General features: G+C 28.5%; 52 protein-coding genes and 3 pseudogenes (2 of these 55 cut by a window edge). 5 read left to right on the top strand and 50 right to left on the bottom strand.

Going from position 1 to position 57,671, the window contains the following annotated elements; all coding sequences use genetic code 11:
* From GPX08_RS10630 to GPX08_RS10815, 38 genes and pseudogenes are all read right to left on the bottom strand, one after another.
* On the bottom strand, nucleotides 1-137 hold the 5' end (the start) of the coding sequence (locus tag GPX08_RS10630; RefSeq protein ID WP_156626791.1) for an ATP-grasp domain-containing protein. 1,147 nt of this gene lie to the left of the window's left edge; the window shows 137 of its 1,284 coding nt (coding positions 1-137); the start codon lies at nucleotides 135-137; the stop codon falls past the left edge of the window.
* Nucleotides 138-387: 250 nt separating this feature from the next.
* Nucleotides 388-1,737 (bottom strand): hypothetical protein, encoded by a 1,350-nt coding sequence (locus GPX08_RS10635; RefSeq protein ID WP_156626792.1) that lies wholly within the window; start codon nucleotides 1,735-1,737, stop codon nucleotides 388-390.
* A 28-nt stretch (nucleotides 1,738-1,765) separates the two neighbouring features.
* The gene (locus tag GPX08_RS10640; RefSeq protein WP_156626793.1) at nucleotides 1,766-4,063 is read right to left on the bottom strand and encodes a glycosyltransferase; all 2,298 of its coding nucleotides are present in this window, start codon (nucleotides 4,061-4,063) and stop codon (nucleotides 1,766-1,768) included.
* A 1-nt stretch (nucleotide 4,064) separates the two neighbouring features.
* A complete protein-coding gene (locus tag GPX08_RS10645; protein WP_156626872.1) occupies nucleotides 4,065-5,408 on the bottom strand; it encodes a glycosyltransferase in 1,344 nt (447 codons plus the stop codon).
* Nucleotides 5,409-5,930: 522 nt separating this feature from the next.
* Nucleotides 5,931-6,605: pseudogene (locus GPX08_RS10650) on the bottom strand (glycosyltransferase); the annotation flags it as partial.
* A 48-nt stretch (nucleotides 6,606-6,653) separates the two neighbouring features.
* A pseudogene (locus GPX08_RS10655) lies at nucleotides 6,654-6,971 on the bottom strand (tetratricopeptide repeat protein); the annotation flags it as partial.
* A gap of 3 nt (nucleotides 6,972-6,974) precedes the next feature.
* Nucleotides 6,975-7,994 (bottom strand): annotated as a pseudogene (locus GPX08_RS10660) (glycosyltransferase); the annotation flags it as partial.
* A gap of 168 nt (nucleotides 7,995-8,162) precedes the next feature.
* Nucleotides 8,163-8,996, bottom strand: a complete 834-nt coding sequence (locus GPX08_RS10665) for a flagellin (RefSeq protein ID WP_156626794.1) — start codon at nucleotides 8,994-8,996, stop codon at nucleotides 8,163-8,165.
* A 232-nt stretch (nucleotides 8,997-9,228) separates the two neighbouring features.
* Entirely contained in the window at nucleotides 9,229-9,558 is a 330-nt protein-coding gene (locus GPX08_RS10670) for a flagellar protein FliT (protein WP_156626795.1), read from the bottom strand.
* A 9-nt stretch (nucleotides 9,559-9,567) separates the two neighbouring features.
* Complete coding sequence (fliD, locus tag GPX08_RS10675; RefSeq protein WP_156626796.1) at nucleotides 9,568-11,616, bottom strand: flagellar filament capping protein FliD; 2,049 nt, start codon at nucleotides 11,614-11,616, stop codon at nucleotides 9,568-9,570.
* A gap of 111 nt (nucleotides 11,617-11,727) precedes the next feature.
* On the bottom strand, nucleotides 11,728-12,111 hold the full coding sequence (gene fliS / locus GPX08_RS10680) for a flagellar export chaperone FliS (RefSeq protein WP_156626797.1): 384 nt from the start codon (nucleotides 12,109-12,111) through the stop codon (nucleotides 11,728-11,730).
* Between the two features lie 13 nt (nucleotides 12,112-12,124).
* Nucleotides 12,125-12,415 carry a hypothetical protein gene (locus GPX08_RS10685; RefSeq protein ID WP_156626798.1) on the bottom strand — a complete coding sequence of 97 codons (291 nt, stop codon included), beginning with the start codon at nucleotides 12,413-12,415 and terminating at the stop codon, nucleotides 12,125-12,127.
* Nucleotides 12,416-12,429: 14 nt separating this feature from the next.
* Nucleotides 12,430-12,792 (bottom strand): hypothetical protein, encoded by a 363-nt coding sequence (locus GPX08_RS10690; protein ID WP_156626799.1) that lies wholly within the window; start codon nucleotides 12,790-12,792, stop codon nucleotides 12,430-12,432.
* A 229-nt stretch (nucleotides 12,793-13,021) separates the two neighbouring features.
* Nucleotides 13,022-13,246: a carbon storage regulator CsrA gene (gene csrA, locus GPX08_RS10695; RefSeq protein ID WP_156626800.1), complete on the bottom strand. Its 225-nt coding sequence runs from the start codon at nucleotides 13,244-13,246 to the stop codon at nucleotides 13,022-13,024.
* Nucleotides 13,247-13,483: 237 nt separating this feature from the next.
* Nucleotides 13,484-13,912 carry a flagellar assembly protein FliW gene (locus tag GPX08_RS10700; protein ID WP_156626801.1) on the bottom strand — a complete coding sequence of 143 codons (429 nt, stop codon included), beginning with the start codon at nucleotides 13,910-13,912 and terminating at the stop codon, nucleotides 13,484-13,486.
* Between the two features lie 10 nt (nucleotides 13,913-13,922).
* Entirely contained in the window at nucleotides 13,923-14,918 is a 996-nt protein-coding gene (flgL, locus tag GPX08_RS10705; protein WP_156626802.1) for a flagellar hook-associated protein 3, read from the bottom strand.
* An 11-nt stretch (nucleotides 14,919-14,929) separates the two neighbouring features.
* Nucleotides 14,930-16,765 (bottom strand): flagellar hook-associated protein FlgK, encoded by a 1,836-nt coding sequence (flgK, locus tag GPX08_RS10710; RefSeq protein ID WP_156626803.1) that lies wholly within the window; start codon nucleotides 16,763-16,765, stop codon nucleotides 14,930-14,932.
* 11 nt (nucleotides 16,766-16,776) lie between these two features.
* Nucleotides 16,777-17,184, bottom strand: a complete 408-nt coding sequence (locus tag GPX08_RS10715; protein WP_156626804.1) for a flagellar protein FlgN — start codon at nucleotides 17,182-17,184, stop codon at nucleotides 16,777-16,779.
* A 2-nt stretch (nucleotides 17,185-17,186) separates the two neighbouring features.
* On the bottom strand, nucleotides 17,187-17,459 hold the full coding sequence (gene flgM, locus GPX08_RS10720) for a flagellar biosynthesis anti-sigma factor FlgM (protein WP_156626805.1): 273 nt from the start codon (nucleotides 17,457-17,459) through the stop codon (nucleotides 17,187-17,189).
* Nucleotides 17,460-17,709: 250 nt separating this feature from the next.
* Complete coding sequence (gene fliY / locus GPX08_RS10725; protein ID WP_156626806.1) at nucleotides 17,710-18,909, bottom strand: flagellar motor switch phosphatase FliY; 1,200 nt, start codon at nucleotides 18,907-18,909, stop codon at nucleotides 17,710-17,712.
* A complete protein-coding gene (fliM, locus tag GPX08_RS10730) occupies nucleotides 18,902-19,897 on the bottom strand; it encodes a flagellar motor switch protein FliM (RefSeq protein WP_156626807.1) in 996 nt (331 codons plus the stop codon). The genes fliY and fliM overlap by 8 nt, the downstream gene beginning before the upstream one ends.
* 15 nt (nucleotides 19,898-19,912) lie before the next feature.
* The gene (locus GPX08_RS10735) at nucleotides 19,913-20,311 is read right to left on the bottom strand and encodes a chemotaxis protein CheW (protein ID WP_156626808.1); all 399 of its coding nucleotides are present in this window, start codon (nucleotides 20,309-20,311) and stop codon (nucleotides 19,913-19,915) included.
* 21 nt (nucleotides 20,312-20,332) lie between these two features.
* Complete coding sequence (locus tag GPX08_RS10740) at nucleotides 20,333-20,692, bottom strand: response regulator (protein WP_136004430.1); 360 nt, start codon at nucleotides 20,690-20,692, stop codon at nucleotides 20,333-20,335.
* Between the two features lie 14 nt (nucleotides 20,693-20,706).
* On the bottom strand, nucleotides 20,707-21,306 hold the full coding sequence (locus tag GPX08_RS10745; RefSeq protein WP_156626809.1) for a CheY-P-specific phosphatase CheC: 600 nt from the start codon (nucleotides 21,304-21,306) through the stop codon (nucleotides 20,707-20,709).
* Between the two features lie 14 nt (nucleotides 21,307-21,320).
* Nucleotides 21,321-23,354: a chemotaxis protein CheA gene (locus GPX08_RS10750; protein WP_156626810.1), complete on the bottom strand. Its 2,034-nt coding sequence runs from the start codon at nucleotides 23,352-23,354 to the stop codon at nucleotides 21,321-21,323.
* Between the two features lie 13 nt (nucleotides 23,355-23,367).
* Nucleotides 23,368-24,132: a chemotaxis protein CheR gene (locus GPX08_RS10755; RefSeq protein WP_156626811.1), complete on the bottom strand. Its 765-nt coding sequence runs from the start codon at nucleotides 24,130-24,132 to the stop codon at nucleotides 23,368-23,370.
* Nucleotides 24,133-24,140: 8 nt separating this feature from the next.
* On the bottom strand, nucleotides 24,141-24,725 hold the full coding sequence (locus tag GPX08_RS10760; protein WP_156626812.1) for a chemotaxis protein CheB: 585 nt from the start codon (nucleotides 24,723-24,725) through the stop codon (nucleotides 24,141-24,143).
* Nucleotides 24,726-24,740: 15 nt separating this feature from the next.
* Nucleotides 24,741-25,232 carry a chemotaxis protein CheD gene (locus tag GPX08_RS10765; RefSeq protein WP_156626813.1) on the bottom strand — a complete coding sequence of 164 codons (492 nt, stop codon included), beginning with the start codon at nucleotides 25,230-25,232 and terminating at the stop codon, nucleotides 24,741-24,743.
* A gap of 5 nt (nucleotides 25,233-25,237) precedes the next feature.
* Nucleotides 25,238-25,684 carry a chemotaxis protein CheW gene (locus GPX08_RS10770; protein WP_156626814.1) on the bottom strand — a complete coding sequence of 149 codons (447 nt, stop codon included), beginning with the start codon at nucleotides 25,682-25,684 and terminating at the stop codon, nucleotides 25,238-25,240.
* A gap of 13 nt (nucleotides 25,685-25,697) precedes the next feature.
* The gene (locus GPX08_RS10775; protein ID WP_156626815.1) at nucleotides 25,698-27,467 is read right to left on the bottom strand and encodes a DUF342 domain-containing protein; all 1,770 of its coding nucleotides are present in this window, start codon (nucleotides 27,465-27,467) and stop codon (nucleotides 25,698-25,700) included.
* A gap of 99 nt (nucleotides 27,468-27,566) precedes the next feature.
* Nucleotides 27,567-28,382, bottom strand: a complete 816-nt coding sequence (locus GPX08_RS10780) for an aminotransferase class IV (RefSeq protein WP_156626816.1) — start codon at nucleotides 28,380-28,382, stop codon at nucleotides 27,567-27,569.
* Between the two features lie 14 nt (nucleotides 28,383-28,396).
* Nucleotides 28,397-29,035 (bottom strand): HAD-IB family hydrolase, encoded by a 639-nt coding sequence (locus GPX08_RS10785; protein WP_156626817.1) that lies wholly within the window; start codon nucleotides 29,033-29,035, stop codon nucleotides 28,397-28,399.
* 199 nt (nucleotides 29,036-29,234) lie between these two features.
* Nucleotides 29,235-30,428: an aminotransferase class I/II-fold pyridoxal phosphate-dependent enzyme gene (locus GPX08_RS10790; protein ID WP_156626818.1), complete on the bottom strand. Its 1,194-nt coding sequence runs from the start codon at nucleotides 30,426-30,428 to the stop codon at nucleotides 29,235-29,237.
* A gap of 14 nt (nucleotides 30,429-30,442) precedes the next feature.
* Entirely contained in the window at nucleotides 30,443-31,264 is an 822-nt protein-coding gene (locus tag GPX08_RS10795; RefSeq protein WP_156626819.1) for a PHP domain-containing protein, read from the bottom strand.
* Nucleotides 31,265-31,359: 95 nt separating this feature from the next.
* Nucleotides 31,360-31,695, bottom strand: a complete 336-nt coding sequence (locus GPX08_RS10800) for a DUF1292 domain-containing protein (RefSeq protein WP_156626820.1) — start codon at nucleotides 31,693-31,695, stop codon at nucleotides 31,360-31,362.
* A 261-nt stretch (nucleotides 31,696-31,956) separates the two neighbouring features.
* The gene (nifJ, locus tag GPX08_RS10805) at nucleotides 31,957-35,469 is read right to left on the bottom strand and encodes a pyruvate:ferredoxin (flavodoxin) oxidoreductase (RefSeq protein WP_156626821.1); all 3,513 of its coding nucleotides are present in this window, start codon (nucleotides 35,467-35,469) and stop codon (nucleotides 31,957-31,959) included.
* A gap of 180 nt (nucleotides 35,470-35,649) precedes the next feature.
* Nucleotides 35,650-36,075 carry a flavodoxin gene (locus tag GPX08_RS10810; RefSeq protein WP_156626822.1) on the bottom strand — a complete coding sequence of 142 codons (426 nt, stop codon included), beginning with the start codon at nucleotides 36,073-36,075 and terminating at the stop codon, nucleotides 35,650-35,652.
* A 166-nt stretch (nucleotides 36,076-36,241) separates the two neighbouring features.
* Nucleotides 36,242-37,327, bottom strand: coding sequence for an undecaprenyldiphospho-muramoylpentapeptide beta-N-acetylglucosaminyltransferase (locus tag GPX08_RS10815; protein WP_156626823.1), 1,086 nt, complete (start codon nucleotides 37,325-37,327; stop codon nucleotides 36,242-36,244).
* A gap of 224 nt (nucleotides 37,328-37,551) precedes the next feature.
* Between GPX08_RS10815 and GPX08_RS10820 the strand changes: the two genes are divergently transcribed.
* Nucleotides 37,552-37,734 carry a small, acid-soluble spore protein, alpha/beta type gene (locus GPX08_RS10820; RefSeq protein WP_156626824.1) on the top strand — a complete coding sequence of 61 codons (183 nt, stop codon included), beginning with the start codon at nucleotides 37,552-37,554 and terminating at the stop codon, nucleotides 37,732-37,734.
* Nucleotides 37,735-37,877: 143 nt separating this feature from the next.
* Here the strand turns inward: GPX08_RS10820 and recJ are convergent, their stop codons facing one another.
* From recJ to GPX08_RS10870, 10 genes are all read right to left on the bottom strand, one after another.
* A complete protein-coding gene (gene recJ, locus GPX08_RS10825) occupies nucleotides 37,878-39,665 on the bottom strand; it encodes a single-stranded-DNA-specific exonuclease RecJ (RefSeq protein WP_156626825.1) in 1,788 nt (595 codons plus the stop codon).
* An 18-nt stretch (nucleotides 39,666-39,683) separates the two neighbouring features.
* Nucleotides 39,684-40,223, bottom strand: coding sequence for a DJ-1 family protein (locus GPX08_RS10830; protein ID WP_156626826.1), 540 nt, complete (start codon nucleotides 40,221-40,223; stop codon nucleotides 39,684-39,686).
* A 135-nt stretch (nucleotides 40,224-40,358) separates the two neighbouring features.
* Nucleotides 40,359-43,268 carry a DNA topoisomerase IV subunit A gene (locus GPX08_RS10835; protein ID WP_156626827.1) on the bottom strand — a complete coding sequence of 970 codons (2,910 nt, stop codon included), beginning with the start codon at nucleotides 43,266-43,268 and terminating at the stop codon, nucleotides 40,359-40,361.
* Nucleotides 43,269-43,289: 21 nt separating this feature from the next.
* Nucleotides 43,290-45,239, bottom strand: coding sequence for a DNA gyrase subunit B (locus tag GPX08_RS10840; protein ID WP_156626828.1), 1,950 nt, complete (start codon nucleotides 45,237-45,239; stop codon nucleotides 43,290-43,292).
* Between the two features lie 232 nt (nucleotides 45,240-45,471).
* Complete coding sequence (locus tag GPX08_RS10845) at nucleotides 45,472-46,863, bottom strand: glycosyltransferase (protein ID WP_156626829.1); 1,392 nt, start codon at nucleotides 46,861-46,863, stop codon at nucleotides 45,472-45,474.
* Between the two features lie 337 nt (nucleotides 46,864-47,200).
* On the bottom strand, nucleotides 47,201-48,547 hold the full coding sequence (locus GPX08_RS10850) for an NADP-specific glutamate dehydrogenase (protein ID WP_156626830.1): 1,347 nt from the start codon (nucleotides 48,545-48,547) through the stop codon (nucleotides 47,201-47,203).
* A gap of 202 nt (nucleotides 48,548-48,749) precedes the next feature.
* Nucleotides 48,750-49,370: a hypothetical protein gene (locus GPX08_RS10855; RefSeq protein WP_156626831.1), complete on the bottom strand. Its 621-nt coding sequence runs from the start codon at nucleotides 49,368-49,370 to the stop codon at nucleotides 48,750-48,752.
* Between the two features lie 15 nt (nucleotides 49,371-49,385).
* The gene (locus GPX08_RS10860) at nucleotides 49,386-50,363 is read right to left on the bottom strand and encodes a rhomboid family intramembrane serine protease (protein ID WP_156626832.1); all 978 of its coding nucleotides are present in this window, start codon (nucleotides 50,361-50,363) and stop codon (nucleotides 49,386-49,388) included.
* A gap of 274 nt (nucleotides 50,364-50,637) precedes the next feature.
* Nucleotides 50,638-52,437, bottom strand: coding sequence for an oligoendopeptidase F (gene pepF / locus GPX08_RS10865; protein ID WP_156626833.1), 1,800 nt, complete (start codon nucleotides 52,435-52,437; stop codon nucleotides 50,638-50,640).
* 28 nt (nucleotides 52,438-52,465) lie between these two features.
* Nucleotides 52,466-52,864: a hypothetical protein gene (locus tag GPX08_RS10870; RefSeq protein WP_156626834.1), complete on the bottom strand. Its 399-nt coding sequence runs from the start codon at nucleotides 52,862-52,864 to the stop codon at nucleotides 52,466-52,468.
* Between the two features lie 383 nt (nucleotides 52,865-53,247).
* Between GPX08_RS10870 and GPX08_RS10875 the strand changes: the two genes are divergently transcribed.
* Both GPX08_RS10875 and GPX08_RS10880 read left to right on the top strand, forming a co-directional pair.
* Nucleotides 53,248-53,889, top strand: a complete 642-nt coding sequence (locus GPX08_RS10875) for an ATP-binding cassette domain-containing protein (protein ID WP_156626835.1) — start codon at nucleotides 53,248-53,250, stop codon at nucleotides 53,887-53,889.
* 29 nt (nucleotides 53,890-53,918) lie between these two features.
* Entirely contained in the window at nucleotides 53,919-54,713 is a 795-nt protein-coding gene (locus tag GPX08_RS10880) for an iron chelate uptake ABC transporter family permease subunit (RefSeq protein ID WP_156626836.1), read from the top strand.
* 133 nt (nucleotides 54,714-54,846) lie between these two features.
* Here GPX08_RS10880 and GPX08_RS10885 read toward each other — a convergent pair whose 3' ends face one another.
* A complete protein-coding gene (locus GPX08_RS10885; protein ID WP_156626837.1) occupies nucleotides 54,847-55,257 on the bottom strand; it encodes a transcriptional repressor in 411 nt (136 codons plus the stop codon).
* 64 nt (nucleotides 55,258-55,321) lie between these two features.
* The gene (locus GPX08_RS10890; protein ID WP_156626838.1) at nucleotides 55,322-55,882 is read right to left on the bottom strand and encodes a hypothetical protein; all 561 of its coding nucleotides are present in this window, start codon (nucleotides 55,880-55,882) and stop codon (nucleotides 55,322-55,324) included.
* Nucleotides 55,883-56,069: 187 nt separating this feature from the next.
* Between GPX08_RS10890 and GPX08_RS10895 the strand changes: the two genes are divergently transcribed.
* Nucleotides 56,070-57,290: a diphosphate--fructose-6-phosphate 1-phosphotransferase gene (locus GPX08_RS10895; protein WP_156626839.1), complete on the top strand. Its 1,221-nt coding sequence runs from the start codon at nucleotides 56,070-56,072 to the stop codon at nucleotides 57,288-57,290.
* 226 nt (nucleotides 57,291-57,516) lie between these two features.
* Nucleotides 57,517-57,671, top strand: the 5' end (the start) of a protein-coding gene (locus GPX08_RS10900; RefSeq protein WP_156626840.1) for an ATP-binding cassette domain-containing protein. Its footprint extends 1,762 nt past the window's final position; only the first 155 of its 1,917 coding nucleotides appear in the window; its start codon is at nucleotides 57,517-57,519; the stop codon falls past the right edge of the window.

Here is a 57,671-nt window from a genome sequence, read left to right on the forward strand (position 1 = left end):
TTTCTATAAACATATTTAGAATGATCTGATAAACTAGAGAATCCATATAATTCAATGTGAGTTGAATATTTTAATGCTCTATTAATTTCTAATCCTATTTCTGTTCCTGCAGGAAATACTCCTATTTTAGTTTTCATTATATACCTCTCCAAATTTATATTATTTGAACTTATTCCTATGAACTGAAGTTTAATTATCCACCACTTTTTCACTTTTATAGTATTAACATATTAATTAGACTTACACTCGATACTTCTACTTTTAGTTATATATTTAAACATGTTGTATTTTTTTGAATTACACAACTAGAAAATAACTTTTATATAACAATTCTAAATTATAAATAATAAAATACAATATTAGTTAATTGCAAAAAATCTTCTTAATTTATTTATGTGCATTTTGTATTTTATAAATATTTTCCAATAATATATCAGTATCATCATCTTTTTCTTTTATTTTATTTAAGTAATATATACTATCCTGATATTTACCTATAATATAAAAAACATATCCCAAATTATATAATGTATTCTCATTAAAAATATCAAGTCTTAAAGCATATTCCAAAGTTATTATGCAGAGTTTATATAACTTCCTTTCAAAAAATTCAGATGCTAGTCTTGTAAGTAGATATAAGTCATCAAAAGTATTTAGTTTGAATATTCTTATTAAGTCATCTTCAGTAATATAATTACTAACTAATTCGCTAGCCATTTTTGCTACTTCATAATATTCATTAATATTTCCTTTTATAAAATCCTCTAAATAGTTGTTACTTTCAATATTGTAATCTTTACTCCTTCTAGAATTATAAAACCATTTCGGAAGTGATACCTGCTCGTCATCTATAGCTAAACCTTGTTCTATGCATTTGCAACAAACATCTTGATTAAACTTATTGTATAGTATTTCTTCAATATTATCTTCTAATATATTCCCACATTTATAATTTGGATGATTATTTGGAAGACAACAACAAGTAGCTACATTACAATTTTCATCAATCATAAAATATGAATTATGTTGACTACATCCTTTATTCTTAGATTTCTTTATACGTTCGTCTAATTTAGAAAGAAAAATATCATTCGAAATTTTTTTTATCGATTCTTTATCCATAGCATTATTTAGATAAGACTCTCTTTGCCACCAATCATTAATCCCTGCATAATAAGGTATGAATTCTATACCTAAACTTTTTGCAAATCTTTCTGCATCATAAATTTCATCTAAATTAAATTGATATATATGAAATAATATTTGCAGTTTCCCCCTAAAATCATTTCTATATAAATGTGCCTTTATGTCCAAAATATTTGATTTGATTTTTTGAAAATCAAATCCATGTATCTTATCATATGATTTTTGAGAAAATCCCGGCATTGATATCATAAAAACTTTTAAATTTTTAGCTACGATACTAAAATCTATGTTCTTAGGAATAATAGATAAGTTAGTACTTATACCATAATTGATATTATTAAGATTTATCTTCTCAATAATTTCATTAAATTGCGGATGAAGAAAAGGTTCACCCCAATTATAAATATAAAGTGTGCTTATATCCTTATCAAATATACCTACTCTTATTATTTCTTCCAATGTTTTATTAAATAACTCTGGATTTACAAAACTTCCTAGAGTCTGATTCCTTTTTCCAGTTACACAATAAGGACACTTCCCATTACATTTTCCACAAATCTCAAAATGTACTATTGGATATGACTTTATCATTTAAAATCCTCCTCAACTTAACTTAATACTATTTTTTAACTAAAATTAAATCTTCTCTATAGTTAAATCCATATTTTTTACATTCTTCCAGCGTAAATAATTCCTCATTTTTAATAATATTTAAAGAAAATCCTGACTTCTTTAATCTATCAAAAAAATCTATTCCATATATTCTTACATGATCACATTGACCATAATACTTTTTTCTTTCCTCATCACTCATTATTTTTTCATCTTCAAAAGAATTATTTATCTCATTTGAATACGGCGTTTGTAAAACTGCATATCCTCCATTCTTTAACACCCTATATAATTCACTCATAGCTTTTAAGTCATCAGGAATATGTTCCAAAACATGATTACAAATAATAAAATCAAAATAATTATTATCAAACTGTATATTTGTAATATCTAAATCAATAATATAATTTTTAGTAGGATATAAATCCCCACACACATATTCTTTTGTATTCAAATCATGTATAATTTTCTGTATATTATGTTCTGGAGCAATATGTAGTACTCTTCTATCTTTTATATACTTGTCCCATATTTTCATCTTATCAAAATATTTAATAAGATGTCTTTCCCTATCATGACAATGACACTGAGGACACAAAAAATTCTCTACATCACTTCCAATAATATTATATTTATTTATTTCATCTAGCTCATGCTTTTTATATTGATAAGGTAAAAACCTTTCAATTTTATGATTACAAATAGGACATTCACATTCCTTACTTATGGGATCAGATAACATAATATTTATTGCATTTTTATATACAGCCATTATCTCTTCTTTAATATCATTATCAACTTTATAATCATTAAATATATATTTATTTATTAATTCTATAGCTAAACTACAACATTTATTTAGAGTTAGTTTATATTCCTTAAAATTAATAACCCCTATTTCATAACTATTTTTTATTAGTTTAAACCATCCTATTATTGACATCATCATTATGCTTACATTGTTAGAATTTTGATTGCTATGTATCCTAAAATAACTTAATGTATCTGATATGTAAACTAAATCTCCGTACTGCAGAATATTAATCCAATTAGCTAAATCTGATACCCCCTTTATTCTTTCATTATTTAAATAACCGTACCTATTCTTACTAATATATTTCTTTTTTAATAATACAGTTGTAGGTTCTCCTATGCAATTTATAGTATTTATTATTGCATACCTACTAATTTCACGTCCACTAATAAGTCTATCATTTTTAAATAATCTGCTAAAGGCACCATTTAAGCTTAACTCATTACCTTTTTCATCGATAGGCTGCCTTGCTGATGTAACTAAAGTTAAATTAGGATTTTCAAAAAAATATTTCATCATTTTCTCAATCTTCTGCGGGTGAAAAACATCATCATGATTCAAATAATTTATATACTCACCATTACTTTTAATTAATAGTTCATTTACATTTTTATAACCATAATCCATCAAATCACGTTTATTTTTAAAGTAACTAATATTACTGTAGCTTTTTAAATAAGGTTTTATAAACCTTTTAACTTCATCAGTAGTACTATCATCCCCTATTACAATCTCAATATTAGGATAGGTTTGATTAATTGCACTTTCTAAGGCCTCTTTTAGATATTTAGTCTGATTATATGCTGGTATTAGAATGCTTACTAAAGGATATAAAAACTCTAGATATTCTTCTATAAACTTTTCTTTATAAATCTCCTTTGCATCTGAAAAATTTTCTAATGAATCTTGAATACACCATGGATCCAATTGCTTAGGAACAATAACTTTATATCCTTTTTTTAAGAACTCCACACTTTGGGATAAATCATAATATTCCCATCCATCAAAAATATCATCTCTCCATGTAACATCGTATTGAGTTGCCATCAAAAGCCCATCAACTAACTTTACTTCTTCATAATTATTATTTACTTCATGAAATTCATCCAATCCCATTATTCCAATATTATTTGTATACAATTTCCCATATACACTGTTAGAACCATAAATAGAATAGTTATTAGTTAACATTTTTGTTCCTAACATACCTATCAAACCTATTTTGTCATTATTTAAAAATATATTTAAAATATCTTCTATAAAAGTATTATTTATAATAAAAATATTTTCATGCAAGTATACCTTGTATTTAGCATCTGATAGTCGCATTGCTTCATTATAAGCCTTTGCAACAGAATCCACTTCTGTAATATTAATGCTCTCAATTTCATACCCTTGTGGTACTATCAAATTATTTATATAAACTAGACTTTCATTATATATTTCTAAATTTCTAACGCAAGTTATAAAACATATCTTTTTCTCATTCATTTTATTCTCCTATTATTTGACTTTTTAATTCTTCAACTAAAGTTACATGACCTTTAACTTGATTTAAATAATCTAAAGCTTTCTCCTTCTTATTTGCTATATATAAAGCTTGTATATAATTATATAAGTTGTTTGGATTAGAGAAGTATATATCACATGCAAGGTTAAATAAATCTATAGATGTATCATATTCTTTATTCTGTAATAACCATGCTGCAACAATCTGTATAACATCTTCTTTTTTTATAATATCTTTTATTAAGGAGAATATTATATCTATTTCTTCTATTTCGCCTTTTAGTATAGCTTTTTCAATCTCTTTCATAGAGTTATCTATATCAATAAAATTCTCAATTCGTCTTAGTAAAAATTTTAATCTAATATAATTCTTTTTATTCTTATCAATATTAATCAATCTAACTACTTCGTCAGTTAATTTTATAAGTTCTATGTAATTTTCATGATTTACATTGTTACTTTTTAACTCTTCTAAAACTTTCAATGTATGTTTTAAATAATATTTTATAGCTTTCCTTAAATCTTCTTTCTTTTGCAAAAAGCCATTTTTATATCCTGAAAGTATTTCATATCCATAGTCAATAGAACCCAAAATCTTCATTTTAATTGATTGTAACTGCTGGCCACTATGAATTCTAAAATAACTTAATGGTTCTGAAATATATACTGCTTTACCTTTAGATAATAAAGTCAACCAGGTTGCTATATCTACATTGCATCCATATTTTCTACCATCAAAAGTTCCAAATTTCTCAGTTAAATCAGCTTTTCTAAAAAGTACAGTTGTAGGCTCTCCAATACAGTTGTAATTAAGCTTAATTACAAAATCCCCAAGCCCTTTTCCATTTATAACTGTATCTTCTTCAAATAAACATTTATTAATCTCTTCATCTTCTAATAACAACCCATTTTCATCAATTAATTGTCTATACGATGTAACTAATTTTATCTCATTATTTATGTCTTGAAGATAATATCTCATCATCTTTTCAATTTTCGTTTTTTCAAACACGTCATCATCCATTAAATAATTAATATACTCTCCATTAGCTAGTTCAAATAGTTTTATATCATTATCAAATTGGCCAAGATTTTTTTTATTTCTATAATATCTTATATTTTCATATCTATTTAAATACCCTTGAATCATATTTTCAACATCATTTGTAGTACTATCATCACAAATTATTATCTCAATATTTTTATACGTTTGATTTATAGCACTTTGTAAAGCTATTTCCAAATATTCTGGACGATTGTATGCAGGAATAAGTATGCTTACTAATGGCAATTTCGAATCTAGTTCTGTTCTTTCCTTACTTAACATTAGTAAAGTTTTCTTACCTTGATTTATCACTTTATAATTAAATTTTAATTCTCTTATAGTATCTTGTAGTTTATTTTTATATTTAATATTTTCATAATAATTAACTGGTATAGATATAAAAATATATCCTTCATTTTTAGTATGTACACTAGCATTCAATATAATTTTATCTATATCATCCATCATATTATCATTGAGTGTTATTATGATATTATCAAAGTAGTTTTCTAAATACAGTTTTAACTTTTCAAAATTTCCAAATGATATATTAGCAAAATGTTCTATATTTGATACAACTTCTTTATGCTCCTCTATTCCATAAAGGTTAGAACTAGGAAGTTCACTCTTTATCTTTAATAATGTTGCACCACCCGCACATCCCAAATGTAGTATATTAGAATTGGGTTTTGCTTTTTCTATAATAATATCTGCTGCTTCCTTCTCAATATCTATTAAATGATATGGATCAAATCCCCATTTTTCAAGAAACTTTTTTCTATTATTAATAAGTAATTCACTATACTCCTTAGATATTTTTTCAAAGGATGCACTTCCAAAATGATGAATAAAACTATTTTTACAAAGCATTAATTTATATCCAGCATTTCTTATTCTAAAAGAATAATCATCATCTTCAAAATTTCCTGGAGTAAATCTTTCATCTAATAATCCTATCTTATCTATGACATCCTTTTTTATTAACATACAATATCCAATTAGACGTAATCTTTCTTCCCATTTCTTAGGCTCACACTCATTATATTTTTCTGCAAATTGAATCATTTCTTCTACACTAGCATAATCAGTTGATATAGTTTGATAATTAGGACATGAGTTTGTAACAGATCCTACAGCTCCTATACTTTCAGAACTATATAAACACTCCTTTAAATTTTCAAGCCATTTAGGAGTAACAATTGTATCATTATTTAATAATAATATCTCTTCTCCAGTAGCTATACTTATTCCTTGATTACATCCTTTTGGGAAACCTAAATTTTCTTTATTATAAATAACCCTTATATCATTTTGAGTTTTTAACCACTCCACTGTTCCATCTGTAGAGTGGTTGTCTACTACTATTATTTCATAGTTATTATTGGTATACTTTTTTATACTCTCAATACAGATCTTGTTATAATCAAAATTATTATAAGTTAATATTATAATACTAGTTTTAAAAAATTTAATTTTCATGTTTCTTATGTATTCTTCAAGCTGAATTTTTATCTCTTCAGACTCACTCTCTATTAATGCTTTTGAATAAAAATCAACAGCTAATTTATATTTTTCTTTAATTTCATATAGATAACCTAAATTGTATAATATATCAAAATTTCTATCATCAATTTTCAAAGCATTTTCTAATGTCTCTTGCGCATCTTCTAATCTATTTTCCATGATTTCTAATACAGACTTCATGGAATACACTTCTATATCATTATCTTTAATATTAAAACTTTCTTCTATTAAAATCTTTGCAACATCTAAATTTCCATCCTGAATATGTCTTTGAATATCACTTTTTAATTTTTCCATTTTCTCTTTTTTTTCTTCTATCATTATTTTAACCCTTTGCTTTGCAGGTAAGTACTCCTTGCATTTATTATAAAACTCTAGTGCTACTTCTTCAAAACCTAAAATCTCATAAATAACACCTATATTATAATTAGGCTGATATGAGTTTATTCCCTCTATTTTCCCTTCTCTTTCTCCAATGCATTTTTGAAAGTGCTCAACAGACTCTTGGAATTTTCCATTATTCATATATATTAATCCCATCACAAAATTGTAATCAGGGGACTTGTCATAATATACCCTATACTTCTTTAACTCCATTGCCTTTTCATATTTTTCGCACTTTATCAAAGTATAACCATAACTTTCTATTAAATCTTCAGTATATTCAAATTTAAAATCTGTAGATAACTCGATTGACTTTACAAAACTATCATACGCTTTATCATAATCTTTTTTTCTATAATAAGACTTACCAATTTGATAATATAAATAAGGATCTAATGGATTGTTTTTTATAGCATCAATTAACAAATTTATATTTCTTTCTAATTTATTCGTTCCATTAATAACTTCATTCAAATACCCAATGTGGTTAGCTTCTATTTCTATAGACTTCATCTTATATTCACTACCATCCTTTGATACCACTTGTTCATGTATAATTCCTTGGTAATGAAAGTATTTTTTATTAAATAATCTATTTACCCGTTCAATATATTTTTTTATTTCCTCTCCCTCTTCAAAAGGATTAATCCTTTTAATTCTCCCTACAGTCATTTTATTATTTTTAATAAATCTCTCTATATTTTTTTTATCAAATTTATAAATAACTTCATCCGCATCTAATATTAAAACCCAATCATTAGCTGCCTTTGAAATAGAAAAATTTCTAGCTTTTGAAAAATCATTACACCACTTGAAATCATATACTTTATTAGTATATCTTCTTGCAATCTCTTTTGTATTATCTGTAGAACCTGTATCTACTATAACTATGTCTTCTATATAATTCACTATACTATCAAGAGATTTTTCTAAATGTTTTCCCTCATTTTTTACAATCATGCATAAACTTATCACAAAACTTCTCCTTTAAAATATATTACTTACCATAATATATTTTTCATTATAAATTTCTTCCTATATTTATTTATCGTTTTTTATACAAAAAACTTTATAAAATAAAAAAAGCCAGAATAAAATCTGACTTTTTTATAATACAAGTATTTACAATTATCTTAATAATTGAAGAACACCTTGTGGTTGTTGATTAGCTTGAGCAAGCATTGCTTGAGAAGCTTGTTGTAATATATTGTTTTTAGAGAAATTCATCATTTCCTTAGCCATATCAACATCTCTAACTCTTGATTCTGCTGCTGTTAAGTTTTCTGAAGCATTATCAAGATTTTTAATAGTATGTTCTAATCTGTTTTGGTAAGCACCTAGTGTTGATCTACCAGTTGATACTGATGTAATTTGAGTATTAATTTTGTCAATTAAAGCTGTAGCTTTAGCATGATCTGCAATACTAGTTTTATCTAAACTTCCAACAGCAGTTTCAATATCTTTTAAATTAATTCCAGGTGTAGTAAAGTCTAACTCCATTTTTTGTCCATTGTTAGCACCAACTTGTATATTAACTTTTCCAGCATCACCATTAAGAATTTTTTGCTCATTGAATTGAGTATTGTCTTTAATTCTAGTTATTTCTTTACCTAATTCAGTTAATTCTACACCAATAGCAGTTCTATCAGCTGTAACGTTAGTATCATTTGATGCTTGTACAGCTAATTCTCTCATTCTTTGAAGGATAGCTTGAGTTTCTTGTAATGCACCTTCTGCAGTTTGAATCATTGATATACCATCTTGAGAGTTTCTTGAAGCTTGATCTAAACCTCTGATTTGGCCTCTCATTTTTTCAGAAATAGAAAGACCTGCTGCATCATCTCCAGCTCTGTTTATTCTTAATCCTGAAGATAATTTCTCCATAGATTTTCCTGCTGCATTGTTGTTAACTCCCATATTTCTGTGTGCGTTTAACGCGTTCATATTGTGATTAATAATCATAATAAAATTCCTCCTTGATTTTTGTAATTTGACATCCTTGTCTTTGTTTAATGTATCTCCACATCCTTTCGTCTGTGGAGTAAGTTCAACTAATCAAATCATAGATTTGAAGTTTAACTTAATAACTCCTACCATTTGGTGGAGAAATTCTCTATATAGAGTTTTAATTGCTTAAGCTTATATTATTAATATCGTAAGAATAATTATAACTTTATAGTTTTTAATAAATTTTTTAAATTTTTGTATTAAAAAAATTATTTGATTTTCTATTTTTCCCATAAGCATTATTAGCGTTTTTTATATTATGCAAATTCCTTATTTCTTTTCTTACTTTTATCTGTTGATCTTCTATTACTGATTTTAATTCTTTATCAACATCAAATATTCCCATAGATATATACATTTCTTTTATATAATTAATATCCATATTTTCATCTTTAAATATATCTTTAATTAATTTTTCCCTATTATCCATAAGATCATCTACATCTAAGTCATTTTTTAATTTTAAAATTATATTCTCAGTTATTTCCTTATAATTTTCTAATATCTTATTTATCATATCTTTTCCTTAGCTCATTCCCAATTGCTGCATTAAATAACTTTGTTGAGAATTGTATTTATTCATTATAGTTTCTAATTTAGCATACTTGCTATATAATGCTTGCTCTCTTCTGGCGAAATCCGTCTCCATATCCTTCATTTTTTGCTCATATTTTTCAATAGATTTAGTTATCTCATTATTATAAGCTGATGAGGATCCCTCAATCCCTGCCTTTTTAATCAGTGATGAATTTATAGTTACTGTTTCATTATATAAAACATCTTTAAGTCTATACATTAAACCTGTTCTAGAATATTTTTCCCCTTCTGATAGAGTGTCATCCTTAGATGGTGATTTAATAAACATGTCCATAACTTCTTGCACATTTTCTTCTAAAGCTTTTGTAAGCTTATCTTCATCTATTGTAAAAGTCCCATTCTTCGTACCAGAATAATCCGCAACAGGTTTTATACCTATTTTTTCTAAATTTAAACCTGTTCCATCTACTAAGGTTCTCATAGCTTGTTTTAAGCTATTTGATATCCTAGTAACATCTGTATCCCTTGAAAGTTGTCCTTTTTCAACTTTTTCATTCCAAAGTTTAATTTCATCTTCTGACATTTCCTTCTTTTGATCTGCTGTTAAAGGAGAAAAATCTCTATTCCTCTTTTCTGTAGTTAGAGTGTTTAATTTTTCTATTAACTTATTATAGTCATTAAAGAAATTCACTAAATTATCTTTAAGTTCAGTTACATTAGATTTTCCATTTACAGATATCCCCTCAGCAGGAATATCTCCTGTAAACTTAAAAGTAACACCATCTAAAGTAACTGAGTTTGTTAATCCACTATGAGTATATACTCCACCCTTACTATTTCTTATTACTATTTCAGAATAGTCTCCACCTTCAGATAATTTAACACCTTCTCCTGCTACCCTTAAGTTTATCTCCTTACTAGAACCTGCTATAATTGACGTCAATACAATTGAGTCATCTGCATTTACACTAGCAGAAAATCCTAAACCTTGTTCCTTAAAAATTCTATTAAGGTGATCTACAACTTCTGTTGGTGAATTCTTTCCAGTTAAGTCTACTAAGTTATCATTTATTGAAATTTTTTGTCCAGCAATATCACTTATATTAATGGTATTTTTAGTATTTGTAGCATCTTCACCATTAATAAATTTTCCACCAACACCATTTATTGATATCTTAGGATCTTCTACTTTACTACCTAATTCAGTAGTTTTAAATGTAATTTCTCCTGATTCACTTACTTCTGCTGTTAACTTATAATCTTTTAATTTATCTTGAAGAAGTTTCTCAACATCTGATGGAACTAATGTATCACTAATTACTAATTCAATTTCTTTTTCTCCTATTTTTATTTTTCCACTTGCATCTTTCAAATCTTGTATAGTAAAATTATTACCATCTTCCTTAATGATAGTTGATGCAGTTGCATCTATACCTTTCACTACTGTTCCTTTATTATCACTAAAAGAACCACCAATAGTAAAATTATTATCTTTCCCTAAAACAGTAGATTCAAAAATAAATCCACTTTTATTAGCTGCATTATCACCTGCAAAATCAGTATATTTTACACTAACATTAATTCCTGCAGCTTTAAGCTCATTATTTAAATTGGTAGCTTTTTCTTTTTCAGTGCTACCCTTTAACTCAAATTCTTTTCCATTAATAACCACCTTATTGTCTTTAATCTCATCTGACCCTAATACTATTTTTGATGCCTTCGCCACTTTCCCAGTTATTGTATAATTATCAACTTTTGCATCTCCTGAACCTGATGCAGTCAATATATTTTCATTTGATGAAGTAAATTGTACAGATGACCAATTTTTACTTAATAATAAACTATTACTACTAGCTACATCAAAATACTTATTGTAAAACTCTCTTGAATCCTTAATTACTTCCCTATAAAGCTTTTGCCTTATTTCAAGTATTTCCTTTTCTTGTCCTTTTTTATCTATTTTTATTCTATATGGTTTCATGGAATCCTTAACTATTTGATCCATATCTAAGCCTGTTGCTAGACCTGTAATTCTCATTTAAACACCCCCGTTTTTTTCAATTAACAGTTAATAATTAACACTTAACAATTGTTGTTGGAATTCAGTAAACTGAATTCCTAAGTTAATATTTTTTGTTTATCTAATATGTTACTTCATTTTCTTCGATATTTCGTATGCTTCATGCCAAGTATCTCTAACACTTTCTATTACCGGCATTAATTCTTCCATCATCTTAGGATCCTTTTTTAGATTTATTTCAAACAATCTAGTTTTTATAAAGTCATAAACTTCGTATAATTGTGATGCCCAATCTCCTGCATTTCTATCTAAAGTTACCATTAGTTCTGTGAAAATATCTTGAACCCTTACTAAGCTCTCATGACTTTTTTTTGTATCTTTTTTCTCCAAGGCTTCTTTTGCGACCTTTGAAAATCTAACAGCTCCATCTACTAACATTAATAATAATTGTTCCTTTGATGCGTAGTTAACGCTATTATTTTTATATGCATTTAAGGCATTATTACTATACATTTATTATTTCCTCCTACTTTTTAACATCTAAAAAAGTGCCTCGACCTAGTGAATTTATATCTTCTTCTTTTTCTACTTTTAAGCTTATAGTTGGTTCTTTAACTTTGCTTACATCAATAGTAATTTTTTCTTTGTCCTTTTTCATTGATTCTTCTTTAACATATTCCTTGAAGAATTTTTTCTTTTGCTTTTCACTATCCTTATTTATAATTATAGTTGACTTTCTATGAACCTTACCATCTTTAGTTTTTTCATAAAGCTTTCTTCTGATATCTGTATCAATTTTGTTAAGTAAGAAATTCATAGTTCTCCCCCCTATTAAGCCTTTTTATCTATGGCTACACCAACTAGTTCAACCATTTTAGCTACTAGATCTAGAATTTTTTTAGGTGGACACTCCATTATAACTTCCTTAGTATCTTGATTTATTATTTTTATCATAATATCACCAAGCTTTTCATGAACTGAATACTCTGCATAAGTATTTTCATCCTTAAGGAATTTATTTAATTTATCTACAGCCTTAGCTATATCTTCTTCTCTATATCCTTTATCTTTTGCTGTTACAGCTTTTACTGCATCCTTGCCCGCCGGAACCTGCTTAACTTCAGTATTTGCATCAACATTTGAAGTATTACTTAGGTTAGCTTGTCCTCCTTGACTTGTAACCTTAAAATCCATTTTAAACACCACCTTTCTTTCAATTAACAGTTATCAATTAATAATTAACAATTTTGCTTGAAAGTCAATGCGTTGACTTTCTTATATCTAATTTTTCTTATAAAACTCCTTCATGAGTCTTATAAAGAATTTAATTTTGTAATTTGGAACAAATTACTTCCATCATTTTTTCATTCTTTAATTATTTCATTTTTTCATTAATTTCTTAATTCTTTCATTATTAAATGTATTATTTTTCTCTAATTTTCAATCCCTTTAATAAATCAATATTAACCTTCGCTGCTTCTTTATTTTCTTCTTGAACCTCTTCAAATAGCTCTTTTCTTAAAATAGTCTTTTCTTTAGGTGCTTTGATTGCTAGTTTAACACTTCCATCCTCAATCTTTGATACTGTTATTTCTATATCATCACCTATTAAAATAGACTCACCTTTTTTTCTAGTTATAACTAACAAATTAACACACCCCTATCTGAAATGATAAATTAAAAATTAAGAATTGAAAATTGTGGTAATAATTCAGCTTTGCTGAATTATAAATTTAAGTATTTCCAAAAAACTCCTAGGGGGTTTCATCATAAATTCTTAACTCTTTGATTTTTTCATTTTTCATTCTTTCATAAATAACTCCTATTTAAGAAACTCTTTAAGAGTTTTCTCCTAAATTCTTAATTCTTCATTATTCATTATTCATTATTCATTAATAAAAACTTTAGTTTTTATCTCGTATTCTTCTTTATCTAATATATATTGTTCCCCTTTTTTGTCATTTATATTTATTACTAGAGGTGCTTTTAAGTTTGCTGTTATATTTTCTACCTTTTCACTTAAAGTTACTAAAGAGTATAGAAGTACATCTTCTTCATTTTGTATATTTAAATTATTTATTATTTCTTTACTTAACTTTATTTCATAGTCTTCTTTTACTACAAATGGAGATATTATTACAAATCCAATGTCTTTATCTTCAACTGATTGAATTATGCTAAAAGGACTATCTTCTAATGCTTCTCTTATAATATATTTCTTTAGATTAGGGAAGCCTGGTATCCCTTTTTCAAAGGTTATTATTTCATTTTCTTTATATGTTATTTTTCCATGTATAGGTGATATTATTTCCATTTTAATTCTCCTATCTTAAGAAGTCTAATAGTGATGGTTGAATTATCTTAGCACTTACTTGTAGTGATGCCATATAAACACTTTGTGCTACTGTAGCTTCTATATTTTTTTCTGCAAAGTCTATATCTTCAGTTTGAGATAATATATCTTTCAAATTGAAGTTTTGCTCTTCATTTTGAGATGCTGCAGAATCCATTCTATTTTGCTTAGCTCCTACTTCTGCTCTCACTTTTAATAAATTTGTTATTACTTCATCTATATCTTTTAAGTTGTCACCTGTTACTTTACTACTATCAGTAGAATCATCTGATGCTACATTATTAGTTATATCTTGAAGTAAGTCCATAGCATTTATTTCCTTACCATTCTTATCTTTAAATAATAATAGTTCTGTAGCCGATACATTATAATCCATAGTAACGCCTTGTGAAACTTCTACTGTTAGTTTGCTTCCAATCATACCAATTTGATTTTGTACATCTTCATCGCTATCATTTAACTTAAGCATTTCTCCGTCTTTACCACTTAAGTATATAAAGTTATTTCCGGTACTAGTATCTTTAGTAGAACCTACAGGCTTTGAATTACCTTTAGTTCCTCCAAATATATACTTACCATCAAAGTTTGTATTTAATATTTGTGTTATTTCATTTATCTTTTCATTCATTTCATCCTTAATAGCCTTCTTTTCATCAGTTCCATAGCCTGCATTTCCTGCTGAAACCATAAGTTCTCTAAATCTTTGAAGGCTGTTTCCTAGCTGCTCTAAAGCTGTATCCGTCGTATCTAGCCAGTTAGTTGTATCCTTGATATTTTCATTATACTGAGTATTAGTTAAGACATCCCTATTTAACTGCATGCTTCTTGCAACCTTGAAAGGATTATCAGAAGGTCTTCTTATTTCCTTGCCTGAAGTTAATTGTTCATTCAGTTTCTTCATATAATTTTGATTTCTTCCTAGATCTCTTAAAAAGCTTTTACTCATCATCTGATTTGTAATTCTCATTTATCTGCCTCCTATCTCTTTAATCCATTTACAATTACTTCTAATAACTCATCTACTGTTGCTATTATCTTTGCATTTGCATTATATGCATGTTGGAACTGTACTAAGTTAGCCATTTCTTCATCAAGTGATACTCCAGAAACTGAAGCCCTAGTTTCTTCAATACTGTATAATAAATCCTCTTGATTCGTAACCATTCTTTGTGCTTCTTGCGCTTGTACTCCAAGCCTATCAATTGTATCTTTAAAGTAAGAATCTATCTTCATTCCTGATGTACTATTTTCTACCTTTAGTCCATTATTTGTTAATGAGTTTCCACCCTTATACTTATCAAACATGTCACTTCTTGAATGAACAGTTTCATTTATATCTTGTATTCTTATTAATGAATCTCTAAGTTGGGCTATAGCTAAAGCTCTTGAACCATCACTATCTCCATCCATAGTATTTTCATTAGTATATTTATATAAATCATCATGAGTCTTAGTTTTAATTTTCATAACATCTTCTAATATCTCTTTATTTATAGAAATATTCTTAGCTGTTATTTCTTCTTCTCCCTTTAAAGTAATATCTAAGTTACTTAAAGTTCCATTACTTCTATAGCTCGCAACATCTTTGTTAACAAAGAAAGGTAAATAATCTTTATCAACTGTTGATGTATTATTTAGTGGATCTTCTATTCCACTATGAACAGCATTTACTGAAAATGCTAATGCCTTAGCAAGCTTATTTAGCTGATTCATATAATCTTCAATATCTTTTTGAACTGATACTATTCCACTTACACTTCCTGTTTCAGGCTTAAACATCATAAGTTCTGAATATCCAATTGTATCTCCATCTTTAATTGGATAACCATCACCTCTTACCGCTTGACCATTACTATCTGCCCATATTACTCTACTATCTTTAATTTCCTTCGCTTGTTCTGGAGTAATCCCTGTAACTTTTAGCGTTTGCTTGTTAGCTTCACTATCCATATTACCATTCTTATAATATGTAACTATATATGTCTTTCCTGAAAAATCACTTTCATCAAGTTCAACATTTGTAACATATGAAAATCTTGTTACATCACCATTAGGACTAGAATTAACTAATATATCAGCCTTCATACTACCAGAACTAGTTGGTTTAACATCTATTCCATTAAACTCTTTTTTATCTACTTGAATACCAAACTTATAACTTAACTGATCAAGTAATAAATCTCTTTTGTCCATTAAGTCATTTGGCGCATTTCCAGCTACTGAAACACTAATTATTTCTTGGTTTACTCTATCAAGTTGATCTAACATACTGTTTACTTCTGTAACAGTACTCTTTAGCATATCTTGTGCATTTGTTTGAAGACTTTCAAGTTTAGTATAAGTAGCATTTAAAGCATCTGCTAATGCTGCAGATTGTTGAGCTACTACAGTCCTTGCATTAGAGCTATTAGGCTGCTTAGATAACTCTTGGAAAGAATCAAAGAATTTTCCCATTAAAGTAGATAACCCTGTATCTGATGGCTCATTAAATACACTTTCTACTTCATAAAGATAATTATTTCTCATGTCATACTTTCCGAGTACTGCATTTTCCCCTCTAACTTGATAATCTAAAAAGCTATCTCTTACTCTTTCAATAGCTTGTATTTGAGCTCCAGTACCTAATTGTCCTACATCTACAGATGAACCTCTTGAAGTTCCTCCAAAAGGTCTTGTAGTTTCAATCTTAGCTCTCTGTCTTGAGTAACCAACTGTATTTGAGTTAGCTATATTATGGGAAGTTACGTCAATACTTTTTTGTTGTACATTCATCCCTCTTTTAGCTATATTAAATGTTGAAAATAATCCTGACATAAATCCTCCACCTATCTTTTTATGTTTCCATAAGAATTATACGTTGTCACATCTTTTTTAGGATTCATTATACTTAGTAATTTATTGGTAAAACTTAATTGTTGCTTTATCAATAATTCATTAGTATCTTTTTGAAGTATAATTTCATTTAATAATCTCTGCATCGCTCTATATACTTCATCTGATTCACTATCTTTTGAATTGTTAATATATTCCCTTATCGATGTGTTTCCTATAAACTTTCTTCTTTGAACTTCTGCTTCTGCAACTTCTTTATTCTTTAATTGAATTTCCTCAGTTACAGCCTCCATATTAAATACATCTTTATTTAATATAAGCTTATACTGCTTATCAAGAAGTACTAATAATTCCTCAAGTCTTTTACCCTCTATTATTAATATTTCCTTTAAACTACTCATATTTAATCAGTACCTCTCATTGAGTCTAAAATTCCTTTTGCAATAAGTTTTGCATCATAAGAATAAGTACCATTACTTATTTCATTCTTAACTTCCGCAACTCTTTTATTATTATCAAAATTTCTATCTATAGCATAATCTCTCAAAGCTTTAGAAGCATCTGATAATTCTATTCTGTCATAAATTTTTTCCGTCTTTGTTTTATTTACATTTTTTATTGCTTTATTTTTATAATAATCAATTCCATTTGAATAATTTATACCTTTAATATTCATACCGTCCTCCAAAATTTTCTTATACTTTATATATCGAATTACTTTTTTAAAGGTTTAGTAAAATAAATATTAATAAATAATTAAATAAATTGAAATTTAAAAACTTAATCATTAATTTCTTTCATTATTACTAAAAAAGTAAATCAAAAATTTAGTAAGAAATCAAAATTTATAAATTCTTAAAATAAAAAAACTCCCTAAGGAGTTTTCTCATTAATTCTTAATTTTTCATTAAAATAAAGAACCTTATTTACTTAAGTGATTTTATTCTTTCTGCACCACTTACAATACTAGTTATTCTTACTCCGAAGTTTTCATCAACAACAACAACTTCACCATATGCTATCTTCTTGCCATTTACTAAAACCTCTACAGGTTCTTCAGCTAATTTATCAAGCTCAATTAATGATCCTGTACTTAAGTTTAATATATCCTTTATACTCTTTTTAGTTCTACCAAGAACAACAGATACATCTAAAGGTACATCTAATATCAAATCAATATTTCTATGAGATTCACCAACTGGTCCTTGACCTAAAGATTCAAAACTTGCTCCATGAACTTCAACTGGCCTTTCTGGCTGTCTTTGAACAGTTTGAGCCACTTGTCCTTGTTGAGCTGTGCTTTCTCTGTAAAGCTCTTGAGGATGATTTTCTTGATTTACATTTTCATGGTATTGCTTTGGCTCTTCATATGTAGTAGGTTCCTTATGAGTAATGTCTAATGCAACTTCATTAGTAGAATTATTAGTTACATTTATATCAACTTCATCTTCTTCACCCATCATTATAGATACTATTTTTTTAGCCGTATTTATAGGTAAAATTTGCATCATATTTGATTGAAGAACTCCTTCTATAGATAAATCAAAACACACTTCTACTATTGGCTCATCTTCTGGTATAGAATCACTAATCTCTTCTTTAATATTCTTCCATATCTTTGACTTAGGAGGTGATATATTTACTTCTCTTGCAAACATAGTTGCCATTGAAGTTGCTGCAGAACCAACCATTTGATTCATAGCTTCTTGAACAGCGCTTACTTCTAATTCAGATAGTTCAGTATTAGATACATTCCCATCTCCTCCCATCATAAGATTAGCAATTACTGCTGCATCATTAGTTTGCATAATTAATATATTTCTACCTGTGATACCAGATACATATTGTACATCTAAAATAATATTTGGGTATTCAAAAGCTTCTTTAATGTCCTTCAATGTTGTTAAAGTAACCTTTGGTGTAGTTATATTTACTGGTTTATTTATTATCTGATATAGAGCTGTAGACGCAGATCCCATAGAGATATTACCTATTTCTCCAAGCAAATCTTTTTCTAAGTCAGATAGTATTTCCTCCCCATTAGACTGATTTATATCATTAGATGGTTCTGGACTACCATTTAATAAAGAATCTATTTCCTCTTGAGATAAAAAACCATTACTCATTCTCAATCACATCCTTATCTAAAATATCTAAAAGTTCTACTCCCATGTTTTTTCCAATAATCCCTGGCTTAGCTACAAAGCATTCTTCTCCTTCAACAAATACTTTTACAGGATCGCTGCATTGAGAATTTAAAATTAAAACATCGCCTTTAACTAACTTTAAAAAATTATCAATAGTAATTTCTGTATTCCCGAGCTCTACATGCATATCAACCTCAACAGGTTCTATTCCTTTTTTAAGTTTTTCTCTTGATTCTTCTTGAAGTCCTGTGTCATCAGTTTTAAACCAATATTGTACTACAAGCTTATCTAATATTTTTTCTACACTTAAATAAGGTATACAAAGATTCATATATGTTGTACTCTTACCTAATTCAACTAAGAAACCAAGAAGTGCAACTGGCTCATTTGGAGCTAGTGTTTGGTTAACTGCCGGGTTAGTTTCAAGTCCTTCAAACTCTGGCTTTACATCTAATATTCCATCCCATGCTAACACCATAGATTTAATCATATCTGATGTAATATTCGATAATATATTTTTATCTATTTCAGAAAATTCCTTGCCAGCTTCAGTTTTTTCTCCTGTTCCACCTAAAAGTATATCTAATATTTGAAATGAAAAATCAGGATTCATTTCAAGCATAATATTACCTTGAAGAGGACTCATTTTAAATATAGTTAATATTGTAGGGTTTGGAATCGAATGAACAAACTCCTCATAAGTTATTTGCTCAACACTTTGAATTTCTATTTTAACATGTTTTCTAAGTTGCCCAGAAAGATAATTACTTACTATTCTTGCAAATGAATCATGAACCATTTCTAAAGTTCTTATATGATCCTTAGAAAACTTTTGAGGGCTTCTAAAATCATATTTCTTTACCTTATGCTTCTCTTCCTTTTCTTTTAACTGTTCTGGTTCAACATCCCCTGTAGATAAGGCAGAAAGGAGAGCATCTATCTCACTTTGACTTAAAACCTCTGCCATTAATATCCCTCATTTCTATTGATTAAGTAGCTTTTCTATTTCTATTACTGTTAAAAGTTTACCTTCTAAATCAATTATTCCTTTAATATATCCTGCTGTATTATGGGTTTCTAGCTTTTGAAGTTTATTTTCTTCAATATCTATTACTTCCTCTACTTCATCTACAGTAATACCTATTTCTTCGTCATCAACTTTAAGTATTATAATATTATTTTGTTCACTATTAGATTCTCTATTAAGTAATAAGTTAATATCTACTAAAGATTTTATACTTCCTCTTAAGTTTATTAACCCCTTAATATAATAAGGTGCTTTTGGAACCTTAGTTATCGCCATCATATCATTTATACTTAATATCTTATCTGTCTCAACTGCAAAATGCTCTTCACCTAGTTTAAATATTACAAATTGCATTTACTTAGCCTCCCCTATTTATTAGCCAACAACCTTTCTTATAGCTTCAAGTACTCTATCTGCTTGGAATGGCTTTACTATAAAGTCCTTTGCACCAGACTTAATTGCATCCATAACCATTGATTGTTGTCCCATTGCAGAGCACATTATAACTTTAGCTGATGGATCAAAAGCTCTTATTTCTTTAACAGCTTCTATACCGTCCATATCTGGCATAGTAATATCCATTGTAACTACATCTGGTCTTTCTTTTTTATATAAGTTTACTGCTTCTATACCATTACTAGCCTCACCTATTACTTCAAAACCATTTTTTTGTAATATATCCTTAATCATCATTCTCATAAAAGCTGCATCATCAACTATTAATACTTTTGTCATTTTTAACCCTCCAATTAATTTATTCCTAACGATTCTAATATTTTTTCTAACGATTCTGGAGAAGGAAGGAAATAGAAGTGACCTTCTAGTTTATCTTCTGCTTCTCCCATAAAAAGAATTTCTATATCTAAAACATAGTCTTGATATTGCCCTGTTTCTATAAAAGCCGAAATTAATATTGCACTTAACATATCATTAGCTATAGCAGGGACAGAAGCTGTAGCCTTTAGTCCAGTAAAACCTGAAATTGCATTCATAAATGAAGAAGATATTATATTTCCAATCTCACCAATAACTGATTGTCCCATTTCAGATAATGTTTTTTCATTATTTAAAGTCATCTTAGATATAATATTTAAGGCTGTTTCTTCTTCAAATACATATAAAATACTGCCCTCAATGTCATCAAGCACCTTAACTAATACTGCTACTACAGCATTTTCTTTATAACTGTTAAATAACTCATCAAAGGCTATTAAATTTAGGTTAGGTACTGTCATATCTATTTTAGTGCCTAATAATACTGATAAAGAAGTAGCTGAATTTCCTGCTCCAATATTAGATACTTCTTTAAGAGCATCTAATTGCAATGAAGTTAAATTTTTATACTCCATAATAGCCTCCTTCTTTATATTAAAGCAGCCACATCAAGAATTAAGGTTACTAAACCATTTCCTAAAATAGTTGCTCCAATATATTCTTTTAATGATTTTAAAGTCTTTCCTAACGGCTTAATAACTATTTCTTGTTGTCCAAACAATGAATCAACTAGTAATCCAACTGCTTTTTCACCTATTTTAACTATGATTACATATTTCTTTTTACTTTCCTTATTTTCTATTCCAAGTCTTTCATTTAACCTAATTAAAGGGATTATATTTTCTCTATAGATTATTACTTCTTCTCCATTTGTCTTCTTTAGATTTTCTTCTTTATAGTCGATAACTCTATCTATAAATCCTAAAGATATGGCTAAAGTTTCATCTCCCACTTTAACTAGTAATGCTTGAATTATTTGTAATGTTAAAGGTAATTTTATAATAAAACTTGAACCTTTTCCTTTTTCACTAACTACATCTACAGTTCCTCCAAGTGATGAGATTTTAGTTTTAACTACATCCATCCCAACGCCTCTACCAGAAATATCTGTAACTACTTTATTAGTACTAAAGCCTTGAGCAAATATTAAATTTTTAATATCATTATCACTTAAACCTTCAGTTACTATTCCTAAATTTTCAGCTTTTTCTTTTACTTTATTAACATTAATTCCAGCACCATCATCAATAACTTTAATTAAAGCTTTAGTACCTTCTTGGTAAGCAACTAACTTAATAGTTCCAACTGGATCTTTACCATTAGCTATTCTTTCTTCCTTACTTTCAATACCATGGTCTGCTGCATTTCTTAATAAATGTATTAAAGGTTCTCCTATTTCATCTATAACAGTTCTATCTAACTCTGTCTCAGCACCTTCAATCACAAAATTAATTTCTTTATTTAAATCAACAGATAAATCTCTAATCATTCTTGGGAATCTATTAAATACTACATCTAATGGCAACATTCTTATTTTCATTACTAAATCTTGAAGATCAGAAGTAGTTCTTTCCACTTGTTCTAATGTTTCAACTAATTCTTGAGACTTATCATTAATCACTATTTGTTCAAGTCTAGTCCTGTAAATAACTAATTCGGAAACCATATTCATAAGCTTGTCTATTCTTTGAAGATCAACTCTTACTGATTGATGTGCTCTCTTATTATTGCTTACTTCTTTTTTCTTTTCTTTAGCTGCAACTGTCTTAGGTTTTGATTCTACCTTCGGTGTAATCTCCTTATTTTCCGGAATATTATTCTCAATAGATTCTTCTAGCTTATTATTTAATTCAATATAATCTACATTTACATTATCTACTTCAGAAATATTTTTTGCTATATCTTCTATTTCTTCCTTAGATTTTGTAGTTAATAATAAAAAGTCTAGTTCAGTATCAAACTGTTCATTTTCAATATCTTCAGTTGAAGGGAATGATTTTATTATCTCTCCTTGTGCCTCAAGCTCTTGAACAATAAGAAAAGCTCTAGCTGATTTTAATAATGTATCTTCTCTTAAAGTAATTTCTACATTTATGCAATTGTATCCACTCTCTATAGCTTGTTCAATTACAGATATATCATATTCGTTTAATAATGAATTTATTTTATTTTTTTCCCCATTTGAATTTGGACTATCTTCTATATTTTCTTTAGGTTTTATTTCTTTCTCAATAGAATTATTAGGTAAATCAGAAATTTTTTGAAGATCTTCAATTATACCTTTATATTCTATTTCTTCATCATTACCAGACTCAATATTGCTAACCATTTTTTCTAAAGTATCTAAACAATCAAAAAGTACTGTAACAACTTCACTTGTAACCTTTAAACTTCCATCTCTGAATTCTGATAATACATCTTCCATTTTATGTGTTAATTCAGAAATATTATTGAATCCCATAGTAGCTGACATACCTTTAATAGTATGAGCAACTCTAAAAATTTGATTTAATCTTTCTATATTATCTGGTTCTTGTTCTAGATCTAATAAAGCTTCATTTAATGTTTGTAAATTGTCCATTGACTCTTCTAAGAACATTCCCATATATTGAGATGTATCCATTTTCTTCACCCCTTTATATCTTTTTATAAATAAAAGTAGATAACTTTTCCAATCCAAAATCCTTGTAGTTGTAAATACTTTCAGTTGCTCCTACAAAAAGCATTCCGCCTTTTTTTAAAGACTCCGAGAACCTTTTAAATATTTCATCTTTAATTTCTTTTTTGAAATATATTACAACATTTCTACATACTATTAAATCAAAATCTTTTTCGTATGTATCTAAAATCAAATCATGTCTTTTAAATTTAATCATTGATTTTAGCCTATTATCTATAATAAATTTGCCATCTACCTCTTTAAAATATCTTCTTTTAAAATCTTCGTTTACATTTTTCATTTCTGAAGGTAGATATTCACCTTCAATAGCCCTTTTTAATATATTGTTATCTAAATCAGTTGCTAATATAGTAGCATTAACTTTTGGACTTATTTCAGATACTATCATCGCTAAACTATATGGCTCACATCCAATAGAGCATGCTGCGCTCCAAATTTTAAGACGCGGATTCAAAACACAATACTCTTTTAATATTTTTTGTAACTCTGCAAATAATTCCGTATTTCTAAAAAACTCTGTTACATTTATAGTAATAAAATCTATAAATTTTTCTCTTTCTTCTTTATTAGTTATTAATAACTTCTTATAATCATCTAATGATGATATACCAACCCTTGACATCAAACTTCCAATTCTTCTATTTAACTGTTCCGGTTTATATGCATTTAAATTAATTTTATATTCCTTATAAATCCAATTGTGAAATTCTGTAAAATCCATATATCCTCCTACTCCCCATTAACCAAGCTTGTTATTTTTGATGCTATATCTTTTAAAGGAAGTACATAGTCAACACATCCTGTTTCATAAGCTACTTTAGGCATTCCATATATTACGGAACTTTCTTTATCTTGTGCAATAGTAATACCATTGTTTCTTTTAACCATTATTGTTCCTTCTGCCCCATCTTTCCCCATACCTGTAAGTATTACAGATATTACTCTACTTCCATAAACAGCTGAAGCTGTTTTAAAAAGTTTATCTACAGCTGGTCTAACCCCCCATAATAAAGGATCCTTTGTTAATCTTATTACTCCTTTATTCGTAACTTCCATATGACTCCCACCAGGAGCTATGTAAATAGTGTTTTTTTCCACCTTCATACCCTCTGTAGCCTCTACAGCTATTAAATGGCACTTTTTATGTAATCTGTCTGCAAAACTCTTAGTAAAACCACTTGGCATATGTTGTACCACTAAAACCGCAACATTTAAGTCTCTAGATAGATCTGTCACTACGCTTTCAATGGCATTTGGTCCTCCTGTTGAAGCTCCTATTAATATTATATCTTTAATTCCTACATTATTAGACAATAATGCTACCCTCCCCTAGAGACTCTTGATATTACTACCAATACTCTTTATTAATACAGAACCATCTTCACTTTCAAAGACCATCGTTCTACCTTTATTGCCTCCAACATCCTCGCCAACTATAGGTATAGCTAGTTCTTTTATCGCATTAATAACGGCTTTACTATTTCTTTTGCCCACATCACTTATTATTTTTTTATCTGGAAAGTTAAACATAGAAGCTCCTCCAGCTATTTTAGCTGTCATATTTTCTTTTCGACACCCTAAATACATCATCTTTTTTACTATTTCATTAACTCCCAAATCAGCATACTTAAAAGGATTAACTATATTTTTAAACTGAGTACTGTCAGGCAGCATTATATGTACTAACCCTGCTACCTTTTTTTCATTATCGTATATGGCAATTCCAACACAAGAACCAAGTCCTAAGGTAATTAATTTATCCGGAGATGATACTATTGCTCCATCTGCTATACCAACCCTAACTTCTTTTTTCCCATTCAAACTTTTCACCCCTGAAAAACAATCTCCTCTTCTTGGACAGTTAATATTTTATCTAAGTTTAGCATAATAATTATATTGTCATTTTTCTTAACTAATCCCTCTATATATTTTTTTGATATTAACGTTGAAAGGCTATTAGGATTATTTATATCTTCATCATAAATACTCATAACTTCACTTACGCTATCTACTAATATTCCAAACTTACCTATTTCTCTTTTTACAACTATTATCTTCTTTTCAGTACTATTAATATCTCTTAAATTAAATTTCTCAATAAGATTTATAATAGGTAAAACACTATTTTCATAATCTATTACACCCTCTAGAAAACTAGGTGAATCCGGAAGTTTTGTTGGTTCTTCAAATCCAAGAATCCTCTCAACCTCCATAATATCAGTAGCATAAAATTCATTTCCAAGCTTAAAAACTAATATTTTGATTTCATTCATTATTTATACCCTCCTATAGAAGTAATTTATCTACCGCTAAGCTTCCATCTTTCTCAACATAAACATGTATATTTTTCGATGGCTTGTCCAAAATATACTTTTTATTACCTATTATAAAAGTAGTGTTTTGATAAGCAATATTTGCATATATCTCTCCTGACTTCTCTACTTCTATACTAGTAATCACCCCAGAATCGCTTCCAATAGTTGAGGCCTTTATCAACTTACCAGCCTTTAAGTGCCCACCTCTACATATTGAATTTTCATAATCAAATGTTATGCTATGAGATGCTTCTAAAGTACTTGTAAATAAGCCTTTTCCTGTAATATGAATATTTCCTAAGACATTAATTTCTGACTCCTGAGCATATTCTATACTTAAATCAGATAGAGTTATAATATCTTTTTCTAATTCTTCTAGCTCTTCATTTACTTTGTATCCTATTTCATCTAATTCACTTACATCCTTTATTCTAGTAGGTCCAAGTCCTAATAATTTTCCCTTAATTAATTTTACTACTTCAGAATTATTACAATTATCTTGAATAGAGCATGATATTATCTTAACTAAGGTTTTATTCATATCCTTTAGCTTAGTTTCAATTAAAGATTTAATTATCATTCCATCAGTTACACCTTTATTAACTATTTTATTATCTTTAAGATATTTGGTATTTCTAATTAATGATTTTAAATCTTCTTCTAAAGCTTTTAAATTTTTTACTCTCTCAGCCTTAACTAAATTTTCTCCACCGATTTTAATCTTAGAGTCCACAATATTCCCCAAAATTTTGCTGCTTAATTTAGCTTCAATTTCAGAACTAAAGACTCCTCCTTTAACTAGGATGCTACCTCCAGAATTAACTTTCATCCCTTCAGTAATCTTACCATTAATTTCTACATTGCTTGGAAAATTAATATTACCTGTAGCAATAGTTACATCTTTATTTAATATGTAAATAGGTTCAACTAAAAATGTATTTCTATCTAATCTTGGTTTTCCATCTACAGTAGAATAAATTAAATTGTCTTTTATCTTCGCTCCATATCCTGTGGAAAAAACTATATTCCTCTTAGCCTTACTCGGAATAGTTTTCGAGAAAATATTCTTACCATCTACTCCATTTTCCCCTTTTATAATTTCGGCCAATACTTCATTAGCTTTAACACTAGTTATAGTATTAAAGTTTCTATAGTCAATTTTTTCTTCACTTTCGCTATTATAAGATTTCTTTTCATTTTCAAAAAACAATCTTATCTTATCTTCAATAGGGGGGATTGCTTTAACTCCTTTTGCTATTAAAACCTTTTGAACATCTCTATTACTGGTTATTAAATCAATTACATCTTTATCTATTCCATAGGTAATACCAGCCTTAAAAAGTTCTTCTTCCACCTCTCTTTTAGTAACTATAGGAGGATAATCTCCTTCCACTTCATCTACATCTAAGGTTAAATTTTTACATTCTTCACTATCTATAAGAGGATAATTCAGTCCCTTCTTATAATTAATTGTAATATACCCTTCAGTTCTATCTTCATTATAGCTAAAAATAATTTCTCTTTTTGCTAATTCATTAGCTTCTTTAAACTCAATTTCATCCTCTTCTTTAACCTTAGAATTACTCGTAACCCTTTTCCCATTTATAAATAAGCTTCCTTTTGAGGGCGGAGTTATAATTGCATACTCTCCTTTTTCCATTGGATTTTTAACAATTATTTTATTGTCCTTAACGCAAATACTTCCATCTTTACTTTCAACTTTCATATTTTCTTCATACATTATTTTTCACCCCCAAATTATAATATTATATCTTTAGTATATAATATCATATTTAAGTATATTTTTGAATAATATTCAAATTATATAAAAACTTCACATCTATATTTGATTCTTTTTTACATATAACTCTATTTCTCTATCAAATTCTTCCATTAATCTTCTCATAAGATCATTTTCCACATTTAGTTGAATTTCATTTACAGAGGCTATCGGTAAAATTTTAGGTGAAGTTCCTGATATAAACATAGCATCAAATTCCTCAACATCTTCATATTTAATCTTAGACTCTTCAATATTAATACCAATAGATCTTGCAACTGAAATTATTCTTCCTCTTGTAACCCCTGGCAGCACAGCTTCAAGAGGTGATGTATATAATGTATTGTTTTTTACTAAGAAAATGTTAGATTTACTTCCTTCTGTAATATATCCATCATTATCTACTAAAATTGCTTCAAATGCATTTTCCTTATTCATTTCTTCAATAACCTTAGATCTAAAATTTGAATCAACAACTTTTGCATTAGGATTATTTCTTTCCCCATGATAAAATATTGTTTTTACGCCTGTTTTATATAGTTCTTCATTTGGATAACTATGCTTTATACTAAAGACCTTCATAGTGTCTGTCTTTATATCAAAAGTTAACTTAATATTCCCATCAATAATGTTATTTGCATTAATTAAATTTGATGAATATTCTTTTATCTTTTCATATTTATATGAAAATGTTTTTTCCATTAATCTAAAGCTAGATTCTAGCCTTTTTATATGATCTTCAAAAAACAAAGGAACACTATCTATAACTCTTATTACTTCATAGATAATTCTCCCTTTCTCATCAGTATCTATAGTATAATTCTCAACAGGCTCTAAATGCCCATCCTCCAAATAATACTTATTAATTGCGTCCACTATAATTCCCCCTATTACTTCCAATTTAATATTTTAAAATCATTTTTCTTTTTATAATTAATAAGATATGGGTTGCCAACTAAATCTAAAAGAGGTTTATCTGATAATGAATCTGAAAACATATAAGAATTCTTATAATCAACTTCAATATTATTCTCTTTTAAATATTTTTTAAGTCTTCTTACCTTTTCCTCTCCCTTACAATTTAAACCATCCATCTTTCTAGCAAAAAAACCATTATCCATAGAAAACCTAGTTCCAATAATTACATCTACTTCTTTAATATCATATAGCTCTTTTAAATAAAATTCTGGTGATGCAGAAATTAAGTAAATTTTACACCCTTCACTCTTAAGGTTTTTAATCATATCTATTGCATCTTTATATAATATTTTTTTCAGTACATTTCTATAGTATTCCTTTGCTAAAACATCTAAATCTTCCTCATGAATCTTATCAATAAACTTTAGAAAAGATTCTTTTACTTTTCTCTCATCATAGACCTTAATCGAATACATTAGCCCACTGAATAAAGCTCTTGGAAGAAACCTAATATTTTTTAAATCCTTAAATACTACAAATTTATATAATTCCATTAAAGTTTCTTTTTTTGTTATAGTAAAGTCTACATCAAATATCGCTAATTTTTCCACTTTTCTTCCTCCACTCTTTTCACAATTTATTATATACTATAATTTGCTATTTTAAAACAAATTACTATATTAAGGTTTTAATTCTATGCTGATTTATCAGATTTAAAGATGAATTTTAATGAATTGTATATATTTATATACTGACAATAAAATAGGAGTCCAATTATATAAATTGAACCCCTGCAACAATTATTAATATCTATACTAATTTCTTTAAATAACTTTCTAATCTATTTAATCCGTCTTCTATAATCTCCAAAGATGTTGCATAAGATAACCTTATATAGTTATCTAATCCAAAAGCTATCCCTGGAATTACAGCAAGATTTTCTTCTTTTAAAATACTCTTTGAGAAATCTAGTGATGATTTTATTACATTGCCATTAAATGATTTACCATAAAATCTTGATACATCAACCATGATATAAAAAGCTCCTTTAGGTTTTATTAATGATAATCCTTCTACATTACTTATTCTATCAACCATATAATTTCTTCTTTTTTCAAACTCAACAATCATAGCTTTTATACTTTCTTGAGGTCCTGTTAAAGCTTCAATTGCTGCATATTGTGATATTGAATTAATATTTGAAGTTACATGACTTTGAATGCTTCCCATTAATTTTGCAATTTCTTCACTGCATGCAGAATAGCCAATCCTCCAACCAGTCATTGCATAGGATTTAGATAATCCATTAATCACTATAGTTCTTTCATAAGCATCTTTAGATAAAGAAGCAATACTAATATGTTTTTCATTATCATAAATTAATTTTTCATATATTTCATCGGAAATTATAATTAAATCATTTTCCTTTGCAAAGTTAGCAATTTCTAATAATTCTTGTTCAGAGTAAATACTTCCAGTTGGATTGTTTGGACTATTTATTAAAATAGCCTTCGTCTTACTATTAACTACTTTTTTCAATTCCTCTATTGAATACTTATAGTCATTTTTTTCACTTGTATTCAATAGTACTGGAACACCATCTGCAAGTTTAACTAGTTCAGGATAACTAACCCAATATGGTACTGGTATTATCACTTCGTCTCCATCATTTAATATAGCCATAAAAGCATTAGCCAAGCTTTGTTTAGCTCCAGTAGAAACTACTATTTGACTAGGTTTATAATCTAGATTATTATCATCCTTAAACTTTTTACATATAGCTCTTCTAAGATCTAATATTCCACTTGCTGGTGTATATTTAGTCTTTCCTTCATTCATCGCTCTTACTGCAGCTTTAATTATGTTTTCGGGTGTATTAAAATCAGGTTCTCCTGCTCCAAAACTTACTACATTTACCCCTTCTTCTTTTAATGCTTTTGCCTTTGCCGTAATTTCTAATGTAATTGATGGATTGATTTGCTTTGCCTTATTAGATAAATCCATTGTTATTCCCCCATTTACTTTATTGAATTAATTAGTTTATTAAATAAATCTTCATTTATTCCGTAGCTACCTATTAAATTATCTTTTGATGCTTCTTTATCATGAAAATCACTACCTCCAGTAATTATTAATTTATGTTTTCTACATAAATTATAAAAACTATTACTTTGCTGTTTTGAGTGACTTGGATGATATACTTCCACACCTTTTAATCCATAAAACTTTAGATTCCTAACTATTTTTTCTACTTCTAAGGTTTTATAAATTTGCCCCGGATGTGCAAGTATAGAAATGCCTCCTGAATTATTTATTACTTGAATCGCCTCTTTATAGCTTAATTTTTTACCTTTAACATAAGCAGGCTTTCCTTTTACTAAATAATTGGTGAATGCACTTTTATAATTCTGAAAATATCCTTTTCTAACCATTGCCTTTGCAACATGACTTCTACCCACTGTAGATTCAAAATCCACATTTAAATCCTCAAGACTTAAATTAATATTATCTTTTCTTAAATTAAACAATATTCTCTCAATTCTATCTAATCTAGATTTATTTAATTCATTTACTGTTTTCTTTAGATCTATATTATTTATATCAAAAAAATATCCCAGTATATGAAGTTCTAAATCATCATATTCAGTACTTAATTCTATACCAGGTATTATATTTATATCACAATATTCATTATTAATTACATATTGTGAGGCAATTGAATCGTGATCTGTAATTGATATATTCTTTACTCCTACTTCAAGAGCTGTCTTAATAATATCTTCGGGTGTCATACTGCCATCTGAATAATTAGAATGAATATGTAAATCTGCATATTTCATATTAACACCTTATTTCTTAAGTTTATATTATGAATATATCATTATTAATGTATATTTACAATTAAAAAAAGTGCCAAATTCGGCACTTTTTTATATTAGTCTTCTAATTCTTCGCTATAGAATTTTGATACTCTATCAAATTCCTCTTCATCAGGAATTACTAATTCACCATCTTCTAAAGATTTAAATAAGTAAACTGAATCTTCATTTGGATCTTGAGCTAAGATATATTCATTGCCTTCAAACTCAAAAGCATCTATTATTGGACAAGATATTACATTTCCATTGTCATCTTCTAAGTCTACTACATAATGCTCATGATGGTCTTCACCACATCCACATTCATCATGATGTTCATGCTCGTGATGTTCATGACCACATCCACAAGTTTTTTCTTCTTCATTGCATCCGCATTTCTTTTCATTATCCATAAATATAATCCTCCTTTATGAGATTATGTCTCTCTTTAATTCTAACCTTATTTTAAAGAAATTAAAAGTAAAAGATTTAATTTTTTACTTTTACTATTTTACATTTTACTTTCTTATAAAGCTAAATAAAATATAAAACTCTTTTTTGAGTTTATAAAAAATTGATTTTTAGTAATTTAGAAGAAGTTATCTCCTAAATTGTTAACTGTTAATTAAAAAGGAGCTGTATTAAACAGCTCCTTTTATAAGGTATATAAAATACTATTGTTGTTCAGCTAATCTCTTATATCCTGCTAATCTATCCATAGCATCTTTTTCTGTCTTTTCAAATAATGCTTCTGCTTGTTCTGGGAATGCCTTAGCAAGTGATGCATATCTTACTTCACCCATTAAGAAATCTCTAAAGCTTGATTTTGGTTCCTTAGAATCTAAGCTAAATGGATTCTTAGTTCCGATTAAAGTAGGATTGTATCTGTATAATCCCCAATATCCGCATTCAACAGCTTGCTTAGCTTCTTCTTGGCTGTTAGCCATACCACTCTTAATACCGTGGCTTATACATGGAGCATAAGCTATGATTAATGATGGTCCATTGTAAGCTTCAGCTTCAGCTATAGCTTTAAGAGTTTGGTTCTTATCAGCACCCATAGAAATTTGAGCTACATATACATATCCGTAAGTCATAGCCATCATTCCAAGGTCCTTCTTCTTAGTCTTCTTACCTGATGCAGCAAACTTAGCTATTGCAGCAGTTGGAGTTGACTTAGATGATTGACCACCAGTGTTAGAGTAAATTTCTGTATCAAATACAAGAACATTTACATCTTCTCCTGAAGCAAGAACGTGATCTAATCCACCGTATCCGATGTCATAAGCCCATCCGTCTCCTCCGAAGATCCATTGAGATCTCTTAACTAGGAATTCTTTATCCTTTAAGATTTCTCTTGCATAATCAGCATCTACATTTCCTAATACAGCTATTACTCTGTTAGCTCTATCTCTAGTACCTTCTCCACTGTTCATATGATCTAACCAGTCTTGAAGTACTGCTTTAACATCTTCTGAAGATTCAACTTCTAAGCCCTTCTTCATGTTGTCAGCAATTCTTTCTCTGATAGCCTTAACTCCTAAGAACATACCAAGTCCAAATTCAGCATTATCTTCGAATAATGAGTTAGCCCAAGCTGGACCATTTCCTTCATGGTTAACTGTGTATGGAGTTGATGGAACTGAACCTCCCCAGATTGAAGAACATCCAGTAGCGTTAGCTATCATCATTCTGTCTCCAAATAATTGAGTTACAAGCTTAGCATATGGAGTTTCTCCACAACCAGCACAAGCTCCTGAGAACTCAAATAATGGTTGTTCAAATTGGCTACCCTTAACAGTATTCTTGTTCATTGGGTTCTTCTTAGGTGCAACTTCTTTAATTGCATAATCCCAAGCTTCAATTTGTTCTTCTTGAGTATCTATTGGTTTCATAACTAAAGCCTTACCTGGTGCTGGACATACTTGAGCACAGTTTCCACATCCAGTACAGTCTAATGGTGTTACACTGATTGAGTAGAATGTTGGTTCTTCTGTTCTTAATGCCTTTGCAGGTACTAACTTTAATGATTCTGGCGCATTTTCTTTTTCATTTTCATTTAATAAGAATGGTCTAATAACTGCGTGTGGACAAACGTAAGCACATTGGTTACATTGAATACACTTGTCTTGTTGCCATTCTGGAACGTTTATAGCAATACCTCTCTTTTCGAAAGCAGCTGTACCAGCCATAAATGTACCATCTTCCATACCATCAAATGCTGAAACTGGAAGGTCAAATCCTTTTTGAGCATTGATTGGTTCTACTATATTCTTGATGAATGCTGGAACATCGCTTCTTTCTTCCTTAGCAGCTTCTGTAGCATTCTTCCAATCTGCAGGTACTTCTATCTTAACAATAGATTCAACACCCTTATCTATAGCAGCATGGTTCATGTTAACAACTTTTTCACCTTTTTTACCGTATGACTTAACAACAGCGTCTTTTAAGTACTTAACAGCATCTTCAACTGGGATAATGTTAGCAATCTTAAAGAATGCAGCTTGCATTATCATGTTGATTCTTCCACCAAGACCTATTTCTTGAGCTATCTTAACGGCATTTAATGTATAGAATTCAATATTGTTTTCTGCAATGTATCTCTTCATAGCAGCAGGTAATTTTTCATTAACTTCTTCTGGAGTCCAGATAGTATTTAATAAGAACTTACCATTCTTCTTTAATCCTTCTAATACATCATATTTATAAACATATGCTTGGTTGTGACAAGCAATGAAATCTGCTTTATCAACTAAATATGGTGACTTAATTGGTTTCTTACCAAATCTTAAGTGAGAAACTGTTATACCACCAGATTTCTTTGAGTCGTATGCAAAGTATCCTTGAGCATACATATCAGTGTGGTCTCCAATGATCTTGATAGCGCTCTTATTAGCACCAACAGTACCATCTGATCCAAGTCCCCAGAACTTACAAGCCTTAGTTCCTTCTGGAGTAGCATCGATATCTGCAACTGTTTCTAATGAAGTGTTAGTAACGTCATCAACTATTGAAATAGTGAATCCGTCTTTTGGTTCTTCCTTAGCTAAGTTTGCATAAACTGCAGCTATGTCAGCTGGATTTGGATCCTTAGAACCTAATCCATATCTTCCTCCAACTATTATAGGAGCATTTTCTCTTCCATAGAATGCACTCTTAATGTCTAAGTATAATGGTTCTCCAATTGAACCTGGTTCTTTAGTTCTATCTAAAACAGCTATAGCTTTAACTGTAGCTGGTATAACCTTTAATAATTTTTCTTTAGAGAATGGTCTGTAAAGTCTAACTTTAACAACACCAACTTTTTCACCCTTTGAATTTAAGTAATCAATAGTTTCTTCAGCAACGTCAGTTGATGAACCCATTGTAACTATAACTCTATCAGCATCTGGTGCTCCATAGTAATCGAAGCAGTGATATTCTCTTCCAGTAAGCTTAGTTATTTCAGCCATATAGCTTTCAACTACTTCAGGAACATCTTCATAGAATCTGTTTACTGATTCTCTTGTTTGGAAGTAGATATCAGGGTTTTGAGCTGTACCTCTAGTAACAGGGTTATTAGGGTTTAATGCTCTCTTCTTGAATTCATCTAAAGCTTCATAATCTACTAATTTAGCTAATTCATCATATTCTAAAACTTCTATTTTTTGAATTTCGTGTGAAGTTCTGAAACCATCAAAGAAGTTCATAAATGGTATTCTAGTCTTAATTGCAGTTAAGTGAGCTACTGCAGATAAGTCCATAACTTCTTGAACTGAACCTTCAGCAAGCATAGCAAAACCAGTTTGTCTTGCAGCCATAACGTCTTGGTGGTCACCAAATATGCTTAATGATGATGTAGCAAGAGCTCTTGCTGAAACATGGAATACTGTAGGTAGTAATTCACCTGCAATTTTATACATGTTTGGTATCATTAATAATAAACCTTGAGAAGCTGTATATGTTGTTGTTAATGCACCAGCTTGTAATGATCCGTGAACTGCACCAGCTGCTCCAGCTTCTGATTGCATTTCCATAACCTTAACAGGTTGACCAAATATGTTCTTTTTTCCTTGAGCTGACCATTCATCAACGTGTTCAGCCATTGGTGAAGATGGTGTGATTGGGAATATTGCAGCTACATCTGTAAAAGCGTAAGATATATGAGCAGCAGCAGTATTTCCATCCATTGTTTTCATTTTTCTCATCGTGTTTGACCTCTCTTCCTTATATATAAAAATTTTATAATAGGCTAAATACAGAAATATCTCTGCATTCAAATTAAATAAATTTTTAAAAAGTTTATTTTTTATTATTTTAAATTACCTACCCCCTATAATAAGTAATTTAAAACATTAATCCCCTAAGCATTATTGTACTTAAAGAATTTATTTTGCTAAAATTTCACCCATTTGCTTAGATTTTAAAATTTCATCTTCGCTTGGTGATTCTTTAACGGCGATGTAATCTACAACATCAAAGTCATAGTCTTTCATACGTTGAACCCAGTCAACCATGAACTTCCCATCATCCCATCCATAAGATCCAAATAATACTATCTTCTTTTGTTTGTTAGGTAACAATTTGAATTGGTTTATAAAAGGTTCCATTTCTTGTTGTTCAATTCTATTGTTATCCATTGATGGGCTTCCAAAGGCAACAGCATCAGCATCTGTAACATCTTCAATTTTAGCATCGCAAACATATTTAACATTTACTTCTGCCCCTTGAGCTTTTGCCCCTTCTGAAATTGAATTTGCTAGAACTTCTACATTTCCTCCGTTACTCCAATAGATGATAGAAACTTTTTTCATAAATAACTTCACCTCATCCTTTTTGACTAAAAATAGTCAACATTTCGGATATATATTACCTATTTTTACACTTACTATTTTATTATATAACACTATTTTTTTTTTGCAAGTTTTTAACGTCCCATATTGGAACAATATTGTCCTCTCATTTAAATAAAGTCCTATTTTATTTGTTTAACTCAATACTTTTTGTTATTACGCCTAAAATTGCGTCTACTCCATTACCAATTCCGCTATTATTCATATTTTGCACTAATAGAGATTTTTTTCCTCTTAACTCTTCTAATTTATTTATTAATTTTTTATTATCTTCTATCATCTCATCTTCGTCTAAAACTAATGAGAACCCTTCTTTTTCAAAAGAATTTGCATTTAAAATTTGATCTCCCCTACTTATTTTTTTAGATAAAGGAATAAGTAATGTTGGTTTCTTTAATGCAAGAAGTTCAAAGATAACATTTGCTCCTGCTCTAGATATAATTAAGTCTGATGCCTTCAGAAGATTAGGCAATTCTTCTTTTACATAATCAAACTGCTTGTATCCATTTGTGTTTGCTAACTTTTCATCCAAATTTCCTTTTCCACAAATATGAATTATATTAAAACTTTTTAAAAGTTCTTTTAAATTTTTCCTAACTGCTTCATTAATACTCTTAGCACCAAGGCTTCCACCTATTACAAGTAATATTTCTTTATTGTCTTTAAATCCACATATTTCTTTTCCTCTAGTAGCATTTCCTTTTAAGATTTCTTCTCTTATTGGCGTTCCAGTTAAAACACCTTTCCCATCTTTTATATATTTTAAACTTTCTCTAAAAGTTACACATAATTTATCACAAAATGGAGAAGATAATTTATTAGCAAGCCCTGGTGTTAAATCTGACTCATGAGATACAACTGGTATTTTTCTCATAGAGGCTGCTATCACTACTGGTACAGCAACAAAACCACCCTTTGAAAAAATTACATTTGGCTTTTCCTTTTTTAATATTTTATTTGCTTCTATTACGCCCTTCATAACCTTAAAAGGATCAGTGAAATTTTTCACATCAAAATATCTTCTTAGCTTACCTGATGATATTTCAAAGTAAGGAATATTTGCATCATTTATTATTTCTTTTTCTATTCCATCCTTACTACCAATATACTTAATTTCAAATCCCTTTTCCTTTAGTTTAGGAACTAACGCTAAATTTGGAGTTACATGACCAGCAGTTCCCCCTCCAGTCATAATTATTTTATATTTATTCATTAAACCACTCCTTAATAAAACCACCAAATTTTATTTTATTCTTTTTTCTTTAAAACTACATACCATTTCACTATAACATATTATCTTTTTCTTTTTAAATGTTATTTTATAATTTTAATTTATTCTTTCCTTCCACTATTATGTCCATTTTCCTTAACTTACATATAATATTTTCTTAAAAAATACACAAGCTATTGTTACAAAGATAAAAGGAGGTGAAACTTATGGCAAAGACATTAGTTCCAGAAGCAAAAAATGGATTAGCTAAATTCAAAAATGAAGTAGCTAGTGAAATTGGAGTACCTTTTTCAGATTATAATGGAGACCTTTCTTCAAAACAATGCGGAAGCGTTGGTGGAGAAATGGTTAAGAGAATGGTAGAACAATATGAAAATACTATAAAGTAGTTTTTCAAATTGTAAATCATTAATCTTATAAAGAGAGTTGTCTTAAATGATTAATTTCATATTGAGGCAACTCTTGACTTTTAAATCTTAATTAATAAATTTAAATCAATCTCTTATTTCTGTTAAATATCTATATTCTTCTTTTAGATACCTTTTAATCTAATATTTTTAATATTCATTTGCACTGTTCTGTTTCCTTTAAATTCATTTATGCTAGGATAATAAATTACATCTGCCTTTACATTTAAAAAGCTAGTTTCAGTTGCTTCTAAATACTTATCTTCACCATAAATATTTATAAAGCTCTCTCTAAAATCTTCTAATTTATCAAAAGTAACTCCATCTATATATAGCTTTCTTTCATTACTATAAAAACTAAACCTAAGTTTCAAGAAATTTTTCTCTTTTCCTAAAAGCCATATTCTTTCAACTCTTAAATCCTTGACTGCAAATAACGGACTTGGATTTCCCTTTCCAAAAGGTCTTAATTCTTCAACTACTTTTATCAATCCCTCATCTAAATAATTTAAACTTAAAGGTAAATCAATCTTAACTATAGGAACAACATCTTCATCTGTTAAATGACAATTTTCATTTAGTTTTTTTCTTAAAACATCTATATTTTCTTCCTTTAAAGATAAACCTGCAGCCATTGGATGTCCACCAAACTTTTCAATTAACTCTTTACACTTACTTAGTTCTGCTGTAATATTATATCCCTCAATAGACCTTGCTGAACCCTTAGGCATTTCCTTAGCCTTAGTTAACACTATACAAGGTAGGTTATATTTTTCTTTTATTCTACCTGCAACTATCCCTGCTATACTTTCATGAATATTCATATCATATACTACAATAACTTTTTCATCTTTCTTAAGTTCAGTTTCTAATCTCTTAAGAACTCTTTCAGTACTTTCTTTAGTTAAGTCTTGTCTTATAGTATTAAGTTCACTTAGTTGATTAGCTAAAGCTTTCGCTCTTTTTTCATCTTCTGTAATTAATAGTTCAACAGATAAATCAGCTGTTTCAAGCCTTCCTGTTGCATTAATACACGGCCCTATAACAAAACCTAAGTGATATTCTTCTAATTTTTTATCAAATAATGCTGTAGCTTTCTTAAGTTCTAATATACCTGGATTTTTTGTATTATTTAAAAGCTCTAACCCTTTTTTTACTATTATTCTATTTTCATCAACTAGATCAACAACATCACAAACTGTAGCTATAGCAGCAAATTGAAATAAATCTAATACTGCTTCCTCTTCTATATTCAATTCATCAAAAAGGCATTTAGAAAATTTTAATGCAATCCCTGCACCACAAAGCATCTTAAATGGATAGTTACAATCGCTTCTCTTTGGATTTATAACAGCATCAGCTTTTGGAATACTTTCAACTAATTCTCCATCTTCATTTTCTCTTTTAGGTATATCATGATGGTCTGTTATTACCACTTCCATATTAAGTTCTTTTGCTATTTCAACTTGTTCAAGGGCAGAAATCCCATTATCGCAGGTCAATATAACATCATATCCTTCTTCTTTTAACTTTCTAATTCTTCCGCTATGCATTCCATAGCCTTCTTCTTCTCTGTTAGGAATATAATAACTATAATTTGCTCCTGCTTTTTTAAGTGCCTTATATAAAATTGTGGTACTATTGACACCGTCACAATCATAATCACCATAAATAATTATTTTTTTATTATTCATTATGGCATTCTTGATAATAGATACTCCTTCCTTCATATCTTTCATTAAGTATCCATCATACATATCCTTAACAGTACCATAAAGAAATCTCTTTGCTAAGTTAATATCCTCTAGCCCTCTATTTGCTAATAGTCTCAGTACTAAAGGATTCTCCTTTAAGGAATTAGAGAGCTTTAAAAAGCTCTCTTTCTTATTTATTAATATCCAATTTTCTTTCATTGTTACACCTATCTACTTTTAATCAAAAAGCATTGCAGACTTTATTTTATTTACCTTTTCCTTATCTATTTTAGATAAAATTTCAAAAGCGAAAGGAATCGCTGCTGCAGGACCTCTTCCAGTAATAATATTATCTTCAACTACAACAAGTTCTTCTTTGTAATTAACATTTTTTATTTCATCTTCAAATCCAGGATAATGAGTAACATTCTTCCCCTCTATTATATTTGCTTTAGCTAACGCTATAGGTGCTGCACAAATAGCACAAACATATTTTTTCTTTTTATTAAATTCTTTTATTAGTTCTATAACTCTGCTACTATCTCTCAAGTTAGCAGATCCTGGCATTCCACCTGGTAAAACTAAAAAATCATATTCTTTTATTTCTTCTTCCATAATATTTTTATCAGCTTTCACAACAATATTATGAGAAGTTTTTACTTCTATACCTTCAAGCGCAAAGGTAGTACATTCAACTTCAGCTCTTCTTAAAATATCTACAACTGTTAAACCTTCTAAAGTTTCAAAGCCATTTGCAAGTAAAATAGCAACTCTCATTTTAACACCCCTTCTTTTAATTAATAATTAAAAATTAAGAATGAAAAATTATGGATGTAATTCCTTTGAAATTACTAAAATTGAATTTCCTCAATTTTTCATTATTCATTCTTAATTTTTCATTGAGCGCAGCGCCTACACTATTTCTTTAATTTCATCCTCTAAGATTATGGTCATTACGCTAGCACCTTTTCCAGCTCTATTCTGAAGTTTTATATCTTCAATATAGACTTCCTTTTTTTCTTTGTTCTTGCTAACTAAAGTCAATTTATCTAATGAAGTTAATGCTATTTCTGATGTATTTTGTTTATCATATTTTTCACCTGATATAAGCTTACCATAAATCACTTCATCATCTTCTCTTAAACTAATTCCAGTTACTCCTGAAGCTACCTTACCCATAGGATTAATATTACTAGATAAGAACTTAATTGCCATACCCTTTTTAGTTATTATTATAACTTCTACATCATCTTCATTATATATCTCAACTGAAATTAATTCATCACCATCAAACTTGAACTTATATGCCATTTGAGTCATATAACTTCCTTCAAATTCCTTTAAGCTAGTTTTCTTAATCATACCTTTTTTACTAAAGAAAAATACGTACTTATTATCATAATTGCTACAAGAGATAAGCTTAATTACCTTTTCTCCCTTTTCAAGATTATCTATAACCTTACTTAAAGGTATTTCTTCTTTATTTATATTAGATAATAAGAAAGCAGGCACTTTAAATACTTTCCCCTTATTTGTGAATAATAATATATCACTTAATGAATTTGTTGTAACTTTTAAACTATCACTCTTCTTAATATTATTAAAGCCTTTAAAGTTTCCTTTAGCTGTTATTCCCATAGAAAAATCAACATATTCTATTTCATTAATATACTCTACCTTAGTAACCTTATCTTTTGGAATTAAATTAAATAATGAAATAGGTAATATATTTCTTGGTAAATCCTCTAATTCAGGAATACTAATATTAAAGCTTAAGCCCTCATTAGTTTCAAAGGCTGCAAATTCTGTTTTATCTTCACCTTCTAAGATAATTACATCTATAACCTCTTCATCATCTTTTAATTTAATAGCTTGAAGTTTTGAGTAATTAGTTTGGAACTTATCTAATGAACTCTTTTTAATTCCGCCCTTAGATGTGGCAAATTGCACATATCTATTAGGCATAAAATTATCTACAGATGTTGCATAAATTATTGATTCATCTTCTAAGTTTAATGTTTTAATAACTTTGTCTAATCTTTCTCCTTTATCTTTCCACTTAGATTCTACAATGTTTATACCCTTAGTTTGGTACATATTACCCTTATTTGTAAATACAATAATTGTTTCTGTTGTATTAGATTTAAATAATAATTTAAGCTCATCACCTTCTCTATATTCTATATCTTCAGGTTTTGCACTTAATCTATTAAAAGTCTTTAGTGGTATTCTCTTAATGAATCCATCTTTAGATAAAGTCACCATAACATCTTCTACTACTATTAGCTCTTCTACATCTATCTTAGCTTCACTATCATCTTTAATGATTTCAGTCTTTCTAGCAGAACTATATTTTTCTGAAACTTCCTTAAGTTCACTTTTTACAACTTTTAGAAGTTCTTTTTCTTCAGATAAAATTTTCTTTAGTCTCTTTATAGTCTTTTCAAGTTCAGCATATTCCTTTTGGAAAACCTTAATTTCTAAACCTGTTAATCTATATAACATTAACTCTAGAATAGCTTCTGCTTGTAATTCAGTAAATCCATACTTCTCTATAAGATTTACTGATGCATCTTTTTTAGATTTAGATTCTCTTATTGTTTTAATAATTTCATCTAAAATATCTATAGCTTTAATAAAACCTTCAACGATATGGAATCTCTTTTCAGCAGTTTCTAGTTCTTTTCTAGTTCTTCTAGTTACTATTTCCTTCTGATGATTAACATAATGTTTAATTATCGTTTTAAGTCCCATAGTAAGTGGCTTGCCTTCTGCTAATGCAACCATGTTAAAACTTAAATTACATTGAAGGTCAGTTCTTTTAAATAAATATTTAAGAACCTTATCAGCAACATCATAATCAGCAGATTTTCTAAGCTCTATAACAGCTCTTACACCTGATCTATCTGATTCATCTCTTATATCAGTAATCGCTTCTAAAGCCTTTGCATGCTTTTTATCCCCTGTCATTTCTGATATAGTTTGAAGAAGTTTTGCTTTATTTCTTCTAAAAGGGAATTCAGTAATTACTATTCCAAGTCTTCCATTTTCTAATTTTTCAATAGAAGTCTTTCCTCTTAGAGTAACCTTACCTTCTCCAGTTTCATATGCTTGTAAGATTGAATTTTCACCTATAAGAATTCCTCCTGTAGGTAAATCTGGTCCCTTTATATAATTCATTAATTCCTTAGTAGTAATTTCATTATTATCTATATAAGCTAATACACCTTCAGTTACTTCTCCTAAGTTATGTGGAGGTATATTAGTTGCAAGTCCTACTGCTATACCAAAAGTTCCATTTACTAAAAGGTTTGGATATCTACTTGGTAATACCTTTGGTTCCATTTCACTATCTGAATAGTTAGGAATCATATCTACTGTATCTTTATCAATATCTCTTAACATCTCCATAGCTATAGGAGCAAGTCTTGCTTCTGTGTATCTCATAGCAGCTGCTCCATCACCATCCATTGATCCCCAGTTACCATGACCATCTATTAATGTTTCTCTTGTTGAGAAGTTTTGAGCCATTATTACCATAGCATCATAAACTGAAGTATCTCCATGAGGATGGTATTTACCTAAAATATCTCCAACTATTCTTGCAGACTTATAATAAGGTCTATCAGGAAAAGCCTTTAATTGATAGGCTCCATATAATATTCTTCTATGAACAGGCTTTAATCCATCCCTTACATCAGGAAGTGCTCTATCCTTTGCAACTTCTATAGCATAAGGTAAGTAATTGTCAGGCATAGCCTCTTCTAAAGGAACAGTTATAATATTATTATCCTTTGGTATTTCATTTATTTTCTTAGCCATATCTCTTCTCCAATTCCTTTATTAAAATTCTCCATACTTATACATATAAGCTTTTCTCGGTTCAACTATATCTCCCATAAGTAAAGAAACCATTTTTTCTGCCTTAGCAGCATCTTCTATAGTAACTCGAAGTAAAGTTCTTGTTTCAGGGTTTAATGTAGTTTCCCATAATTGGTCTGGATTCATTTCTCCAAGACCTTTATATCTTTGAATAAGTGCACCTTTACCGATTTCTTTCTTTACAGCTTCTAGTTCTTCATCACTATAAGCATACTTGTGAACTTCTTTACCTTTAACATTTTTATAAACCTTATATAGTGGTGGCTGAGCTAAGTATAAATGTCCATTTGAAATTAAAGGTCTCATATATCTATATACGTAAGTCATCCATAGTGTTCTAATATGATATCCATCAACATCAGCATCACTCATAATTATAATTTTATCGTATTTTAAATCTTCTTCTTTATAATTATCTAAAGTTCCTGTACCTAAAGCAGTATTAAAAATCTTAAGTTCTTCTGAGGCTAGTACGTTTTCTAATTTTTGCTTTTCAGTATTCATTATCTTACCCTTTGAAGGCATAATAGTTTGGAACCTTCTATCTCTCGCTTGTTTAGCAGAACCTCCAGCCGAATCACCCTCAACTACTATAAATTCATTTACAGTATTATCTTTATAGGTGCATACTGCTACTTTACCTGCAAGAGGAGCTGTTCCTTTACCTACTTTTTTCTTTTCAGCTTCGTTGATTTTCTTTATTTTTTCTCTTCTTTGAGCTGCTTGAAGTGCATTATTTATTATCATAGTGGCAACTTCTTTACTATCTTCTATCCATTCACTAAACTTTGTATAAGCTAAATCATTCATCATAGTATAAGCTTCAGCAGATCCAAGCTTAGTCTTTGTTTGTCCTTCAAAAATAGGATTAGTAATTTTTATTCTTACTATTGCAGTCATACCTTCTCTTAAGTCATCGCCTTCAAATTCCTTATCCTTTTCCTTTAATAGCCCAAGCTTCTTTGCTCCTTCTTTAAAAGCTCTTGTCATCCCTGTTTTAAAGCCAGTTTCATGAGTTCCAGCTTCTGTAGTAGGAATATTATTTACATAGCTTGCTATATTCTCTGTAGAAGAATCAGTAAATTGAATACATACTTCACCAAACATCTGTATATTATTTACTGTTTTTTCACCTTCAAAATATATGGGTACTTGATGTAATACAGTTTTACTTTCATTTAAATATTCAATAAAATCTAAAAGTCCTCTTTCAGAGTAATATTCTTTTCTAAATTCTTCTTCTTTCCTTAAATCTATAAGTTCTAAATGAATCCCCTTATTTTGAAAGGCTAATTCTTGTAATCTTTCATCTATAATATCAACTTTAAAATCTATACTTGAAAAAACTTCTTTATCAGGCATAAACGTAACTTTAGTTCCTGTTTCCTTAGTCTTACCAACAACATCAAGCTTAGTAACTGGTGTTCCTGGCATTACTCTTTTTAGTTCTTTATCATAAGCATTTTCAAATCTTTGTTTATATATATTTCCATTTTGACAAACTTCAACTTCAAGCCAAGAAGACAATGCATTAACTACTGCTGCCCCTACACCATGAAGACCTCCTGAAGTTTTATAGTTTTTATTATTAAACTTTCCTCCAGTATGAAGTTCTGTAAATACCATCTCAACTCCAGATTTTTTCTTAGTTGGATGAATACCTGTTGGAATACCTCTTCCATTATCTATTACAGTTAGACTTTTATCTCTATTTATAATTATTGTAGCTTTATCTCCATAACCATTTGATATCTCATCTATAGCATTGTCTAAAATTTCCCATATACAGTGATGTAACCCCTTGCTACCTGTAGAGCCAATATACATCCCTGGTCTTACTCTAACAGGCTCAAGTTTTTCTAAGGAAGTTAAATCTGTAACATCATATCCCTTCATCATTTCAGTACTCATACAAACCTCCGAATTTTTTTATATATTAAAAGCTATTATCTATAGCTTAGTTTAATCCAATGTTAAAAAATTAATCTTTATAATTTTATCATAATTAAACTACAAATAAAAATATAATTGTTTATTTTAAAAATGTCAAACTAATGTTCGTAATTATTTTAAATGAAACTTAATTTATAATATAAACTTCTAAAGAATAAAAAAAGCCTTAGCTTACGCTAGGCTTTTGTACTTACTGAACATCAAAAATTTCTACATTTCTTACATGCTTAGTAGGGTTCCATTCCTTATTATTCTTTCTTATTATACCTTCAATAGTTATTGGTATCCAAGTTAATGTATATAAAGAATATAATAAGAATCTAAAGAACATAATAAACTTTTTCTTTCCAAGGAATAATAAAACTGCTAATAAGAAAAATACATTAAATCCAATAGTCATCAGAAGTATTTGTCCATAATTATCAAGTTGTTTTGAAATTTCAGGTATAATAAATACATTTGATGAATAGAAAGTTAATGCAATTAAAAGTCCTGATGAAATCTTCTTATCTAATCTTAATATTAAAGGAGTTATTAAGAATTGCATAACACCTATAACTTTAAAGAAAACATCACCAATTAAGTAACTTACTAAGAATATATTTACACCACTGGTATTACTTTGAATAAAACTTAAAACCATTGAAATACCAAGCATTAATGTAAAGAATGGCTGTATTGAATATAATGCACAGTCTAGTATAAACCACTTTCTTTCCTTTATACCTTTTTTAACAAGTTTAAAGAAATATCTAGTTGCAACATCTGTAAAACCTTGCATCCATCTTCTTCTTTGAACCCAAGATTGCTTTAATTTTAATGGCTTTTCATCATAAATTATTGCATCATGTGCCCAACCTACTTTTTCTCCATTTAATACTAATTTACAACTAAATTCTAAGTCTTCAGTTAAACAAGTAGCTCCCCAGCCTAATTCCTTTAAAATATTTATATCGATTGCAAAACCAGTACCACCTATTTGGTTAGATAGCCCAACATTTGCTCTAGCTAATTGATACATTCTATTTTGAGTCCAAAAAGCTATTGAATAAGAGGCAGCTATCCAAGAATCATTTGGATTCTTACTATCTATGTAGCCTTGTACTACTTTATAGCCCTCAAGCATCTTAGAGTTAATTTCCTTGCACCAATTTTTTGAAACTAAGTTATCAGCATCAAAAATTGCTACTGCATCATATTTTTTTTGCATTTTGAATATTTTATCAAACATCCATTCAAGTGCATACCCTTTTCCTTTATCATCCTTGTTAAATCTTTCATAAACATATACACCATGTTTTCTTGCTTCTTTTGCAGTGTTGTCTGTACAGTTATCTGCAATTACAAAGATATCAAAAAGTTCTCTAGGATAATCTTGATGAAGCATACTTTCAATTAATCTACCTATTACTACTTCCTCATTATGAGCTGCTACTATCATAGCAAACTTCTTAGTAGGAGTGTAATTTTTCTTTTCGTGCTTTCTCTTAAGTCCAAAGAAAGCTAATATAAAATAGTACATCATAATTGCAAAAACGGTTAATTGAAATACTGCTGTTACATTTAAAATAATATCTTCCATTTCGTTCACTCCTTTAAATAAAGGATATTTCCTTATATTACTAGTATAAAACTTTGTCTTAGACATCTTTATTAAATATATTCCAATAGAAGTAAAAAATCAAGACTTGAAATCTTAAAATTTCATTAATATTGCCTTCTTCTGCAATACTCTTCATTTATTATTCTTTCCTACATAGGTTAAGATATCAATATTTTATAAATGTAATAATTCCCTATATTATTTATATTTTCATCAACAAAAAGAAATCTCTAGATTATTTTTAATAATTTACTTAATCTAGAGATTCTTATTAATAAACTCAAAATAGGGGTTGCTATTATTGAGATTTATACTATTATACTATACCTTGAGCCATCATAGCTTCAGCAACCTTTGTAAAGCCTGCTATATTAGCTCCCATTAATATGTTTCCTGAAACTCCATATTCTTCTGCTGAATTCTTAGCATTTTTATAGATATTAACCATTATATCTTTTAGTTTTGCATCTACTTCTTCAAATGTCCAAGATAATCTCATACTGTTTTGAGACATTTCTAATGCTGAGCAAGCAACTCCACCTGCATTAGCAGCTTTAGCTGGTCCAAACATTACTCCGGAATTTTGTAATGCTTCAATAGCATCTAATGAAGTTGGCATATTAGCACCTTCAGAAACAACCTTAACTCCATTATTAATTAAAATTTGAGCTGATTCTATATCTATTTCTCCTTGAGTTGCACAAGGTAAAGCTATATCACACTTAACTTCCCAAATTTTCCTGAATCCTTCTACATATTTAGCTGTAGGAACTTTATCTAAATATTCTTTTATTCTTCCTCTTTTAACTTCTTTTATTTCTTTAACTACATCTAAGTTAATTCCATTTTCATCATATATATATCCATTTGAATCACTTAAAGCAACAACCTTAGCTCCAAGTTCAGTAGCCTTTTCACATGCATAAATAGCAACATTACCTGAACCTGAAATAACTACAGTCTTATCCTTAAAGCTTGAATTATTATCATTTAACATCTCTTCTGTAAAGTAAACTAGTCCATATCCAGTAGCTTCTTTTCTAGCTAAGCTTCCACCATAAGTTAACCCTTTACCTGTTAAAACGCCTTGATCATTTGCATTTCTTATCTTTTTGTAATAGCCATACATATAACCAATTTCTCTTCCACCTACTCCAATATCTCCAGCAGGTACATCTGTATCTAAGCCAATATGCTTACATAATTCAGCCATAAAGCTTTGACAAAATCTCATTACTTCTCTATCAGATTTTCCTTTAGGATCAAAGTCAGACCCACCTTTACCTCCACCTATTGGTAACCCAGTTAATGAATTCTTAAATATTTGTTCAAAGCCTAAGAATTTGATAATACTTTGGTTAACTGATGGATGAAATCTAAGTCCTCCCTTATAAGGTCCTATAGCACTATTAAATTGAACTCTAAATCCCCTATTAACTTGTACATTACCGTTATCATCCACCCATGGAACTCTAAAAAATATTTGTCTTTCAGGTTCAACTATTCTTTCTAATATTCCTTCTGCAATGTATTCCGGGTGCTTATCAAACACTGGTACTAATGAATTTAATACTTCTGTAACAGCATCTAAAAATTCCTTTTCTCCATCGTTTCTTGTAGAAACTTGTTCCAAAACCTTATTTACATAATCTTTTCCTAACATTGACCCCAACTCCTTAAATTGCAATAATATATATAATACAATATCAATGATTTTTTTACTATATTTTTTTAAAACATTCTAAAATTTTATTAATTCGTTAAAATTATACACCTTTTCATAGATATGTGCAAATTTAAATAGGGCTATTTTTTATTAATCTTACATTTTTTAGAATTACTTACGATAACTAATTGTTATTAAATTACTTATTTTTTTCTATATCTTCAATTATTTTATCTATAATTTTTATATTTTTGCCTTTACTATGTAAATATATAGGAATTGCTGTCACTACTCCTACACTTGTACCACAAATTATATCCCACATTGTATCTGTTAAGCTTCCATTTTGAGCCGATAAACCAAATAAAGAATCAGTTGTAAACTCCCAAATTTCCCACGCTCCAGCTGCAGCAGTTGCAAATAGTACAACAAATATAGCAGCAGTTAGCGGATTTAACTCAGCTCTAGATTTTTCATTAGTTAAATATAAGAATAATACATATCCTATTATTGCAATTACTGAACCCGAAATAAGATGTAAAAACTTATCATAATTATCTATTGAGTAAAATCCTATTACACTTGCTAAATACATTGATAAAAATACAAAAATCATATTTATGTAGTATATTATCTTAGATCCTCTTAAAAAACTTTTGATATATAATAAATAAACTCCAACAATAGTAATAAAAGTTAGTCCTATTCTAAATAATTTTTCTCCATTATTATTTAAGAAGTCAAATGCAGCAGAAACTATTAATAAAATTGTAAATGATGCAGCAACGATTATTTCTTTATTAAATTTTCTTTTTTCCACAGTATCACTCCTAATTTATTTTATTTTTCTTTTACTTAATATAAATGATATTAATCCTCCAGCAATTAATCCACCTAGATGAGCAAAGTTATCTATATTAGATATAGTTAGTCCAATTACTACATTTATAGCTATAGTTTCAATAATATTTCTTGCATATCTTTTTCCTATTTTATCTCTTTCTTTTAAGCCAAAGACAATCATTGCTCCTAAAAGGCCAAAGATAGCTCCAGATGCTCCAACAGATATACTCTCTGGACTCATTAGATAACTAAAAATATTACCTCCAAAGGCTGATAAGAAATAAATTATTAAATACTTCTTAGCTCCATATATAACTTCAACTTCCTTACCTATTATATTTAAAGCTCCCATATTAAATAATATATGCATAATTCCACCATGTAAGAATGCAGCCGTTAATAATCTATATATTTCTCCATGATCTATAAGAACATTAAACTTAGCACCCATAAGAACTAAAGTATAAATATCTATATCTAATATATTACGAGATAAAAACACTTCTACTAAGTAAATTAATACATTTATAATAATAAGACTATAGGTTACTTTATATTCTTTAAAATTAAACTTTTTCTTAGTATCTACCTTATTCATATAATCTATTACTTGTAAAAATGCCTTTGACCCTTCACTACAATAAATAACTTTTCTTTCACTTAATGAAAAGACTAACTTATTATAATATCCACTGCTATTATAGTAATCTCCTAAATACTCACCTTCATTTAATACAATAAGGTTAATTATAAATGGTTTATCTAATGTATATTGTAAATAGTCTCTAACTTCCTTATATGTTATTTCTTCCTCTTTGTCCAAAGTTACAGCTACAGCTACATATGTATTATCTAAATTTAAAATACCAACCCACTTATCTTCTTTATGATAATTACTGTAATAATTCTTCATATAGAATTTAAGCTCTCTAGTTAAAATATTGAAAAATACCTTTTCAAAATTTTTCAAGTAAACCCCACCTTTTTCAATTAACAATTTACAATTAATAATTAACAATTAATCATGTAATTCTTTCAGAATCACTTAGAGAAATTGAGTTTTTTAAAACATAAATGAGTTTTTTAGTTAATTTGCATTCTTCCACAGCACCTTCATTAGCTTTTAATTCTTAATTACAATTGGGCTGCCTTAAGACAGCCCAATTTACAATTTCAAAACTCCTTCAGGAGTTTTTTCATTCATTCTTCATTATTCATTCTTAATTTTTCATTATGCGACAGCACTATATTTCTTTCTCAAGCATATCTAAAAGTTCATTAAATCTTTCAATAGTTGCTTCTAAAGGTTTTGAAGTAGTCATATCTACTCCTGATGCCTTAAGAATTTCTATAGGATAGTCACTTCCACCACTCTTTAAGAATTTAATATATTTAGGTACTGCATCCTCTTTTCCTTCTAATATAGATTTTGCAAAAGCTGAAGCTGCAGCATATCCAGTCGCATATTGATAAACATAAAAATCTGAATAGAAATGAGGAATCCTAGACCATTCGATATCTATTTCATTATCAACTATCATATCTGGACCAAAGTATTTTACATTTAAATCATGCCAAGCTTTATTATAATCTTCAGCTGTTAAAGGAATTCCTTTTTCTAAAGATTCATGAGTATAAAGCTCAAACTCAGCAAACATTAATTGTCTAAATACTGTAGTTCTTATTTGCTCTAACTCTTGATTTATTAAGAATAATTTTTTCTTCTTATCCTCTTCTTTTTCTATTAAATAATGAATTAAAAGTGCTTCATTAGTAGTAGATGCCACTTCAGCACAGAAAATTGTATAACCTGCATATATATAAGGTTGCTCTTTTCTTGAATAGTATGAATGGATTGAATGACCCATTTCATGAGCTAAAGTTGATACATCATTTAATGTATAGTTGTAGTTTAAAAGTACATAAGGCATAGTTTCATAAGCACCCCAAGAGTAAGCTCCTCCTCTTTTGCCTTTATTTTGATAGATGTCTATCCAACCATCATTTACACCTGATTTAAATACAGATAAATACTCTTCTCCTAAAGGATTTAATCCTTCAAGAATCATCTCTACTCCTCTATCAAATTCAATATGATCCTTTTCTATCTCGATAACAGGAACATAAAGATCATACATATGCATTTCATCTAAACCTAAAAGTTTCTTCTTTACTCCAACATATCTATGAAGTGAGGTAATATTATCATTAATAGTCTTCACTGCATTTTTATATACTTCAACTGGTATATCATTAGGCTTTAATGATGCTTCAAGAGCTGAATTATATTTTCTTACTTTAGAACTGAAATTGTAGCTTTTTATTGAACTACTTAAAGTTGTAGCTAAAGTATTTTCAAAATCTTTGTACCTGTTAAACAAGGTTTCAAAAGCAGCTTTTCTTACACTTCTGTCTTTACTCTTTATAAATGAAGCGTAATTACCTTCAGTAAGTTCAACCTTTTCTCCATCCTCATCTACTATATCTCCGAATTTCAAATCTGCATTAGTTAACATATTGTGAATTGCAGAAGGTGCATCTAAACAATCTGATGCTGATGCTAAAAGTTCCTCTTCTGATTTACTTAATATATGTGGCTTTTCCTTTAAAATACCTTCAAACATAAAACTATAAAGTTTTAAATCTTCATTATTGTTAATTATATCTCTTATCTTATTTTCATCTTGTTCTAATATTTCTGGAACAAAATATGCTGTGAATGCTGAAAACTCTGCCATATATGCATCCACTTTATTCATCATAGCTTGATACTTAGCATTAGACGTATCTTCATCTGATTTTAAATGAGCATAAACATATATAGTTTCTGCCTTCATCCCAAGCTCAACATATTTCTCTAAAAAGTTTTTAATTGAATTATTGTCATTAAGCTTACCTTCAAAGTCCTTTAAACCTGGTGCATCCTTTTTTAATTTTTCAAAGGCTTTTTCCCATTCCTCATCGCTAGAAAATATTTTATTTATTTTCCATTTATATTTTTCTTCTATTTCTTCTCTTTTCTTTAATACCTTTAAATCACTCATTTTACTGCCTAAATTTAGGCTCTCCCTTCTAAATATACTCTTCCATCTTTCCTTCTATATTATTGAAAGCCTCCTCTAAAGTATCTTCAATTAACTCAACACATCTAGTTAATCTTTCCTTCATAAATTCATAATCATCTACATATTTAAATTTTATTAAAAATGTAGGATTATATTCATCTAATATATCTTCGATATCAAATTCTTCCTTAGAAAAAGCTTCATAATTAAAAACATCATATATAGCTGAGTATTCCCATTCTTCAACATCTTTATTTGTATCAAAATAAATATTTACAATTTCATCTCTAACATATAGTTTTTTAACGAACAAAGCTCCTTCTGATACTTGAAAACTACCTAATTCCTTTGATATAAATCCTGTTTCTTTATCTTTTTCCATTAGTACTAAACTAGAAAAATCCATATTAATTCCTCCATCTCTTCTTAAAGTATATATGCTTCAATTTATTTTATACATCTTTGTGGTGTTGTAAAATCAAAAACTAATATTTATTTTTAAGTAAAATAAATAATTGAAAGCATATATTTATTTAATTTTTTATATAAGCTTATGAAATACTAATATTACTTAAACACTATTAAATCAAAATACAACTTAAACAACTACATTATAATTATTTAAAGCTTATATACTATTTACCTTATTATATGTTTTATCCATATTATAAATCAATATAATCATTTAAGCTATTGTTTGCAACTAAATTCATATTGTGTTAAAAACTTGTTGCAAATCATTTGCATAATCATATATAATTAAACTTAGATTACTTAGGAGTTGATTTAATGATAGAAATAAAAAACTTATGTTTTTCATATACAAATAAAAAACCATATTTACTTAATGATGTGAATTTAAATATTGAAGAAGGCAGCTATTTATCTGTTATAGGAGAAAATGGTAGCTGTAAAACTACTTTAATAAAATTAATACTTGGCTTATTAAAACCAACTAGTGGGAATATTATTATAAATTCTAAATCTATAGGCTATGTTCCTCAAAGATTAGATTCCTTTAATTCTCAATTCCCAATTACCGTTAAGGAAGTTTTGAATTCTCATAAAAAGACATTAAAAAATAGCAGTATGGATATTTCTTCTGCTTTAAACTCTGTTAATATGGGAGAATTTGAAAACAGATTACTTGGAATGCTTTCTGGCGGTCAGCAACAAAGGGTATTAATAGCTAGAGCATTAATGGGAAATCCAGATATAATTATTTTAGATGAACCATCAACAGGTGTAGATTCAAACAATCAAAAAGAAATTTATAGTATTTTATGTAAGTTAAATAAGGAAAACAAAAAGACTATTATTTCAATAGAACATAACATTGATATAGCTTTAAATAACTCTACACACATACTAAAAATTGAAGATGGAAATGCTTATTTATTTACTAAAGAAGAATATAGAAATAGTTTATAAGTAATGCTTTATTAGGAAGGTTAGATTTTATGTTACAATTAGATTTTATGCAAAATGCTTTTATGGCTGGATTTATTATTTCAATACTATGTCCCTTTATAGGACTATTCTTAGTTCTTAGAAGATATTCTATGATTGGAGATACTTTATCTCACTCATCCTTTGCTGGAGTTGCAATAGGATTAGTTATTGGGGTAAACCCTTTAATAACTGCATTTTTATTTACTACTTTATGTGCAATAATTATTGAGCTTTTAAGAGATTACTACAAAAAGTATGCCGAACTAGTTATGAGTCTTGTTTTAACTTTTAGTTTAGGTATAGCTATTATTCTTATCAGTAGTGGAAAAGCCTCTGCTAAAGTAAACTCCTTTTTATTCGGAAGTATCTTAACAGTATCAAGAGAAGATATTATATTAATACTTATAGTTGGAGTTATTTGCTTAATAGCACTTTTATTTTTATATAATAAACTTATTTATATTACCTTTGACGAGGAAGGTGCAAAAACTTCAGGTATTAAAGTAAAAGCTATAAATTATATTTTTACTATATTAGTTGGCGCAACCATTTCTATGTCAATACAAATTATGGGCATCCTAGTTATATCATCCATAATGATAGTTCCTGTTGCAACTGCAATGCAATTAAAGAAAGGCTTTAAGACTACTCTATTAGCTTCTATAGCCTTTGGAATCTTTGATATTATGGTTGGACTTATGCTTTCATACTATATTAATAGTGCTCCTGGTGGTACCATTGCTATAACATCAGTATTCACTTTAATATTAACAATAATATTCGAAAGATTTACTAGCAAATAATACAAAAAGGAGCTGTCTTTTTTAGACAGTTCCTTTTTTAATTAATAATTTTCAATGTAATTCCGTAGGAACTACTAAAAAATTTAATTTCAAAAACTCTTCTAGAATTTTTTCCTCAATTATGCATTATAAATTATTTATCTTTCTTGCAATCATCGCATATTCCATTAAGCTCAAGCTTGTGTTGAGTTAAACTAAATCCAACCTTAGCCTTAATTGCTTCTTCTATTTCTTCCATAGGGCAAGGTATTTCAACACATTTATGACATACATCACATTCTAAAATATGCTTATGACTTTCCTTCTTTAATATATATATAGATGGTCCATCAATATTGATTTTTTTTATAACATCTTTTTCCTCTAAAAGTTCCAAAGTTCTATAAACTGTACTTAGATTCAAATTCTTATTTTGTTTTTTACATTCATCATATATATTTTCAGCTGAAAGTCCTTTTTCTGAGGCTTCTACTATGTTTAGTATTGAAATTCTTCCAGCAGTAACTCTAATTCCATTTTCTCTAAAATAATTTTCCCAGCTCATTTTCTTCTCCTAACGTGCTATAAAGCTCTTTACTAATATCATTATACCACTAGATTAAATCATATTAAATATTAAAAAAAATCATTTCTAATCCTAATATTAATAATATTAAGCCTCCAAGTAGATCAGCATATTTATAAACGAAACTAATTTTTCTAACATATCGACATAAAAAAAAGCCTGTTGTACAAATTAATAAAGTAATTAATCCCACTAAAACTCCATCCAGAGATAATAATATAATATTCTCATTATAAAAAGCTGTAAAGCCTAGAACTAAAGCATCAATGCTAACTGACATTCCCAATAGCATGTACATTGATTTATTTATCAAAATAGAATCTTCTTTTTTATTACTTTTAAAAGCTGCTATTATCATAATAATTCCTATTATAGTTATTATTATTCCACCTATAATGCTTGGAATAGAAACTATATATGTATCAAACAAGTTCCCAGCTAATCCCCCTAAAAATAAAAATAAAAATTGAAAAAATCCAAATGATAAAATAAATTTTATCTTATTTTGCTTAACTAAGCTTGGATTTATTCCTAAGCTTATAGTGATTCCTAGTGCATCCATAGCTAATGCTATACCAATTAATGAAACATCTTTTAATTCCATATAAAAACCCCTTTTTTATTATTAAATTAATTAGTTTTATCCATAAATTTTATATATTAATTTTCAATTAAGTACTTTATTTAACCAAAAATTTATTGTATATTATTAAATAGAGTATATGATATTTTAAAAAGTATATCACATATAATGTTTTAATCATTATTTTTAATAAAAGGAGAGTAAATTAATGTCAAATTGTATTATCGCTCAATCTGGCGGTCCAACATCTGTAATAAACTCAAGTGTAGTAGGTTTAGTACAATCTAACAAAGATATTAAAGCCTTCGATAAAGTATATGCTGGTTTAAATGGAATAGAAGGAATTTTAAATGGAAATATTATAGATTTAACTACTTTTTCTGAAGCGGAACTTAATACCTTTAGGTATACCCCATCATCAGGATTAGGATCTTGCAGATATAAAATGAAAAAATTAGAAGAGTCATCAAGTGAATATGATATGCTATTAGAAATTTTAAAAGCAAATGATATAAAAGCTTTTTTTTATGTAGGCGGAAATGACTCAATGGATACAATTGCTAAATTAGGTGATTATGCTAAAAAAACTGGTATAGATATAAAATTTATAGGAATTCCAAAAACAATAGATAATGATTTAATGTACACAGATCATACACCTGGCTTCGGTAGTGCTGCTAAATTTATTGCAACTACAGCTTTGGAAACATACTTAGATTCATCAGTTTACATACATAACGGAATTTTTATATTAGAAACTATGGGAAGAGATACTGGTTGGTTAGCTGCATCAGCTTGTCTTGCAAGAATAGATGGTAAACAAGTAGCAGATTTTATTTACTTACCAGAAACAACATTTAATGTAGATAACTTTTTAGAAGATGTTAAGAATAAATTTATTGAAAATAACAAAGTATTTATAGTAGTTTCAGAAGGTATAAGAAATGCTGACGGAAAATTTATTGCTGAAGAAAAGAAACAAGCTCACGATAAATTTGGACACGCTCAATTAGGTGGTGTTGGAAACTATCTTAAAAATCTTATTATATCATCAGGTATTACTAACAGAGTTAAAGCCTTAGAGCTTGGTGTTCTACAAAGATGTGCTATGCACTGTGCTTCTGATATAGATCTTCAAGAAGCTTTTGAAGTTGGATATTCTGCTTTAAAGTTCGCTTTAGAAGGTAACAGCGGATATATGGTTGCTATTAAGAGAGAATCAAACTCTCCTTATAAAACTTCTCACGTTTTAGTAGAAGCAAACAAAATAGCAAATAACGTTAAATATTTTCCTAAGGAATTAATAAATGAAAGAGGAAATAATATTAAAGAAGAAGCTTATGAGTATTTTGCTCCATTAATATCTGGTAATCCTTCTTTAGTTATTGACAATCATCTTCCAAAATTCAAAACAATTCGAAATATATAATGTAGAATTATGTAAAATATAATTTTAAAACTCAGCTTCCGCTGAGTTTTTTCATTAATTCTTAATTCTTTCATTTTCTAATTCTACAACTCTTTAATTCTCTCTTTATTCTTTGATTTTTTAATTGCTCATTATTTGCGTAGCTACTCCCCTTAGAGTATAATAATAGTGTTAATTTTGTGATTTACGTAATTTAAATATAGTTAAAATAATTTGGAGGACTTTTATGATAGTTTTAAGTTGTAAAGATATATCGAAAAGCTATGGTATTCAAGAAGTATTAAAAGATATTACCTTTTCAATAAATGAAGGTGATAAAGTCGGAATTATTGGAAGTAATGGTGAGGGAAAATCTACACTTTTTAAAATAATAACTAAAGA

Source organism: Clostridium tertium, assembly GCF_902652255.1.
GTDB lineage: Bacteria > Bacillota > Clostridia > Clostridiales > Clostridiaceae > Clostridium > Clostridium tertium_A.

Coding starts and splice junctions, on each gene's coding strand:
- GPX08_RS10800 (WP_156626820.1), bottom strand. CDS start 31,695: ATGGATAATGAAAAGAAATGCGGATGCAATGAAGAAGAAAAAACTTGT.
- fliD (WP_156626796.1), bottom strand. CDS start 11,616: ATGAGAATTACAGGTCTAGCAACAGGCTTAGATATGGATCAAATAGTT.
- pepF (WP_156626833.1), bottom strand. CDS start 52,437: ATGAGTGATTTAAAGGTATTAAAGAAAAGAGAAGAAATAGAAGAAAAA.
- GPX08_RS10820 (WP_156626824.1), top strand. CDS start 37,552: ATGGCAAAGACATTAGTTCCAGAAGCAAAAAATGGATTAGCTAAATTC.
- GPX08_RS10715 (WP_156626804.1), bottom strand. CDS start 17,184: ATGAGTAGTTTAAAGGAAATATTAATAATAGAGGGTAAAAGACTTGAG.
- GPX08_RS10840 (WP_156626828.1), bottom strand. CDS start 45,239: ATGAGTACTGAAATGATGAAGGGATATGATGTTACAGATTTAACTTCC.
- GPX08_RS10835 (WP_156626827.1), bottom strand. CDS start 43,268: ATGGCTAAGAAAATAAATGAAATACCAAAGGATAATAATATTATAACT.
- GPX08_RS10690 (WP_156626799.1), bottom strand. CDS start 12,792: ATGGATTTTAAGGTTACAAGTCAAGGAGGACAAGCTAACCTAAGTAAT.
- flgM (WP_156626805.1), bottom strand. CDS start 17,459: ATGAATATTAAAGGTATAAATTATTCAAATGGAATTGATTATTATAAA.
- GPX08_RS10810 (WP_156626822.1), bottom strand. CDS start 36,075: ATGAAAAAAGTTTCTATCATCTATTGGAGTAACGGAGGAAATGTAGAA.
- nifJ (WP_156626821.1), bottom strand. CDS start 35,469: ATGAGAAAAATGAAAACAATGGATGGAAATACTGCTGCTGCTCATATA.
- GPX08_RS10665 (WP_156626794.1), bottom strand. CDS start 8,996: ATGATTATTAATCACAATATGAACGCGTTAAACGCACACAGAAATATG.
- fliM (WP_156626807.1), bottom strand. CDS start 19,897: ATGGCAGAGGTTTTAAGTCAAAGTGAGATAGATGCTCTCCTTTCTGCC.
- GPX08_RS10815 (WP_156626823.1), bottom strand. CDS start 37,327: ATGAATAAATATAAAATAATTATGACTGGAGGGGGAACTGCTGGTCAT.
- GPX08_RS10875 (WP_156626835.1), top strand. CDS start 53,248: ATGATAGAAATAAAAAACTTATGTTTTTCATATACAAATAAAAAACCA.
- flgL (WP_156626802.1), bottom strand. CDS start 14,918: ATGAGAATTACAAATCAGATGATGAGTAAAAGCTTTTTAAGAGATCTA.
- GPX08_RS10890 (WP_156626838.1), bottom strand. CDS start 55,882: ATGGAATTAAAAGATGTTTCATTAATTGGTATAGCATTAGCTATGGAT.
- GPX08_RS10880 (WP_156626836.1), top strand. CDS start 53,919: ATGTTACAATTAGATTTTATGCAAAATGCTTTTATGGCTGGATTTATT.
- GPX08_RS10700 (WP_156626801.1), bottom strand. CDS start 13,912: ATGGAAATAATATCACCTATACATGGAAAAATAACATATAAAGAAAAT.
- GPX08_RS10685 (WP_156626798.1), bottom strand. CDS start 12,415: ATGAATTTCTTACTTAACAAAATTGATACAGATATCAGAAGAAAGCTT.
- GPX08_RS10635 (WP_156626792.1), bottom strand. CDS start 1,737: ATGATAAAGTCATATCCAATAGTACATTTTGAGATTTGTGGAAAATGT.
- GPX08_RS10790 (WP_156626818.1), bottom strand. CDS start 30,428: ATGGATTTATCTAATAAGGCAAAGCAAATCAATCCATCAATTACATTA.
- GPX08_RS10750 (WP_156626810.1), bottom strand. CDS start 23,354: ATGGATACATCTCAATATATGGGAATGTTCTTAGAAGAGTCAATGGAC.
- GPX08_RS10775 (WP_156626815.1), bottom strand. CDS start 27,467: ATGTATGAAGAAAATATGAAAGTTGAAAGTAAAGATGGAAGTATTTGC.
- fliS (WP_156626797.1), bottom strand. CDS start 12,111: ATGTATAGTAATAATGCCTTAAATGCATATAAAAATAATAGCGTTAAC.
- GPX08_RS10670 (WP_156626795.1), bottom strand. CDS start 9,558: ATGATAAATAAGATATTAGAAAATTATAAGGAAATAACTGAGAATATA.
- GPX08_RS10795 (WP_156626819.1), bottom strand. CDS start 31,264: ATGAAATATGCAGATTTACATATTCATTCTAATTATTCAGATGGCAGT.
- GPX08_RS10845 (WP_156626829.1), bottom strand. CDS start 46,863: ATGGAAGATATTATTTTAAATGTAACAGCAGTATTTCAATTAACCGTT.
- GPX08_RS10740 (WP_136004430.1), bottom strand. CDS start 20,692: ATGACAAAAGTATTAATAGTTGATGATGCAGCTTTTATGAGAATGATG.
- GPX08_RS10895 (WP_156626839.1), top strand. CDS start 56,070: ATGTCAAATTGTATTATCGCTCAATCTGGCGGTCCAACATCTGTAATA.
- flgK (WP_156626803.1), bottom strand. CDS start 16,765: ATGTCAGGATTATTTTCAACATTTAATATAGCTAAAAGAGGGATGAAT.
- GPX08_RS10645 (WP_156626872.1), bottom strand. CDS start 5,408: ATGTTAAGTAAGGAAAGAACAGAACTAGATTCGAAATTGCCATTAGTA.
- fliY (WP_156626806.1), bottom strand. CDS start 18,909: ATGAGTAATGGTTTTTTATCTCAAGAGGAAATAGATTCTTTATTAAAT.
- GPX08_RS10735 (WP_156626808.1), bottom strand. CDS start 20,311: ATGCAATTTGTAATATTTAAACTAGGTGAAGAGCATTTTGCAGTTGAG.
- GPX08_RS10885 (WP_156626837.1), bottom strand. CDS start 55,257: ATGAGCTGGGAAAATTATTTTAGAGAAAATGGAATTAGAGTTACTGCT.
- GPX08_RS10640 (WP_156626793.1), bottom strand. CDS start 4,063: ATGAATGAGAAAAAGATATGTTTTATAACTTGCGTTAGAAATTTAGAA.
- GPX08_RS10830 (WP_156626826.1), bottom strand. CDS start 40,223: ATGAGAGTTGCTATTTTACTTGCAAATGGCTTTGAAACTTTAGAAGGT.
- recJ (WP_156626825.1), bottom strand. CDS start 39,665: ATGAAAGAAAATTGGATATTAATAAATAAGAAAGAGAGCTTTTTAAAG.
- GPX08_RS10755 (WP_156626811.1), bottom strand. CDS start 24,132: ATGGATTTTACAGAATTTCACAATTGGATTTATAAGGAATATAAAATT.
- GPX08_RS10870 (WP_156626834.1), bottom strand. CDS start 52,864: ATGGATTTTTCTAGTTTAGTACTAATGGAAAAAGATAAAGAAACAGGA.
- GPX08_RS10745 (WP_156626809.1), bottom strand. CDS start 21,306: ATGGAGTATAAAAATTTAACTTCATTGCAATTAGATGCTCTTAAAGAA.
- GPX08_RS10770 (WP_156626814.1), bottom strand. CDS start 25,684: ATGAATGAAATCAAAATATTAGTTTTTAAGCTTGGAAATGAATTTTAT.
- GPX08_RS10850 (WP_156626830.1), bottom strand. CDS start 48,547: ATGTTAGGAAAAGATTATGTAAATAAGGTTTTGGAACAAGTTTCTACA.